Origin of the sequence: Bradyrhizobium sp. CCBAU 11434 (assembly GCF_028128895.1) — a bacterium.
Classification (GTDB): domain Bacteria; phylum Pseudomonadota; class Alphaproteobacteria; order Rhizobiales; family Xanthobacteraceae; genus Bradyrhizobium; species Bradyrhizobium zhengyangense.
Genome location: NZ_LBJX01000101.1, coordinates 1 through 56,374, shown reverse-complemented (window position 1 = coordinate 56,374; position 56,374 = coordinate 1). Strand labels below are relative to the sequence as shown.

Below are 56,374 nucleotides of genomic sequence, written 5' to 3'. Positions count from 1 at the left end.
CCCGACCCAATTCGGCCTCGGACGAGTTCCTAAAATTTCGGTAAGCGGGTCCCGAGGTAAGGAATTCGCAAGCAATGAAAGTTACCAAAAGGTCAATCCAGACTGGAGTATTTGAGCCGTGAGCGAACCAATGTCCGACCTGGCCGGCCAAGAGACCAATGACCGAGCGAACGACCGGACTGGCGCCGTTGACGCCGCCGCCGGCATCGAGGCCCCCTCGATCGCCCCCGACCATGAGACGCCGCCCAAGCCTGATCCGGTCAAGGCGGATGCCCCAAAGGTCGAGCCGCCAAAGATCGAGTCTTCGGGGATCGTGGTCCCCAAGTTCGAGGCGAAGGCCGAACCCAAGCCCGAGGCCAAAGCCGAGGCAAAGCCCGGTAAGCTCATCGTCATGGCGCCCTCGGAGCGGTCCTGGGACCGGGAAGAGTTCGCCCCGCATGTCAAGCCAGACGAGGTGCGTGACACCGGCAACAAGCGCCGCCTGTCGGCGATGGCCGCGGTAGTCGCGATTGCGGCTTGCGTCGGCGCCATCAGCGGCGCGCTTGCGACCGCCGGCATGATGCACTTCGCAGCCAGCCCGACGCCAGCTTCGGCGCAGGTCGCCGATACCAGCGCGCTGGACGCCTCCGTCGCGCGGATCGATGCCGACATGGTTGCGCTCAAGGCCAATGTCGAGCACACCTCGAAGACCGGCCTCAGCCAGTTCAACCGCGCCAACGACCGCCTCGACAAGCTCGAGAAAGCGCAGGCCGAACCGTTGGCCAAGCTGGCAAAACTGTCCGAGACCGTCGACAAGCTCCGCGCCACACCGCCTGCTGCCGCCCCCGCGCCGGCCGCCGCCGCGGCGCCTGCGAAGGAGACCACTGGCACGATCGCGCCGGCCCCGACCCAGGTCGCGACGGCTGCGCCGGCTCCCGTGCCCCCCACGCCCGCCGCGCCCAAGACCGAAGTCGGCCGCCTGCCGACGATCGACGGCTGGAGGCTTCGCGACGTCGCCAATGGCGGTGCGCTGATCGAAGGCCGGGGCGGCCTGTACGAAGTCTATGCCGGCGATCCCATCCCCGGTCTCGGCCGCGTCGATGCGATCCGGCGCCAGGACGGTCGCTGGGTGGTGGTCACACCCAAGGGCCTGATCGTCGCGCGCTAAGCGTCCGATAAACGACTTGCGAAAAGGCGCTTCACCACCGCGTGAAGCGCCTTTTTACTTGAATAGGCCGTCAGGCGCGGTGTTATTGGAGGCATGAGCCGCGCGCTGCGAATTCTCCTGGCTGCCATATTGTTATTGGGCGGCGTCCTATCGCTCTCGGCAGCGGAGAATGCGCCGCTCGCGCGCGGCACCGCGATCATCGACCCCGATCTCCTGAAGAAGCTCGACCAGAGCGATGCGCTGTCAATCTCGCGCCTGTTAGAGCCCGAGCGGAACGCGACTGTTCCCCTGACCAGCGGCCAGCTGTTCGCGTCGCTGCCGCAGCTCAAGGAGATTCTCCCCGCAATCGATACGGAGTTCGATCGCTACATCGCGCAGCACAAGCAGTCGGTGCCGAGCGAGACCATCGGCGTCGGCGACGGTTTCGACGTCCAGCTGTTCGATCGTTTCAGTCTGAAATCCGCCAGCACGCGCTTCGTGCTGGCCGGCATCGTTAACCGCATGGACCGCGCCTACGTGTCTGAGGAGTCCTGCGGCGAGATTCGGCTGATCTATCGTCTGGCGCGGTTCGGTCCCGGGCCGGATGGCGGCAGCACCGCGACGCGCCTGCCGATGACGTTCAACCTGGTGATGAAGGCGCGCGATGCGCGCCAGACCGACGCGAGCGGCAAGGCCATCACCTGCGCCGAGGTGGCGCGGCGCTGGCTCGACAATGGCGACTGGCAAGGACTGATCCGCAGCCGCACTGGGCCTTACGATGCGATGACCGACCGCGTCGAGACCAATATCCAGATCTCGATCGCGCCGAAATCAGCGCTGCACGATTTCCGCTCCGACTATCTGCTCAAGGTGTTCAAATACGACGCCGCCACCAAGACCTTCGTGGAATCGACGCTGGAGAACCAGATCGACCGCGAACGCATCCTCGCAGATGACGCGCTCCGGCATGACTTCAAGGCCTGGCTGCTCGAGCCCGCGAATCTGCGCGAGTTCGATCGCGGCACTGTGCTGATCCCGGAGAAATATCTCGCCAAGGCGGCCGTGGCGCTGACACCTGCGGGGCTCGATGCCTCGACGTTGCAGCCTGAGTTCGGCTTGGTTGAAGGCGAGGGCAACAGCGACCCTGTCTTCACCGACAACGACGTCGTCGGCGCGCTGAAGCAGGCGGCCGCGCGCGGCATCGCGATGGAGAACATCCGCTCGGTCGCGGGCTTCCAGCGCCGCCTCAACGATGTCACCTGCTCCGGCTGCCACCAGACCCGCGGCATCGGCGGCTTCCATTTTCCCGGCGTGGATTGGCTGACGGAGGGGGCATCGAACGCCACCATCGTGCCGGCCTCGCCGCATTTCTTTGGTGACCAGCTCCGCCGCCGTGACATCCTGACCGCCTTTGCTAGCGGCAAACGTCCTGATTTTTCACGCGGATTTGCCAGCCGGCCGCAGACACGCGGCAGCGCGGAGCTTGCCGGCACCGAATATCAGGACGGCTGGGGCGCGCATTGTTCCCTGCAAAACGAGGGATCGGGAACGGCCGACAAGAGTTTTACGTCATGGACCTGTGCTAAAGGTCTCACCTGTCAGGCTGCGGCGGCTTCGAGCCGCATTGGCATGTGCTTCATCAAGACGCGTTAGCGCATGATCCCGAGGTCATGCGTCAGCCAACAAGCGATTTGGATGATTCATGACGGATACCAGCGACGCCAACAAGGAGCGCAATCGCGAGATCGCGCAGAATGAGGAAGCCAAGCAAGTCGCCGGCAGCATCCGCGTCAGCACCACGGCGGTCGCGGTGGTCGTCATCATCGGCGGCATCCTGTTCACGCTCGGCTGGCTGGCGCTGAGATAAGCGGCGCCCTCACTTCGCGTAATTCGTCATCCGTTTGCCGGGCAAGAGCTCATACGCCGGCTTCCAGCCGGGCAGCGTGGCCATTCGCCCGAGCCAGGCGTGGATGGCGGGATGGCTCGCGGCGAAATCGAAGCCGTGCTCGTCGCTGGGATAGTGCAGATAGGCCATCATCGAGATGTCGGCGACGGTTGGCTTGGTGCCGATCGCAAACGCGTTGTGTTGCAGATGACCGTCGAGAATGCCGAGGAAGTCGTCGAGCCGCCGGCGAAAATGCTTCAGCACGTGCGGATCGTTCTTTTCGGTGAAGGCCCGCATGAAGCGGTAGGTTGCCATGTAGCCGGTGAGCTTGTGGTTGTCCCAGAACAGCCAACGCAGCAGCTCGAATTTTTCGGCTTCGGTCTCGGCACCGAAACGCCCATACTGTTCGGCAAGCTTGAGCAGGAGAGGGGCGGTCTGCGTCATCTTCACGCCGTCGACCTCGAGCACGGGAATTTCGCCCATCTCGTTGACGGTCTTGCGCCAATCCGCCGTGCGCGTGACGCCGCCGCCGAAATCGGTCCAGACCGGCTCGAACGTCTCGCCGCAAAGCGTCAGCATCAGCGCCAGCTTGTAGCTATTGCCGGATTCAGGGAAGTAGTGCAGGCGATAAGTGGGCATGGGACCTCGCGCGCGAATGTGGTCGTGAGATTATATCGAGATCGTCGGATCGTTACCCCACAGCCCCGTTCGCCCGCAGCTCTTTGATCGCGGCTTCGTCGTATCCCGCGCCACGCAAAATCTCGTCACTGTGCTCGCCGACGCCGGGCGGCTTGCGCGGCTGCACCTTTTTGGTGCCGTCGATCCAGATCGGAGAGTTGATGGTGAGCATGGTATCGTTCTCGAACGGCACCAGCACCTCGTTGTCGAGCATCTGCTTGTCGTTCGGGATGTCGTCCAAAATGCCGACGATGCCGAACACCAGTCCGTTGCCATCGAGGATCTTGCGCCATTCGGCGAGGTCCCTGGTGGCGAAGGTTTCGTCAAAAATCTTGATGAGCTCGACCGAGCGGGCGTGACGGTCGGGCTTGGTGGCGAAGCGCGGATCGTTGATCAGGTCCTCGCGTCCGAGGCATTTGGCCAGCGTCGGCCACTGCTTCTCCTCGCTGAGCAGCGACAGGATCAGCCAGCGGCCGTCCTTGCACTGATAATGGTTGGCGACCGCATTGAGCGCACGCTCGCGCGGGCGCCGCTCGCCGAACTTGGCGCCGCAGAGTTTTGCCTGCGCCAGCACGCTCGCGGCCCACACGCCATTGGCCATCAGATTGGAGGCGACATGCGAGCCCTTGCCGGTCTTCTCGCGCTGATAGAGCGCGGTGACGATCGCGCTGTACAGCGCCATGGCGCAGGGATGGTCGCCCATGCCGGCGACCGAACGGGCCGGCGTCGTGTCGGTGTCGGCGCGGACAAGATCCATCAGGCCGGAGCGCGCCCAATAGGCGTTGCTGTCGAAACCGGGCTTGTTGGCCTCCTCGCCCTTCTCGCCATAGCCGGTGAAGGAGGCATAGATCAGCCGGTCGTTGAGATGGGCGAGATGGTCATAGGTGATGCCGAGCTTGGTCCGTACCGGCGGCGGCATGTTGGTGATGAAGACGTCGGCCTCTTCAACCAGCTTGTAAAGCACGGCCTGCGCCTCGGGCTTGGAGAGGTCGAGCGCCAGGCTCTTCTTGTTGCGGGCCTCGAGCAGCCAGGCGAAATTGTGCTCGCCGGTGGGATAGCCGGGCAGGTTGGGCAGATTGCGGTAGGGATCGCCGGCGCCGGGCGGCTCTATCTTGATGACATCGGCGCCGAAATCGGACAGCACGGTGGCCGCCGCGGGCGCTGCGATGAAGCTCGCGCAGTCCAGAACCTTGAGCCCTGCAAAAATGCCTTTTTCCATCGCGGCGTTGCTCCCTCGCTCTTGTTGTTTCCCGCCGGCTGGAATTGGCGCGGGCAAGTCTGGGAGCCATTAGACCAATGTCTTGCCCGGATGCAACGGCGCCCAGTGCAAGGCCTTACTCCTCTCCCGCAAGCAACGCGGCGTTGCCGCCGGCCGCGGCCGTGTTGATCGTCACGGTCTGCTCGGTGGCGAAGCGCGTCAGATAATGCGGACCCCCGGCCTTGGGGCCGGTTCCGGACAGGCCGTTGCCGCCAAAGGGCTGCACGCCGACCACGGCGCCGATCATGTTGCGGTTGACGTAGATGTTGCCGACCTGAACGCGGTCGATGATGGCCTCGACCGTGTCGTCGATGCGGGAGTGGATGCCGAGCGTCAACCCGTACCCGGTGCGCGCGATCGCCTGCAGGACGCGTTCGAGGGTTTCGGCCCGGTAGCGCACCACATGCAGGATCGGGCCGAACACCTCCTCAGTGAGCTGGCTGGCATCCCGGAGCTCAAAGATGTGCGGCGCGACGAAGCAGCCCTCTGGCGCTGTGCCTGCAAAATGCAGCCGCGCCTCCGTCTTCATCCGTGCGATGTGGGTGTCGAGGCGTTGCTTGGCTTCGGCATCGATGACAGGACCGACGTGGGTCGCGATATCTGTGGGATCGCCGATCCTAAGTTCGCGCGCCGCGCCCGCGATCATCTCGATCATGCGGTCGGCGACGTCCTCCTGTACGAACATCAGCCGCAGCGCCGAGCAACGCTGGCCGGCGGAGCGGAACGCCGAGGTGACGACATCGTCGGCGACCTGCTCGGGCAGCGCAGTCGCATCCGCAATCATGGCATTGATGCCGCCGGTCTCCGCGATCAGCGGCACGATCGGCCCGTCCTTGGCGGCGAGCGTCCGGTTGATGTGACGTGCGACTTCGGTCGAGCCGGTGAAGACGACGCCGGCAATATCAGCGTGCGCGGTCAGCGCCGCGCCGATGCGGCCGTCGCCGGTGACGAGATGCAGTGCGTTTGCGGGGATGCCAGCTTCGTGCAGCAAGGCGACGGCCTCGCGCGCGATACGTGGCGTCTGCTCGGCGGGCTTTGCCACGACGCTGTTGCCGGCCATCAAGGCCGCGGTGACTTGGCCAAGGAAGATCGCCAGCGGAAAATTCCACGGCGAGATCGCGACGAACACGCCACGGCCGCGCATGGCCAGCGCGTTGCTCTCGCCGGTCGGTCCTGGCATCGCCGTCTCGCAGCCGAACAGTTTTCGGCCCTGCGCGGCGTAGTAGCGGCAGAAATCGGCGGCCTCGCGCAGCTCGGAGAGCGCGTCATCGAGCGTCTTGCCGCCTTCCGCTTGCAGCAGCGCGATAAAATGCGCACCGCGGCTCTCCAGCAGATGGGCAGCCTGCTCCAGCGCCGCCGCGCGTGTCGCCGCCGGCGTCCGGCTCCATCCGGCAAAGCCCGTGCTGGCAGTGGCAATTGCGGCGCCCGCCTGCTCGGGCGTTGCGTCAGCGACAGGCTTGAGATCAGGCGTCACGTCCGTGACGTCCGCGACCAGCCGATCGAGCGCCGCGCGCTCGCCGAATTCGATGCCCCTTGAATTACGCCGCTCCGGCGCAAACAGGTCGCCCGGCAGCGGGATCTTGGCATGGTGGGCGTGATCGGGCCGCATGATGAGATCGACCGGGCGCTTCAACAGCGCCGGGACCGGCACGCGATAGTCGGCGGCCTGCGCCACGAAGGACGAGTTGGCGCCGTTCTCCAAAAGACGCCGCACCAGATAGGCGAGCAAATCGCGATGGCTGCCGACCGGCGCATAGGTGCGGTAGGCGATCTCGGGGTGATCCTTGGCGAGCTGCTCGTAGAGCGCTTCGCCCATGCCGTGCAGGCGCTGGAATTCGAAGCCGGAGCTAGCGCCGGCGAGCTCCAGCACGGTCGCGACGGTGAGGGCGTTATGGGTCGCAAATTGCGGGAAGATGCGTGGCCGCAAGGCAAGAAGCTTTGCTGCACAGGCGACGTAGTTCAGATCCGTCATCGCCTTGCGTGTGAATACCGGATAGCCGTCGAGCCCGCGCTCCTGCGCGCGCTTGATCTCGGTGTCCCAATAGGCGCCCTTGACCAGCCGCACCATCAGCATGCGGTCATGGGCGCGCGCGAGCTCGTGGATGTAGTCGATCACCGCGCTGGCGCGCTTCTGGTAGGCCTGGATCGCGAGCCCGAAGCCGTCCCAGCCAGCCAGCGACGGATCGGCGAGCGTGGCCGCGGTTACGTCGAGCGACAGCTCCAGCCGGTCGGCCTCCTCGGCATCGACGGTGAAGTTGAGGTCATACGCCTTGGCGCGCCGGGCGAGATCCAGCAGTTGCGGCACCAGTTCGCGCATCACACGGTCGCGGCTGATCGCCTCGAAGCGCGGATGCAGCGCCGAGAGCTTGACGGAGATGCCGGGCCGGTCGGGCAGAGGATGGTTGCCTGCCGCCTTGCCGATGGTCTCGATGGCGCTCGCATAGGCGTCGAAATAGCGCTTGGCGTCCTCAGCCGTGCGTGCCCCTTCGCCGAGCATGTCGAATGAATAGCGGGGCTTCTGGCCGGAGCGCGGCTTGCCGCGTTCGAGCGCCTGCTCGATGGTCTCGCCCAGTACAAAGTGATTGCCCATCAGTCGCATCGCCTGGCGCGTCGCGGTACGCACCGCCGGCGCACCGAGCCGCTTCACGAGGCGGCCGATGGTACCGTCGGGCGTCTCGCCGGGCTGGATCACGCGCGCCGACAGGCCGAGCGCCCAGGCCGAGGCGTTGACCAGGAACGCCGTGGACTTGGTCTCGTGGTGGATGAAGTCGCCCTCGCCGAGCTTGTCCTCGATGAACTGGTCGGCGGTGCGGGCATCCGGCACGCGCAGCAACGCCTCGGCCAGCACCATCAGCGCGAGACCTTCCTTGGTCGAGAGCGCGAACTCCCGCAGCATGTCCTCGACGCCGCCGATCCGGTCGTCGCGCTTGCGGATCGCCTCGATCAGCCTTGTCGCCGTGCGGTCGACCCGCACTTCCTGCGGCGGGGCGAGATGCGCCGATGGAAACAGCCGCGCGGCGATGTCGGCATCATCAGGGGCGTAGGGCGCGGAAAAGGGCGGCGGGATATTCGGCATGGCGTGTCCTGTGGCTGGAGCTCAGGATAAGGCCCACATGACCGTAGTTCGATAGACAAGATAGCCATTTTGCCTTAGGAAATGAAGACTATGGACATGTTGGCCGTATAAAATATGGAACTTGATCGGATTGACCGGAAAATCCTCTCAATTTTGCAGGAGGATGGACGAATCGCCAATGTCGAGCTCGCCGAGCGCATCGGCCTGTCGCCGACCTCGGTCGGCGAACGGCTGAAGCGTCTGCAGCGCGAGGGGTTTGTCGAGGGCTATGGGGCGCGGCTCAATCCGCACCGGCTTGGGCTGGGCTTGCTCGTGTTCGTCGAGGTGCTGCTCGACAAGACCACGCCCGACAATTTCGAGCGCTTTGCGCGCGCGGTCAAACTCGCGCCCGAAGTGCTGGAGTGTCACATGGTTGCAGGCGGCTTCGACTATCTGGTGAAAGCGCGGCTCGCGGACATGACCGCATATCGGCGTTTCCTCGGCGAGACCTTGCTGTCGATGCCGGGCGTGCGCGAGACGCGCACCTATGCGGTGATGGAAGAGATCAAGCGCGACGCACCGTTGCCGGTGGGCTGACCACATGCGGTCGCGATTGTCATTGCTGCGGCGTCGATCAGCGATCTCTCAAGGCAAATAGCCTATCGTGTGCAGTCGCAACGCCTGTCGTCGAATGCACTGATCGTCTTCTGAAATTTTCTTGGCCTCACTCCCGGACAAATCCGGGAGGCAGCAAAAGCTGGCGGCTTATACTTTGAGGTTCTCTGCGGAGGTCTTGCCCCGGTTTGCGATCTCTTCGTATTCCACCGTCTGTCCTTCGTTGAGCGAGGACAGGCCGGCTTTCTGCACTGCCGAGATATGCACGAACACATCCTTGCCGCCCGACGCAGGCTGGATAAATCCATAACCCTTGGTCGGGTTGAACCACTTGACCGTACCTTTAGCCATCACGACTTCTCCGCGGGTCTTCCTCCGAGATCACGAACCGCCAGTCCCCGCCAACCGGCCGGTTCGGTCCTACAGGATACGCGGAATGTGGCGGGCTTGGTAGATCAAACCACATCCGCATTTCGCCGAAATTCGCTCAACTTCGCAGCGTTTTTGCCGGTTTTGCCCGTTTCGCGGTCAATTGCGTCTGAGGCCGTCAATAAGTCGCGGCCAGATAGTCGACGATCTTGCCCACGTCGGCATCGTCAATCGGTGCGCCATAGACCTTGATCATCTTGGTGACCTCGGCCTGCCAGAAGCCTTTCTTGTCCTTCATCGGCGGCTGCGTGGCGATGTAGTCGGACGAGTGGCAGGCGGCGCAATTGCCCTGAACCACCTCGAGATTGGGCCCCGGCTTGAAGGCCGCCACCTCGTCCGGCGTCTTGTAACTGACCGGCGCGGCAAGCGCCGAACCCACCACAGTGATAACGGCAAGCGTGGCGGCGAGGAGAACGGTGCGCTGCATGATCATGCTCCTCAGGCCACGGTGACGCGGGTGGTTTCGACGACGTTGCGCAAATAACCCGCCGGGTTCCAGCGCGGCGTGTCCGGCTGCGTCTCGCCGGAATTGCTGGTGGCGCGCACCTTGAGCTCGACTTGCCCGGCCGCGAGCTTCACGGGCAGCTTCCATTCGCGGAACGAGTAATTGCCCAAATCCTTGCCGAGCTTGGCGGAGGTCCAGGTCTTGCCGCCATCGGTGGAGACTTGGACGTCCTTGATGCCCTTGCCGCTGTCGAAGGCGATGCCGCGCAGCGTCGTGCGTCCCGCCTTCAGCTTGGCGCCATCGGTCACGCTGGTGATGAAGGAGCGGATGGTGAAGCGGTTGATCGGGATCGTCGCCTTCGGCGTCGTGCCAGGCTCGATCGAATTGTCAGGCGTATCGGGAATGCGATAGGCGCCCTTCATCCAGAAACCGTCGAAGACGTTGTCGATGACGGTGATCTCGTTGAGGTGCTTGACCCAGTAGGTGCCGTAATAGCCGGGCACCACCAGGCGCAGCGGGAAGCCGTTGAGGAACGGCAGATCGTCGCCGTTCATGCCGTAGGCCAGCATCACCTCGCCATTGGTGGCATGATCGAGGTCGAGCGCCTTGGCGAAGTCGGGCGTCTTGTCGCTGACCGGTCCGTCCATGCCGGCGAACACGACCTGCTTGGCGCCGGCCTGCACGCCCGCCATCTCGAGCACGGTCTTCAGCGGCACGCCGCGCCAGCGCGCATTGCCCATCGCGCCATTGGCGAGCTGGCCGCCGGCGACGCGCGGCTCCGAGAAGCCGCGGCTGTTGCCGGAGCACTGGTTGACGGCGACGATCTCCGTCGCCTTCATTTTGCGGATGTCCTTCAGCGACAGCTTGAGCGGCTTGTCGACCTTGCCCTTGACCTCGAGCGTGAACTTGTCAGGGTCGAGATCGTAGGGCAGGCCGGCGAGGTGGTAGCGTACGAAGAACGCGTTATTCGGCGTGATCGGGCCGTCGTTGAATATGGCGAACGGCGTCTCGAGCTGCGGCGGCCGGCTGGTCAAGCCGATCATTGGCCGCTTCTGCGGATACTTCACCAGCGGCCGCTCGCCATTGGCGAAGGGCAGGGTAACGGTGTCGAGGGCCAGCGCCTTGGTGGAATTCAGTGTGGCCGCCATGGCGGCAAGGCCCGCTCCTTTGAGCAGGTCGCGTCGGTCGAACATTCAGGTCTCCTCCCGGAGCTTTTCGTTGGTTCGCGGTCATCACCGCAACACCTGCGCTCATCTGTCTCAACCGCCAGGTTGAAGTCAATTCGTGCTTTCGCAGCAAGCCCATGCCGTTGCGCTGCAACAGGGCGGTGTTACACGTTGATGAGAAGCCGCGCTGTGGCGGCGTCGGACGGTGTGCTCCCTCGCCCTGCATGCGGGAGAGGTGAAGAATCAGGCGGCGGCGCGCTCGCCGCCGGCAATGATCGCGGACAATGTCCTGGTGTCGGCAACCACCCGCACCACCATCGGCTCGTCGCGACCGCGGATCGCGACCTCCTGCTTCGGCAGCGTATCCTCGTGAAGACCAGCGGTGCGGCGGACCTCGTCCGAGACGATGGCCTCGCACTGAAGCGTCTTCGTCATGTCCTGGAGCCGGGCGGCGACGTTCACGGCATCGCCGAGCGCGGTGAACACGATGTGGTCGCGATAGCCGATGTCGCCGATGATGACCTCGCCGCCATGGACGCCGATGCCGAAGCGAATCGGCTGGCGCAGATCGTGGCTCAGGAGCTCGTTCAGCTCGTCCACATGGGTCGCAATGCCGGCAACGGCCTTGAGCGCCTGGCGGGAGGCGGTTTGCGGATCGCTGGTCAGGCCGAACAGCGCCAGCATGCCGTCGCCGACGAACTGGTTCGGCTGGCCGCCATTCTCGATCACGGCCTGCGATACCGCACCTAAGAAGCGGTTGACGATGAACACGGTGTCGAACGGCAGCCGCTTCTCGGCAAGCTGCGTCGAGCCGCGCATGTCGACGAAGAGGCTGACGAGATAGCGCTCCTGGCCGATTCGCGCGGGCGAGGACGCCTGGGCGTTGGCCGCCAGCATTTGCGGCATGAACAGCTGGAAGAAGGAGAGATCGCAGTTCGGCCGCAGCTGGCAGGCAAGCCGGATCGAGGGATCGGCGGTCCCGACGCGGGCCAGCACGAAGGCCTCGCGCTGCGAGGGCTCGGGCAGGGCGCCGTGGTCGCCGATGATGCGGATGCGGCAGGTCGAGCAGCGGGCGCGGCCGCCGCAGACGCTGGCATGCGGCACATTGTAGCGCAGGCTCGCTTCCAGGACGGAGAGACCCTTGGGCACGCGCACCGTCTTGCCGTTGCCGTAGGACAGCGCGATCGTGCCGCCGCGCCGCTCGCGCCAGCCGCGCACCCCGCGTGACAGCATCACCAGCCCGAGCAGGCCGAAGTAACCGATCGTCAGTCCGCCGGTGATGCGGTCGAGCGTATCGGCCTGTGCGAACGTGCCGACCTCGCGCTGCGTGTAATTTTGCCGGCGCCAATCGCTGTCCTCGCTGTCCGCGGCGACACTGCGGCCACCCTGGTAGATGCCGAGCAGCGCCAGCGTCGGGATCAGCACGGCGGCTGCGAGCAAATAGGGTGCCGCGCGCGTGAAGAATGGCTTCAGCCGCAGCCAGAAATAGATGCCGATGCAACCGTGGACCCAGGCAACGATCAGCAGGATCGTCATCGTCCAGAGCCGGCCGGGGGCCACGACAAAGAACAGATAGAGCTCCTGCGGATAGAGCTTCTCGTGATCGTACAGCACCTGGCCCAGCCGGATGCCGATCACATGCGCCATCACCAGCGCGGGGATGCTCAGGCCCAGCACCAGCTGGAGCGGCTCGATCGTCCGCCAGCGGAACTGGCGGCGCTGGTACAGCGCATAGACGCCGAGACCCATATGGGTGAACGCCGCGCCATAGAACACGATCGTAACAGGGAGGAACTGCCAGAACGCGGTGTGGTAATAGACCCCGACCTGCATGGCATCGACCGAGATGTTGCCGAGCGCATGGTTGAGGAAATGGCTGACCACGTAAGCGAACAGGATGACGCCGCAGACCAGCCGCACCTGCCGCGGGCTGGTCGAGCGGACGAGTTCGGGCAATCGTGAAAGCGCGGTCGTGGCCATGATTCGGTTGTACCAGTTCACTGAGGAGAACAGCCAGCGGAGAGTTAAATTCCGCGGGCAGACGGCTTACAGGATCACATAACCGACAAGGTTACGTAACGGTAAGTCTCGTAGGCTTGGCAAAGTCCCGTAGGATGCGCAAAGGCGCTCTTGCGCCGTGCCCACGTCTTTCCATCAAATAGGCAAGACGTGGGCACGCTTCGCTTTGCCCACCCTACGAGACCGTCCGCACATTGACTCCCCCTCCCAAGTCAGGGAAAAGCGCGGCCGTGACGCTGGCTCTCGACATCACCGCAAAGCCCAATGGCGCATCGCGCCGGCCGCTCGTCGCGGCCACGCTGGTGATCGCCGCGATGACCGTGCTCCGCCTTGTCTATGCCTCTGTTATCGAGCTGCGCACCGACGAGGCCTATTATTGGACCTGGTCGAAGGAGGGGGCGCTCAGCTTCCTCGATCATCCGCCCGGCATCGCCTGGCTCATCCGCTTCGGCACCCTCATTTTCGGTGACAGCGCACTGGGCGTCCGCTTCGGTGGCATCGTCGCGATGCTGGTGACGCAGTGTCTGCTCGCCGACATCGTTCGCCGCCTCACCCACGACGCGCGCGCCATCGCGATTGCAGTGCTGATGCCGGAAGCCGCGCTCTATTATGGTCTGTTGATGGCCAAGGTCGCCCCCGACGTCGCCATGATTCCGTTCGCGGTGGCGATGATGTGGTCGCTGGTGCTGATAGCACAAAGTGGCGACGGCCGCTGGTGGCTCGCGGCCGGCTTGTTCGCCGGCCTGTCGCTGCTGTCGAAATTCACCGTCATCATGTTCGCGCCTGCGGTCGCCGCCTTTCTTCTGGTGCCGGACTGGCGCTGGCGCTGGCTGCGCAGCCCGTATCCTTACCTTGCGCTGCTGATCGCAATCGCCGTGTTCTCGCCGGTCCTGATCTGGAACGCGCAGCACGACTGGGCCTCGTTCCGTTTCCAGGGCGTGCGCGCCACCGCCAATTACGGGATCTCGCTGCGCACCCTCGGCGACTACATCGGCTTGCAATTCGGCCTCGTCGGTTTCGTGATGCTGCCGGTGGTGTTGTCCGGTCTGGTGATGACGGCGTGGCGTGGCTATCGCTCCCGCGAGTCGGTTGCGATCCTGCTGTCGACGGCAGTGCTGGTGCCGTTCGTCTATTTCTTCTTCAAGTCGCTGACACTCAGGGTCGGCGATACTTGGCCCATGTTCATGTGGCCTGTTGGCTTCGCGGCTGCTGCAGTGAATCTTGTGCTGATACGGAGAGAAGGCTGGTCGGCGCGGGCGCTCCGCTCGGGCCTCTTCTGGGTCAACACGGCGCTGGTGTCGGGGATCGCCTTCGTCGTGATCGTGTTCCTCTATTATGTCGCCGCGCCCTGGAATTTCCTCGGCAGGATGGATCCGATCGGCGCCGAGGCCGGCTTTGAGCAGGTCGCCGCGCGCGCGCAGGCCGCGCTGGATGAGACCGGCGCGACCTGGATCGCGACCACGGATTACCGCACCTACGCGATGATGCGCTGGCTGTTCCGCGGCCGGGTGCCCGTGGTCGAAATCAACGAACGTGGCCGCTTCCAGGATTTTCGCGATCCCGGCATGGACAGGATCAAGGGCCATGCGGGACTCTATATTGGTCGTCAGCCCGATGATCGTTCACCGCTGTGGCAGACGATCCCCGCCAAGCGTGAGCAACTTGGCCAGGTTGAGCGCCGCTGGCGTGGCGTCCTGATCGACACTTACACGCTCGACAAGCTCACCGGATGGACCCCGGAGCTCACCCCACCAAAGGACTCGCCGCTGTTCCAGTGGCGGGTGCTGGCTCTAAGAGCTACTCCTCCTCCTCTTTCCGCCGCAGCAGATCCGTCGCGAGATCCGACAGTTTCGGCGGCGGCAGCGCGGCGAACGGCAGCGGCCTCGTGACGTCGATCGCCGCCAAGCCAAGCCGCGCCGTCAGCAGGCCGTTGAGCATGCCTTCACCGAGCCGCTGCGACAGCTTTGCCGCAATCCCGTGCCCGAGCACCTGCTGCATCAGGCTGTCGCTGGCGGCGAGGCCGCCGGTGATGGCGAGATGGGCGATGACGTGGCGGAGCAAACGGATCATGCCGAGCGTGCCGGGCCGGCCGCCATAGAGGCGGGCAAGCTGGCGGATCAGGCGCAACGAGGCCACGAACACGAACAGCACGTCGAACAACGCGCGCGGCGACACCGCCGTGACGATCGACACCCGCTGCGCCGCCGACGACACCAGCCGCCGCGCCTCCGCATCCAGCGGCGACATCAATTCGCGCTCGGCGAGCCGGATCATGTCTGCGCCGTCGATGATCTCGCCTGTGTGGCTTTCGAGTGCGGCACGGGCGCGTGCGAGCTGCGGGTTCTGGTGCGCGATCGCGATCAGGTCCTGCACGATGGCGCTGCTCTCCCTGCGATCGTCGCTGGCCAGCACCTCGGCGGCGCGCCGATGCAGTTTTTCGATCGTAGCAAGCCGGGCGAGGCCGAATGCCTCGCGTCCGATCACCACAGCGAGCGCCAGCGTGGTGACGAAGGCCAGCGCAAGCCCGACGAAGCCGAGGCTTTCGCTGCGTGCAAACAGATCCTCGATCAGACGGACCACGCCAAGCCCGGTGCCGAGCAGCGTGAGGCCGGCGACGCCGGACCAGAACAGCACGCCCCAGCGAAAGCCACGCCGCGCCGGAAGCGCGGTCTCGATCGGCACCGGCAAGGTCGACGGATCGTGCTCCGGCGTAATCTGGATGGTGGTGCGGCCGAGCCGGCTGGTTTCGTCGGCTTCGGTGACGACGACATCGGGATCGTCGAGCCGGAACGTCGCCGGCCGCCGTGGCTTCGATCGGTCGTTCATACGAGCTTGTCTCCGATCAGGAACTGCAAGGCACGGTCGAGGCGGATGTGAGGCAGCGTCGGCTCTTCCGTCCCCTCGCGTTCGAGCTTGGGCGGGCGGAAGCGCAGGAAGCGGAAATCGCTCTTCTCGGCGGCTTCGGTGGAGAGGCCGCGGAACGCATCGGTGCCGTTGAACATTGGTTCGGGATCCAGCGGTAGGTCGCCCGGAAAGGTCGCGACCTCGGTGTTGCCGTCGAAGAACTCGCCATTCGCGCTCTCGCCCGCGGCAGGCGTGCCCAGGATCGAGGGCAATTTGTCGCGGCCATGCGCAACCTGCGCCTCGCGCGTGGCGCGGACGGCGGAGAGTGCCACGACATCGATCGCAGCGCCGGTGTCTTCGGCGCGTGCCGCAGCGCGAGTGACCGCGCGGCGCAGCACGGCCTCGAGGCGGTCGTGGCTGGAATGATGCAGATGGTCCGCCTTCGTTGCCGCGAACAGGATGCGATCGATGCGCGGCCTGAACATGCTGGAGAGGAAGGTGCTGCGGCCGATGTTGAAGCAATCGAGAATGCCAGATAGCGCCGCTTCGAGATCGTGCAGCGCCTCCGGTCCTGCATTGAATGCGGCGAGCGCATCGGCCAGCACGATCTGGCGGTCGAGCCGGGCGAAATGATCGCGAAAGAACGGCCGCACCACGATGTCCTTGTAGGCTTCAAAGCGGCGCACCATCATCGCCCACAGCGATCCCTCCGGTGCTTGTCCGCCTGAGGGCACGTCGAGCGGGGCGAAGGTCAGCGCCGGCGTATCGGCGAGGCTGCCGGGCATCAAAAAGCGGCCGGGCGGCAGCAGGCTCATGGCAAAGCGCTCGTCGCGGCAGGCACGCAGATATTGGGTGAAGAGCTTTGCAGCGGTGAGCGTCGCCTGCTCGTCCTCGCGCGCCTCGGGTTTCAGCGTCGCCAGATGTGCGTGCCAATCGGCGGCAAGATGCGCGCGCGGCGTCTCGCGCGACAGCGCCAGGCTCTCGGCGGACCATTGCTCGTAGCTTTTCTGAAGCAGCGGCAGATCGAGCAGCCATTCGCCTGGATAATCGACGATGTCGAGCGTCAGCGTGCGGTCGGCGCCGTTCTGGCGCTGGTAGTCGATCACGAGACGGAGCTCGCTGATGTCGACGGTCGAGCTCGGCCAGCGCCGCTCCTCGATCAGCGCGCGCAGATGGCTCTCGTAGGAAAAGCGCGGCACGGCATCATCAGGCTGCGGCGCCAGATGCGCCCGCGCGATCCGGCCCGATGAATAGGCCTCGAATACCGGAAACCGGCCGCCGCGCGTCAGCCCGTGGATCAGCGCGGTGATGAATACGGTCTTACCGGCGCGCGACAGGCCGGTGACGCCAAGCCGCACCGTCGGGTTGAAGAAGTGCTCGCCATAGTCGATCAGCGCCCGGGCCGACAGGCGCGCCTCTTCGACCATATCCTGGAAACTGAATGCCATATGAACGTGATTAATCTCGGGCGGGCGGAACAGTGAAGCCGTTCACAAAAGTGGCAATTGCGTGAGGAAAATCAAGCTTCATACTTCCACCGCCTTTGTCGGCAAATCAGCCGATTGAACGACGCGCCGATCCCGAAAGACCCATACAAAAACGGCATTATCTCAGCCTTTGCGGATTGCCATGACCGTCTTCCAATTGAAACAACTTGCATCCACCTCCGTCCACGCCGCAGCCGACGCGATCCGCTGGAATTACGATCGCGCCGAGCTGATCGCCGACGGCATCATCCATGGGATCGGCGTGCTTGCCGGCATCATCGCTGCGACCGTGCTGATGGTGCTGGCAGCGGTCTATGCCGATGGCACCGACATTGTCGGCGTCTCGATCTATGTCGCGGGGCTGCTCTCGATGCTGGTGCTGTCCGCGACCTATAATCTCTGGCCAGTCTCGCCCGCCAAATGGCTGCTGCGCCGCTTCGACCATTCCGCGATTTATCTTTTGATCGCCGCGACCTACACGCCTTTCATTCTGGAGGTGAGGGACAGCGCGTTCGCGCTGGTGCTGCTCGCGGGCGTCTGGTGTGCCGCGATATCAGGCATCGTGCTGAAACTTTTTTATCCCGGCCGGTTTGATCGTGTCTCGGTCGGCATCTATCTCGTCATGGGCTGGAGTGGTGTGATGCTCTACGGACCCGTGGTCCAGGCGCTGCCCGCGCTCGCGCTCGGCTTCATCCTTGCGGGCGGCCTGCTCTACAGTTTTGGCGTGATCTTCCACGCCTGGCGGCGGTTGCGTTTCCAGAACGCGATCTGGCATGGCTTTGTCTTGGCCGGCGCGGCATGCCATTATACCGCGGTGCTCGACCTCGTGCTGAACTGAGCACGTCCCGCGACGCGGGATGAGACCACACAAGGCGAGATCGTACAAGAAAAGAGGAGACGTCGCATGCAGGTGACCGGCAAAGTCGTGGTCGTCACGGGCGGCGCCAATGGCATCGGCAAGGCGCTGTGCGAAGCCTTTCACAAGGCGGGGGCCGCCAAGGTTGTCGTTGCGGACATGGATGCCGCCAACGCGCGGGCCGTCGCCGCCACGGTGGACGGCGCGGCGTTCAGATGCGACGTCGCGCAGGAAAAGGAGGTCGCGCACGTCATCGAGGAGACCGAGCGGCAGTTTGGCCCTATTGGTCTCTTTTGCTCGAACGCCGGCATCGGTGGCGGCTTCGATCCGATGTCGCTGAATGCCGGCGGCGCCTCCGACGAGCCGTGGCAACGCAGCTGGGCGATCCACGTCATGGCGCATGTCTATGCGGCGCGGCATCTGATCCCCCGCATGAAGGCACGCGGCGGCGGCTATTTCCTCAACACCATCTCGGCCGCGGGCCTGCTGTCGCAGGTCGGCAGCCCAGCCTATTCTACCACCAAGCATGCCGCAGTGGGCTTTGCCGAGAACCTCGCGATCTCGCACAAGGCGCACAATATCAAGGTCTCGATCCTCTGCCCGCAGGGTGTCGACACCAACATGCTGCGCTCGATCCCGAAGGGCCCGCAATCCGGCGACGGCGACCTCACGCCCGAGCAGGTGGCGAAGGATGTGCTCGCCGGTCTCGAGCAGGAGACCTTCCTGATCCTGCCGCACCCCCAGGTGCTCGGCTACATGCGCAAGAAGACCGAGAACTACGACCGCTGGATCGGCGGCATGGCCAAGATCCAGGCCAAGATGCGGGAAGAGTTCGGGAAGTAATCTTCTGTAGCCCGGATTGCGCTTCGCTCCATCCGGGCTACGCGCTCCCCTAATGCTTCTGCCCGTACAGCACCGGCACCGCCGAATCCACGACCACCTCCACCAGGCTCGTGCCCTCAAACGCCATGCCGCGCTTCAGCGCCTCGCCGAGCTCCGCCGCCTTGCTCACGCGCACCGCATGGCAGCCCATGCCTTCGGCGAGACGGACGAAGTCGATCCCTGGCAGCTCCAGCCCCGGCACGTTGCGCACCTGCATCACCTGGCTGAACGAGCGCATCGCGCCGTAACCGGAATTATTGATGACGACGATGGTCAGCGGCAGCTTGCGCTGAGCGGCGGTCCACAGCGCCTGGATCGAGTACATCGCCGAGCCGTCGCCGATCAGGCACACGGTGCGCTGCTTCGGCTTGCCCAGTGCCATGCCGACTGCAGCGGGGAGAGAGTAGCCGAGGCCGCCGCTCGACATCGTGTAAAAACTATCCTGGCCGCGCATCGGCAGGAATTTCTGCATCGCGGGCCGATGTGAGGGCACTTCCTCGACCAGTGACGCGCCATCCGGCATCGCCTGCGACAGCGAGTGCAGCAGGAACTCGACCGGCAGCGGATCGGCGGCCTGCGGCGCCGGCGGCAGTGTGCGGCCTCTTGGCGCGGCGCGTTTGCTCTCGGGCAGCAGGTCGAGCAGCGCGCTCAGCGCTGGCTTCATCGTCGCGATGATGCTGGTGCCTGAAGGCGTCACCGCGGCTGCATCCGCATCATCCGTGATCTGGAAGATGGTGGCGCCGCCATCGAAGATCGCGGCATGGCCCTCGACATGGAAGGTGAAGACAGGCGCGCCGATCACGACGACCAGGTCGTGCTCGCGCAGCGCGTCGGACAGCTGCGCGGGCGAAGCGTGCAGGAAGCCGGCAAATTGCGGATGGCGCTCGGGGAACGAGCAGCGCGCCGAGAACGGGCTGACCCAGACGCTCGCCTTCGCCTTCTCGGCGACGCGCACCATCAAATCGACCGCGCCGGCGCGGTCGACGCCGGGGCCGACGACGAGGGCAGGGTGCTTTGCCGAACCGAGTGCGGCGACCAGCGCCTTCATCGCCTCGGGCTCAGGGCCGATCTCGCGGCTGACCTTGCGCGCATCGACCGGCGCGGTCGCGTGCGTCCAGTCGTCGATCGGGATCGACACGAAGGTCGGCCCGCAGGGCGGCTGCATCGCGGTGTAATAGGCCCGCGCGATTGCGGCGGGCACGTCTTCGGGCCGCGCCGGCTCGACGCTGTATTTCACATAGGGCCGCGGAAACTCCGAGGCGCGCTCGGCATAGAGGAACGCCTGCAGCGGCAGGATCGAGCGCGCCTGCTGGCCCGCGGTGATGACCAGCGGCGTCTGGTTGCGATGCGCGGTGTAGATGTTGCCGAGCGCGTTGCCGACGCCGGCGGCCGAATGCAGATTGACGAAGCCCGCATTGCGCGTCGCCTGCGCATAACCGTCGGCCATGCCGACGGCGGAGGCTTCCTGCAGTGCCAGAACATAGTCGATGTCGTCAGGCCAGTCGGAAAGGAACGGCAGCTCGGTCGAGCCAGGGTTGCCGAACACGCGTCTGATGCCGAAGGCGCGCAGCAGGTCGAGCGTCGCCTGCTTGACGGTGACGGACTTGCTGCCGGTCTTGCCGTTCTTGGACATTGGTTTCCGTCCCTATCAACTCTTCGGGGTGAACATCTAACAGATCACCACACCGCCGTCCCCTTCATCGTCGGCTGCCCCTCCGCATTCGCGGTCCACAGCTCCATGCCGTCGGCCGTCTCGTTGGCGTTGACGGAGAACTCCGTGCCCTCGAACAACGGCTGCACCCCGCGATAGGTGAACTTCTTCGGCGCCTTGCCGCTGCGAAGTTTCGCCGCCATCTCGATGATGAGCGCCGCCTGCAACGGGCCGTGGAAGATCAGGCCCGGATAGCCCTCCACTTTGGTGACATAGTCACGGTCGTAATGAATGCGGTGGCCGTTGAAGGTCAGCGCCGAGTAGCGAAACAGCAGCACGGGATCGGACACATGTGTCTCGCGGTGCTGCGCCTTCGGCGGCGGAGGCGGAGATTTCGCGGCTGCGGGCGCGCTGCTCGTCACCTCGCGATAGACGATGTCCTGCCGCTCGCGGATGGCGATGCCGCGCGGCGAGGAGACGCTATGTTCGACCGAGACGAAGCACAGTGTGCCGGTCGAACCCGTCTTCACCTGCACGTCGGCAATGCGCGAGGTCCGGGTCGATTCGTCGCCGACGCGCAGCGGCTGCAGGAATTCGATCTCGCCGCCGGCCCACATCCGGCGCGGCAGCGGCACCGGCGGCAGGAAGCCGCCGCGGGTCGGATGGCCGTCGGGCCCGAGCATCGACATCGGAAATACCGGCTGCGCCAGGCACCAATGCACCGTGAACGGCGCGGCATCGCCCGCCTTGGGTGCACCGACGTCCTGGAACAGCGTCGCGCGCAGGCTCATGACGAGCTGCGCAGTAACGATGTCGCTGGCCTCGGTGCTGCGGCCGATCCATTGCCTGAGGTGATCGATGTCGAGCTTCTCGGTCATGATGCCTCGCTCTTGTTACGTCTTGGGCTTTTCGCCGATGGCGGGCACGGCGCCGTAGGTGCGCGTCTCGCCGACGATGATCGGCGCCGGCGCGGGATAGCTGACGCGGCCGTTCGGCGTATCCACCTCGATGCGGCGCAGATGCGGATGGTTGGTGAGGTCGGCCATCGTGTTGACCTCGGCGAAGGCGATGTCGGCATCGGACAGCCGCTTCAAGAGCTCATCGCGCGTCATCCTGCCGAAGATATCTGCCACCGTCTGGTCGGTGAAGTCGCGGTTGCGCACGCGCTCCACCATGTTGGCGACGCGGGGGTCCTTGGGCAGATCCGGTCGGTCCAGCACCTCGGCGCAGAGCGTCTTCCATTCGCGCTCGCTCTGGATCGAGATCAGGATATCCTTGCCGTCTTTCGACGTGAACACGCCGTAGGGCGCGATCGAGGGATGACGCAGCCCCATGCGCTTCGGCGGATTGCCGGCCTCGGCGTTGAGTAGCGGCACGGTGCACCAGTCGGCCATCACGTCGAACATGGAGATGCGGATGTCGCAGCCCTTGCCGGTGCGCCCGCGTGCGATCAGCGCTTCCAAAATCGCCGCATGCGCAGTCGCGCCGGTCGCGACGTCGACGATCGACATGCCGACGCGCGAAGCGCCGTCAGGATTGCCGGTGATCGAGGCCAGCCCGCTCTCGGCCTGGATCAGCAAATCATAGGCCTTGCGGTGCGCGTAGGGGCCCTCGTCGCCATAACCGGTAATCGTGCAGGAGATCAGCCTGGGATAATCCTTCAGCAGGCGCTCGCGCGAGAAGCCGAGCTTGTCCATCGAGCCCGGCTTGAGGTTCTGCACCAGCACGTCGGCGCTCGCGATCAGCTTTTCCAGCTCGGCGCGCCCCTCCTTGGTGGCGAGGTCGACCACGGCCGATTGCTTGCCGCGATTGAGCCAGACGAAATAGCTGCTCTGGCCCTTCGCCGCCGCGTCATAGCCGCGGGCGAAATCGCCTTCCGGCCGTTCGATCTTGATGACCTCCGCCCCGGCATCCGCCAGCCGCGACGAGCAGAACGGCGCCGCCACGGCCTGCTCAACCGCAATCACCCTTATCCCGTCAAGAGCTCCCATGGTGCGACCTCAGTACGAGCGGGGCATGCCGAGCACATGCTCGGCGACAAAGGACAGCACAAGGTTGGTCGAGATCGGCGCGACCTGATAGAGCCGCGTCTCGCGGAATTTGCGCTCGACGTCGTATTCCTCGGCAAAGCCAAAACCGCCATGGGTCTGGATGCAGGCATTCGCCGCTTCCCATGACGCATCGGCTGCCAGCATCTTGGCCATGTTGGCCTCCGCGCCGCAATCGAGCCCGGCCTCGTACTTGCGCGTCGCTTCCTTCACCATCAGCTCGGCCGCACGCATCGAGGCATAGGCCTTGGCGATGGGAAACTGGATGCCCTGGTTCTGGCCTATGGGACGGCCGAACACCGCGCGCTCCTTGGCGTAATTCGTCGCCTTGGCGATGAACCACTTCGCATCGCCGATGCATTCGGCCGCGATCAAGATGCGCTCGGCGTTCATGCCGGAGAGGATGTAGCGGAAGCCCTTGCCTTCCTCGCCGATCAGATTCTCCGCCGGCACCTTCATGTCGGTAAAGAACACTTCTGTCGTGGCGTGGTTCATCATGGTGCGGATCGGGCGGATCTCGAGCCCATTGTTCTTGGCCTCGCGCATGTCGACGATGAACACGGAGAGCCCGTCGGTGCGCTTCTTGACCTGCTCCTTCGGCGTGGTGCGGGCCAGCAGCACCATCAAATCGGAATGCTCGGCGCGGCTGGTCCAGATCTTCTGGCCGTTGACGATATAGCTGTCGTTGCCTTCCTTGCGCGCGAAAGTCTTCAGCGAGGACGTATCAGTGCCGCTGGTCGGCTCGGTGACGCCGAACGCCTGCAGGCGCAACTCGCCGCTGGCGATCTTCGGCAGGTATTTGGCCTTCTGTTCGGCATTGCCGTGCCGCAGCACCGTGCCCATCGTGTACATCTGCGCATGGCAGCCGCCGCCGTTGCAGCCTGCGCGCTGGATCTCCTCCAGGATCGCCGCCGCCGCGGACAGCTTCAGACCCGCGCCGCCATATTCCTCCGGGATCAGCACCGAGAGATAGCCGGCCTCAGTCAGCGCATCGACGAAAGCCTTCGGGTAAGCCATCTCGCGATCCAGCTTGCGCCAGTATTCGCCGGGAAACTGCGCGCACAGCTTTGCGACGGCATCGCGGATATCGGCGTAATCTTCGCTGTGGTGTTGTTCGCTCATGGCGTTTCCTGTTTGGTGCGGCAGTCAAGATAACGCCGGCCGATCCTCTGGCGTTGTGAAAACATCGCCAGCCCCCTATGCTCATTTGCTATAGCGTATGGAGTAGCCTTCCAGGATTGGCAAGTATGGATTTCCGGCAGCTCAGGACCTTCAGTTGCGTGGCGGAGCTCGGCAGCCTGAGCAAGGCCTCCGACACGCTGCGTGTGGCGCAGCCTGCGCTCTCCCGGCAGATCAAGCTGCTGGAGCACGAGCTGCGCACGGAACTGTTCACCCGCAACGGTCGCGGCATGGTGCTGACGGAAGCGGGTCGGCTGCTGCTGGCGCGCACCTCCGGCATCGTCCGGCAGATCGACCAGATCCGCGATGACATCCAGTCGGCCAAGGGGCCGCCGTCCGGACAGGTCGTGCTCGGCCTGGTTCCGACCGTGAGCTGCGTGCTGTCGGCGCGCTTTGCGCGGCGCTGCGTCGAAAGATTTCCCGGCATCTCGCTGCGCATCGTCGAGAGCTACAGCGGCCATATCGTCGAATGGCTGCATCGCGGGGAGATGGACCTCGCCATCCTCTACGGCCGTTCCGCCGATCTGCATCTCAATGTGCAGAGCCTGGGGCGCGACAACATCGTCGCGGTCGGCCCGCGCGGCTGCGGCCTCGCGCGCAAGAAGAGCGTCGATATCGGCTGGCTGCTGCGGCAGCGGCTGGTGCTCCCAAGTCATTCCCACGGCCTCCGCGCGCTGATCGAGCACGCCGCCGCCCAGCGCAAGATCAAGCTCAACGTCCAGCTCGAGGCGGATTCGTTCCGCGTGCTGACGAGCCTCGTCGAGGAAGGGCTCGGCTTTGCGCTGCTGCCGCCATCGTCGGTCCACGCCGAGGTCGCCGACGGCAGGCTGGAAACGGCGATGGTGTCCAAGCCGATGACGCGCGAGCTCATTTTCGCTTCTCCGATCGACCGCCCGGCCTCGACGGCCTCGCTCGCCGTGACTGCACTGCTGCGCGAGGAAGTCGCCGCCTGCCGCAAGGAAGGCGTGTGGGATATCAAGCTGAGTTAGATGTGCTGGTGTCGTAGACCAGCCGGGCGCTGCGTTGTCTTCGCATCTGGCGCGACCTGTCATGCCGAAATTTTATAGCTGGGGGCTCCGCACTCCGCTGTCATTGCCCGCGAAAGCGGGCAATCCAGTATTCCAGAGACGGCGCGGCGAGAGCCGAGAAGCCGCGGCCTACTGGATGCCCCGCTTTCGCGGAGCATGACGGCGGAGATTGAGGATGCGGATTGCCTTAACGGCGAAGCTCCGGAGGATCGAGCTCAGCCCGGAATCCTCACCGGCAGCGTCTCGTACCCCTTGATGAAGCTGGAATAGATCCGCTTCGGCTCGCCGACCACCTCGATCCGGTCGAACCGCTTCAGCATCTCCTCCCAGACGATGCGCAGCTGCAGCTCGGCGAGCCGCATGCCGACGCAGCGGTGAATGCCGAAGCCGAAGGAGAGGTGCGTGCGCGGCCGGGCGCGGTCGATGATGAAGTCGTTCGGCCGCTCGATCATCTCCTCGTCGCGGTTGCCCGAGACGTACCACATCACGACGCGGTCGCCCTTCTTGATGTGCTTGCCGTTGATCTCGGTGTCCTGGAGCGCGGTGCGGCGCATGTGCGCCAGCGGCGTCTGCCAGCGGATCACCTCGGGCACCATGGTGTCGATCAGGCCAGGGTTGGCGCGCAGCTTGTCGTATTGTTCAGGATTCTCATTCAGCGCCAAGACCGAGCCGGTCATGGTGTTGCGCGTGGTGTCGTTGCCGCCGACGATGAGCAGGATGATGTTGCCCATCAGATTGTCGGGGTCCATGAAGCGCGTGGCGTCGTTGTGGGCCATCAGCGACAAGAGGTCGTTGCGCGGCGCGGAGTTGACGCGCTCGTTCCACAGCTTCGACATGTAGGCGTAGCATTCGTCCATCTCGCGGCGGCGCTCTTCGGCCGAGGCGACGATGCCGCTCTTGGGCAGGGCGGTCGAGACGTCGGACCAGCGCGTCAGCTTGCGGCGCTCCTCCCAGGGGAAGTCGAACAGCGTTGCCAGCATCTGCGTCGTCAGCTCGATCGAGACGCGCTCGACGAAATTGAAGGTCTCGTTGCGCGGCAGATTGTCCAGCACGGTCTGCGAGCGCTGGCGGATCAGTTTTGCGAGCTCGTCAAGATGCGTCGGCGTGAACATCGGCGACACGGTCTTGCGCTGCGACGAGTGTTTGGGCTGGTCCATCGCAATGAAGCTCGGCCAGTCGTAGCCCTCAGGCACGTCGCGGATCGAGATGCCGCCGAGCGTCGAGTCCGACGAGAAGATGCCGTGGTTGGTGTCGACATGCATGATATCGTTGTATTTCACCACCGACCAATACGGCTCGATCGGCGCATTGGTGCAGTAATGCACCGGCTCTTCCTTGCGCAGCCGCTCGAACCACGGCCACAGCGTGTCGTCCTGGAACAGCCTGGGCGCGCCGGGATGAAAATTCTTCAGCGGCGTCGCATAGGCTTCCTCGCGCGCGCGCCGCATGCGTTCGGCCTTGTCGGCCTTGACCGGGGTCTGAATGTTCATGGGCAGTCGCTCCAGTAGGTTCGTTCACGCCGTCGCAGTGGCGCGTCGTCGCAAGTGCCAATGTTATACACTATAATTCGGAGGTCACGCCGCAATCTTGACCGGCAACGTTTCCAAACCCTTCACAAAGCTCGAATACACCCGCTTCGGCTCGCCGACCACGTCGATGTGGTCGAAACGCTTCAGGATCTCCTCCCAGATAATCTTCAGCTGGAGTTCGGCAAGCCGCAGTCCGACGCAACGGTGGATGCCGAAGCCGAAGGAGAGATGCGTGCGCGGACGGGCGCGGTCGATGATGAAGTCGTAGGGCTTCTCGATGGCCTCTTCGTCGCGGTTGCCCGAGACGTACCACATCACGACCTTGTCACCTTTCTTGATCTGCTTGCCGCGGAACTCGAAATCGGAGAGCGCGGTGCGGCGCATATGCGCCAGCGGCGTCTGCCAGCGGATCACCTCGGGCACGAAGCTGTCGAGCAAATCAGGGTTTTCGCGCAGCTTGCGATATTGGTCCGGATACTGGCTCAGCGCGTAAATCGAGCCCGACATGGTGTTCCGCGTGGTGTCGTTGCCGCCGACGATCAAAAGGATGAGATTGCCGAGAAAGTTCTTGGCATCCATGTCGCGCGTCGCCGCGCCGTGGACCATCATCGAGAGCAGGTCGCTCTTCGGCGGCTGCTCGGCGCGTTCCTTCCAGAGGCGCGAGAAATAGGCGGCGCATTCGCCAAGCTCGGCCATCCGTTCCTCGTCGGTCGCGACGAGTCCATCTGGGCCGGGGATGGTGGTGGCGATGTCAGACCAGCGCGTCAGCTTGCGGCGGTCCTCCCAGGGGAAGTCGAACAGCACCGCGAGCATCTGGGTGGTCAGTTCGATCGAGACCTGGTCGACCCAGTCGAACACCTCGCCCACCGGCAGATTGTCCAGGCACTCGGCCGAGCGCTTGCGGATGTTGAGCGCGAGATTGTCCAGATGCGTCGGCGTAAACATCGGCGCCACGGTCTTGCGCTGCGCGGCATGACGCGGCGGGTCCATGGAGATGAAGCTCTCGCGGCGCAGATCGGGATCGACGTCGCGGATGGTGATGCCGCCGAGCGAAGATGCCGAAGAGAACACCGAATGATTGGTCTCGATCTCCATGATGTCGTTGTAGCGCGTCACCGACCAATACGGACCGAACATCGAGTCCTTGCAATAGTGCACGGGATCTTCGCGCCGCAGCCGGTCGAAATACGGCCAGAACGTATCGGTCCGGAACAGCTCGGGGTCACCGGGGTCGAACTGCGCCAGCGGAAGCGATGACGCGCGCTCGCGCAATGCGTCGAGATTTGCCGCGCTTTCCATGGTCCCATGCATGACCGTTCTCCCTGACATGACCGCTCGATTTTTGTGAATTCTGCGTCGCGGTATTTGAACTACAATTACAACGCGTTACGTGCTTCGGAGCAAGCGGCAGTTTTGCCGCAACAGAGGTGTCATCACGAACGTGACCTGCCGCACGCCGTTCGTCATGAAATCCTGTCAGAAATCGCTCCAAACCGAGGCAAATCGAACCCGCTCATGTTGGGGATCGACTAACCTCTGATCTATAGTTTGAGAGAAAACGATCCGCATCCCGAGGTTGTTGCCGTGAACGATATGCAATGGACCCCCATGGGCCCCTCTGAACCGGTCCCGCCGCCGTTGCCGCCCACGCGGGTCGATTTCACCGGCAATCGGACCGAGTTCCGCAAGATGGTCACCAAGGGTGCCATGCTGGAGCTCGTCACCTTCGGCTTCTATCGGTTCTGGCTCGTCACTGACATCCGCCGCCATCTGTGGTCGAACACGTCCATCGACGGCGACGCCGCCGAATACACCGGCCGCGGCAAAGAACTCTTGATCGGCTTCCTGTTCGCGCTCGCGATACTGGTGCCGATCTATCTCGCCTATTTCCTCGTCGGCATCGAATTCGAGCGCTGGCAGGGCTTTGCCTCGACGCCGCTGTTCATCTCCTTTTATGCCTTCGGCCAGTTCGCGATCTTTCGCGCCCGTCGGTATCGTTTGACGCGCACGGTCTGGCGCGGCGTACGCTTCTGGATGGACGGCTCCGGCTGGGCCTATTCCTTCCGCGCGATGCTGTGGGGTCTCCTGGTGTTCCTGACGCTCGGCCTGGCGCTGCCATGGCGCGAGGCCTCGCTCGAGCGCTACAAGATGCAGCACACGCATTTCGGCGATCTGCAGGGCGACTTCGAAGGCAACGGATGGGAGTTCTTCAAGCGCGGCTGGTGGCTGTGGTTGCTCAGCCCGATCGCGGTATTGATCTTCCCGCTTGCGCCGTTCCTCTATGCCGAGTTCAAGGCGCGCGAATGGCGCTGGTGGCTGAACGGCATCCGCGTCGGCGGCGTCGGCCTGTCCTCGGACCTGCCGCATAATGCTTTTTACGGCCTCTACTGGAAGATGGTCGGCTGGTGGCTGCTGCTCTCGACCCTGTTCGGCTTCTATCTTGGCGGTGCCACCATGCTCGCCGTCAAGCTGAGCGGTGTGCCGGCCGAGCAGCTGTTCGGGCCGGGCCATGCGGCCAAGAGCATTCCGATGCTGGTGATGATGGTGATCGGTTACTTCGCGCTGGCCCTCGCCATGAACATCATCATGCGCGTCTATCTCCAGCGCGATCTCTGGGCCATGGTGCTGGAGACCGTCGCGGTGCATGATATCGGAGCTGCAGCCGACGTCCGCGCCAGCGGCGAGCTCGCCAGCGCGCTCGGCGAAGGGTTTGCCGATGGTCTCGATGTCGCAGGATTTTGAACCGTGAGTGATGTGACTGCCGAGCCCGGCGCCGAACCGAAGCCCGGACAGACGGCGATCTTCTTCGACGGCCTGTCGAGCCGCCGTCGGCAAGTCACGCTGACTCTGGGAAATGCGCTTGAGATCGCTGAGCTCAGCGACGTCCAGGCGAGCTCGGCCGTTACGCATTGGGCGTATGACGACATCCGTCGCGCCGACAGTCCGGCCGGCATCCTGCGCCTGACCTCGACGTCTGCGCCGGCGCTGGCGCGGCTCGAGATTCGCGATGCCGCTTTCGGCGCTGGTCTGATCGCACGCTGTCCTCGCATCGACGAGCACCAGACCACCGGTCGCGGTGTCGCAAAGATCGTGGGCTGGTCGGTCGCGGCCGCCATCTCCATCGTCTGCGTCGTGCTGTTCGGCGTGCCGCTGGCCGCGGATCGCCTCGCGCCGCTGGTGCCGAAGCCGATCGAGCGGCGCATCGGCGATGCGTCCGAGGTGCAGGTGAAAACGATCTTCCGCGGTCAGGCTTGCGATGACACGGCCGGTCAGGCGGCGTTCCGCAAGCTCGTCAACAGCCTGCGCGACGCCGCCGGCCTCGACGACGATTCCATGACGGCAGGCGTGCTGCGAACCTCAGTGCCGAATGCGTTCGCGCTGCCGGGCGGCAAGGTCTATGTGCTCAGTGCCTTGCTCGACAAGGCCGAAAATCCCGACGAGCTTGCCGGCATCCTTGCCCACGAGCTTGGGCATCTGAAGCATCACGACAACATGCGCGGCCTGATCTACAACGGCGGCACCTCGTTCCTGATCGGTCTGTTGTTCGGCGACGTCACCGGCTCCTCCGCCGTGATCTTCGCCTCGCGCAGCGTGGTCGAAGCCTCCTATTCGCGCGAGGCCGAGACGGGCGCCGATACGTTCGCGATCGAGATCATGCACAAGCTCGGCCGCTCGCCGAAGCCCGCGGCCGAGTTGATGTTCCGCATCACCGGCAAGGAGGGCGGCTCGGGCTTGTCGACAATCCTGGCGAGCCATCCGCTCACCGAGGACCGCCTCGCGCGCATGACCAGGGAGGACCGCCCCGCCAGCGGCCCGCCGCTGCTGACGGACAAGGAATGGCAGGCGCTGAAGGGCATCTGCGGCAGCGGGAGGATCTAGTTCGCGACTATCGCGTCCCGTAGGCGCGGTCGCCGGCATCGCCGAGGCCCGGCAGGATAAAGCCGTTCTCGTCGAGGCCTTCATCCACTGCCGCCGTCCAGATGTGCACGTCGGGATGCAAGCCGCGCAGGCGCTCGAGGCCTTCGGGTGCTGCGATCAGGCAGGCGAGGCGAATGTCCTTGGCGCCGCGCTCCTTCAGCCGGTCGACTGCGGCCACGGCCGTGTTGGCGGTGGCGACGACAGGCGTCACCACGATGGCGAGGCGCTCGCTGAGATCCGACGGCGATTTGAAGAAATACTCGACTGCGGCAAAGCTCTCGGGTTCGCGATAGAGCCCGATATGGGCGACGCGCGCGGTCGGCACCAGGTCCATCATGCCGTCGACGAAGGTGGTGCCGGCGCGCAGCATCGGCACGAACACCAGCTTCTTGCCGGCGATCTTGGCCGAGTGCATCGTCGCCAGCGGCGTCTCGATCATGGTGTCGGTGAGCGGCAAGTCGCGCGTCACCTCGTAGCAGAGCAGCATGCCGATCTCCTTGATCAGCTCGCGGAACGACTTTGTCGAGATCGATTTGTCCCGCACCAGGGTCAGCTTGTGCTGCACCAGCGGATGATCGACGATCGTGACGCCTTCCATGATCGGATGCTCCTGAAATTCATCAAGTCAGTGCGGCGGACAACAATGCTGGGCTAGAAAACAGTGCCGTCGCTGATCACCTTGAGCGGCGGGGAGCCATCGGGACGGCGCGCAAAGGCGATGGCCCGGCCGGCGGCCCAGGTGCCGCCTTCCAGGATGCTGGCGAGCGGCAGCGACTGCGGCGTGCGGCCGAGCTTGGCGCGAACGAGATCTGCAGCGCGGTCGAGCAGCGCGACGGTGAGCGCGCGCCACTCGACGACGAGCAGCGAATCCACCGCATGTGGACGCTCGGCGTCCGAGGTATCGCGCAGGCGCAGCACCCCGTGATCGACGAACAGGCCGCCATTGCGATATTCGGCAAGGCCGGTGAGGCCATCGATATCGGTGACATCGAAGCCTGCGCGCTGTAGCGGCTCGATCAGCGAATAGCTCAGCCATTGCGACAGCTTGTGCAGCGGCACGAGGCCGGCGGTCGCATCGTCGGCCCTGATCGCCGGATGTCGCCAGCAATCGCCGAGCGGGACGCCGGCGAGTTCGAGCCGCGACGGCCAGATCGGTCCAAGCTGGTTCAGCACCGCGGACAGGATCGCAGGCGCGGGGATGGTGCCATCCACAGCCCGCGCGGCGATGTGGTCGAACAACCCGCCCGGCCGCGGCGTGTCGTGCATGCCAAAAATCTCGGCGCGTGCGGCCACCAGCCGGCCCAGACGTTGCAGCAGGTCGGTGCGTCCCTCCAGGCCGAGCAGCGGATTGGCATCGCTTGCCTGGAAGGCCGACGTCAGTGCCGGGAGCGGCAGCTTTGCCAGGACATCGGCATCGACCCTGAACGGCGCGCGCGCATCGCGCGAAAACAGCCCGCCCGCAAACATGTCGAGGCTTGCGAGTGCCAGCCCCTCGGAGCGACCGATGCCTTGTCCCGTCACCGCATCACGGTATCGCCACATTGCGCCAGCGCCGGCATCGAGCAGCACGCTGACGATGGCAAGGTCGAACTCCGCGCGCGCCCGCGCGGCTCGATCAGACCACACGGCTGCGTCGGCCAATTGCGCCCAGCGGTCGACACCGCCGAACACAAAATGCCGCCAGCGCGCGTGGAAGGGAATGTCGAGCGTCGGGTAGGCCTTTCGCGTCACCGCCAGCACGGCCTCCGCAACGCCATCCATCCGATCGAGATCGACGGTGAAATGCCTGAGCCCGCCCCGCAGGCCAATGTCGAGCATTTGGACGGCACGCGCGCGAACCGCCTTTGCGGACAGCAAGGCGCGTGCTTCTTGTTCTGAGGCCTCCGCCATCACGAGATCAGTATTTTTCCAGCGAACGTCCGACCACGCCATCGACGTCCTTCTCCGGCGCGATGTCGGTCGAGTAATAGCCGGCGGCCTTCTTGGCGGCGATCTCGACATAGGCGTCGGCCGGGATCAGCTCCGGCGGGATCGGCACGCGCTCGACGATGTCGATGCCTTGCGAGGTCAGCGCGTCGTATTTCATGTCGCTCATCGACAGGAAGCGGTCGATGCGCTTGAGGCCGAGCCAGTGGATCGTATCCGGCATCAATTGCTGGAAGCGCGCGTCCTGGACACCGGCGACGCATTCGGTGCGTTCGAAATAGGCGGCGGCTGCGTCGCCATCCTCCTGGCGCTTGCGCGCATTGTAGACCAGGAATTTGGTGACTTCGCCGAGCGCGCGGCCTTCCTTGCGGTTGTAGACGACGAGCCCGAGCCCGCCCTCCTGCGCGCCGCGCGCGGATTCCTCGATGCCGTGGATGAGATAAGGCCGGCAGGTGCAGATGTCGGAGCCGAACACGTCGGAGCCGTTGCACTCGTCATGCACGCGGCAGGTGATCTTGGTGCGATGATCCGGCAGCTTGGTCACATCGCCGAACATGTACACCGTGGTGCCGCCGATCGGCGGCAGGAACACTTTCAGGTCCGGGCGCGTCACCAGCTCGGGGAACATGCCGGCGGTCTGCTCGAACAGCGTGCGGCGCAGCTCGGTCTCGTTGGTCTTGAAACGCTCGGCAAGGCCGGGCAGGTACCAGACCGGATCGATCGCGATCTTCACCACCGAGACGCTGCCATTGGCATGCACGACCTCGCCATCGGCGCGCAGGCGCTTGGCGGCCAACGCCTCGCGAATTTCGGGCAGGTCGAGCCGTGCGCGCGTCACTGCGATGCTGGGGCGGATGTCGACACCCTCGGCAATGTCCTTGCCGAAGTTCTCGGCGACCAGATGGCCCCAGGGATCGAGCGCGACGATCTTTGCGGGATCGCGCCATTGCTCGAACGGTCCGATGGTCGCGGCGGGGAACGTGTTGGTGAGATCGGGGCGCCTGATCGGATCGAGCGCGCCGGCGGAGACCGCGAGCGCACGGTACATGGCATAGGAGCCACCGTGGCTGCCGATCACGTTGCGATCCCCGGCGCGCGACACCGTGCCGATGATCGGCCCGCGGGCGCGCGCATCGCCTGCGCCCCAGTGAATCGGGTACGCGGCTTTCTTGCCCGGCTCCGGATGAGAGGTGAGGCGGATATGCTCAGTACGATTCGCGCGGCTCATGGCCAAACTCCCAAAAAGCCAACGGCCCGCCGCTCGGACGGGCCTGGCTTATCAGCGCTGCCGGAGCAGAGCCCGGCGACGCAATCCATCATATTGTAGCGGCCCTTGGCGACAGACAAGTTAATCGTGCGGAGCGGCTGGTCGCGCCGCCGGTCCGTACCGGCGGAGGGCGCCAGAACACGCCCTATATCTATGTAATTGTTCAAATTTTTGAAGGGGCGCGTCCGGCGACTGGATAAAACCTGCATATTCGGACATATCGACCGGATCGGCTCTGCCCCCCGGAGAACACCATGTCCGCCGCCAGCTACATCGATCCCCGCAATGGAAAGCTCTATCCGCTTCTCGAGCCGCGCTGGTGCTCCGACGAGCAAACGCCGCTGCTGGTGACACCGGGGGCAGGGATCTCGCGCGCCGACATCGACAGCGGCACGCGCTCGCTGTGGCGCTACCGGGCGGCGTTGCCGGTGGAGATCAAGGATCCGATTTCGCTCGGTACCGGCTGCACGCCGCTGGTGCAGCAGGGCTGGGGCGATTTGCGGCCTCTCTTCAAGCTCGAATGGTTCAACCCGACCGGCAGCTTCAAGGACCGCGGCTCGGCGGTGATGCTGTCCTTCCTCCGGCAGATCGGCATCAACGCCATTCTGGAGGATTCCTCCGGCAATGGCGGTTCGTCGATGGCGGGGCTTGGCGCCGCCGGCGGCATGCGCGTGAAGATCCTGGCGCCGGCTTCGACCTCGCCGGCCAAGATCGCGCAGGTGCGCGCTTATGGCGCCGAGGTGCAGCTGGTCGAGGGTCCGCGCGAGGAGTCGGAGGCCGAAGCCATCAGGCAATCGCGCCAGACCTTTTACGCCAGCCACAATTGGCAGCCGTTCTTTCTCGAAGGCACGAAATCGCTCGCCTATGAGATCTGGGAAGATCTCGGCTTTCGTGCGCCCGACAATGTCATCGTTCCCGTCGGTGCGGGCAGCAGCCTGCTTGGCTGTGCTTTCGGCTTCCGCGAGCTCTTGAAGGCGGGGCAGATCGCAAAGCTGCCGCGCCTGTTCGCGGCCCAGCCGCTCAACTGCTCGCCGATCGATGCCAGCTTCAAGGCCGGCGTCGATACATCAGTTGCGCGCGAGGTGAGCAAGACCATCGCCGAGGGCACGGCGATCAAGCATCCGTTGCGGTTGCGCGAAATCATCGCCGCCTTGCGCGAGAGCGGCGGCGGCACGGTGGCGCTCACCGAGGACGAAATCGTCGCCGCCCTGCGCCGCCTGGCGCGGCAGGGCCTGTTCGCCGAGCCCACCAGCGCCAGCGCGGCCGCGGCATTGGAGAAACTCGCCGCCACCGGCGCCATCAAGGCGAATGAGACAACGGTTGCGGTCCTCACCGGCACCGGGCTGAAGGCCGCGACCACGGTGGCCGATCTGGTGCAGTAGGACGCTGCAACTTGCTCCGTCATTGCGAGCGGGCTCACCTCACTCCTTCAACTCGTTCACCTGCTTCACCCAGGCCCGCACGTCCGCGAGCACCTCGGGCAGCGCCGCTCTCACCTCCGGCACGGTCATGCCGGCCTTGATGCGGGGATCGTAGAGCACATTGAGGATGTACTGGTCGTAGACGTCGAAATAGCCCATCGACACATTGTCGTTGAACATGGTCCACGGCACGCTCGCAGTGTCGTTGATGGGACCGAGCGATTGCAGCACCTCCTCATAGGCGCAGTCGAGGAAGGTGAAGTCGCTGACGTCGACGGTGAGGATGACGTCGGAATGCTCGATCTCGAATTGCTCGTTCTTGCGGAAGCCGGACAGGCATTGCGGATCGAGCGAGGTGCGGATCTCGCGCGCCTTCTCCGCGCCGTAGAAGCTCGTAATGGTGCGGTAGAGGTCGCGGTCGCGCACCAGCTTCACCCGCACATTGGCCGCCTCGCTGGTATCGGTCATGGCGATGTCGAGATGCTGCACGCGCTTGCCGATGTCGGCCACGACCTTTGCGAGCTGCGCCTTGCGGTCGGCGCGATCGGTCTCGGCGAATACGCGCACTGGCCCGTCGAACTTGCGGATACGATCGACGCGGCCGGCGAGGTGATATTCGGCGCCGAACGCGGTCTTGAAAAAGCCGTCGACGATTTCGGCGTCGGTAAAGCTCTTCTTCTCGCTGCGCTGGCGTGAGGCGATCGCCGGCAATTCGCCGGCGGCCGCCTTGGGGACGATGTCGGGCACACATGCGAGCGCTGCGAGCGTCAGCAGGGCGAAGCGTAGGGCAGGCGCGGGCGGGACCAATGCGCTCATCGTCGCGCAACGCTGCCGTATTCGCGTCGTGCGCACAAGTCCGCAAATTCACGCGGCCGGGCAGGTTCCGGTCGCTTCAGCCACGGTGCCGTAGGGTGGGCAAGCGAAGCGTGCCCCACGCATTTTTCGCGATCGAGGGTGATGGTGGGCACGGCGCAAGTGCGCCTTTGCCCGCCCTACGAGAGCTACGGGAGCCCGCCTGGGCGCTAGTTGTTCAGCACAACCACGGTGGTGCCGACGCCAACGCGGCCGTAGAGGTCGGTGACGTCGTCATTGGTCATGCGGAAGCAGCCCGAGGACACCGCCTGACCGATCGTCTCCGGCTCGTTGGAGCCGTGGATGCGGTAGAGGGTCGATCCCAGATACATCGCGCGCGCGCCGAGCGGGTTCTCGATGCCACCCTTCATGTGGCGCGGCAGGTCCGGCCGGCGGGCGATCATCTGCGACGGGGGCGTCCACTCCGGCCATTCCTTCTTGGCGGTGATCTTGTGCACCCCGCCCCAGCGGAAGCCGTCGCGGCCGACGCCGATGCCATAGCGCAGGGCCTGGCCGTTCTCGAGGACGAGATACAACCGGCGCTCGGCGGTGTTCACCACGATCGTGCCGGGGGCATAATTGCCGTTATACATGACGGTGGCGCGGGGGATCGGGCTCGCGCCGCCACCGAGATAGCCGGTGGAGCTGGTGCCCGTGAAGTCCACCATCCCCGCGGCGGATGCGCTGCTCGCTCCGATCGTCACGGCCACCATGGTGGCGACAGTTGCGGCAAGAAACCGGATCATTCATTCCCCCAGCAAAAAAATCGATTCAATGACGAACACAGGCCATATTTGCCGGCATTTCGCAAGCCACGGCCGCGTGAGGCCCGGTGGTTGCCGTTAGCAAATCGGAAACCGCCTCAAAACACTATTAGCCAAACCCGCACATCGCGGCGCGGGACAGGGCCGCAATGGCCGCTATTGCTTTGACGGGCCGAGCGAACAATGATGATCCGACGGAACGTCGGAAATGGCCTGCGGGAGTGTTGGGATGAACGGTGCGGAAAGCCTGGTGCGGACGATGGTCAAGGGCGGGGTGGACGTCTGCTTCACCAACCCGGGCACCTCCGAGATGCATTTTGTCGCGGCGCTCGACCGCGTGCCCGGCATGCGTTGCGTGCTCGGCCTGTTCGAAGGCGTGGTGACGGGTGCCGCCGACGGTTATTTCCGCATGAAGGGCACGCCGGCCTCGACCCTGCTGCATCTCGGCCCCGGCCTCGCCAACGGCCTTGCCAATCTGCACAACGCCAAGAAGGCGAATTCCGGCATCGTCAACATCGTCGGCCAGCATGCCGTCTACCACATCGACTACAACGCGCCGCTGACCTCCGACATCGAGGGCCTGGCCCGGCCGATGTCGTCCTGGGTCCGGACCTCGCCGAATTCCAAAGCGGTCGCCGCCGACGGCGCCGCCGCGATTGCCGCCGCCAAAAGCGCCCCGCCGCAGATCGCGACTTTGATCCTGCCGGCCGACACCGCCTGGAACGAGGCCGACGGCATCGCCGAGGTGCCGGCCGAGCAGCAGCGCGCCAGCTATTCGCCGCAGGCGGTCGATCGGGCCGCAAAAATCCTGCACGGCGACGGCGAGGGCACATTGCTGCTGATGACCGGCAGCGCGCTCAGCGAGCACGGCCTGGCGCTGGCCGAGCGCATCGCCGGCAAGACCGGCTGCACCGTGATGGGCCCGACCTTCCGCCCCAAGATGGCGCGTGGCCGCGGCCGCTATTCGATCGACCGCATCCATTATGTGATCGAGAACGCGCTGCCGATGCTGGCAAAGTTCCGTCACATCGTGCTGGTCGAGTCCGACGATCCCGTGGCGTTCTTCGCCTATCCGAACAAGCCGAGCATGCTCAAGCCCGAGGGCTGCGAGGTCCACCGCATGACCTCCTGGGGCGAGAATTCGGTGGCGGCGCTGGAGGCGCTCGCCGGCGCCGTGAAGGCCAGCGCCAGGGACGTCAAGCCGCAGGCGCTGCAGGAGCTGGTCAAGCCGACCGGCGCGCTCACCTTCGCCTCGATCGCGCAGGCGATTGCCTGTGCGATCCCCGAGAACGCCATCATGGTCGACGAGTCCCTCACCACCGGCCGCGGCTTCTTCCCGCCGACGGCCGCCGCCGCCCCGCACGACTGGCTGCAGAACATGGGTGGCTCGATCGGCTTCTCGACCCCGCTGTCGATCGGCGCCGCGATCGCCTGCCCGGACCGCAAGGTCATCACCATGGTCGGCGACGGCAGCGCGATGTACACGATCCAGTCGCTGTGGACCCAGGCCCGCGAGAACCTCAACATCGTCACCATCGTGTTCGCGAACCGCATCTACCAGATCCTGCGCGGCGAGTTCGACAATGTCGGCGCCGGCGAGCCCGGTCAGCGCGCCAACGACATGCTCCGCCTCGACCGTCCGACGCTCGATTTCGTCGCGCTGGCCAAGGGCATGGGAGTGCCCGGCCGCGCCGTCACCAATGCCGACGAGTTCAACAAGGCGCTGGCGGAGGCCGTCGCCGAGCCCGGGCCGCGGCTGATCGAAGTGCAGATGTAGGGCATCCAACCCAGAGCGCCGAGGGCCCGGAGTCACGATGCAGACCGAGCTGAACAAGGTGATCGCGGCGCTCAGGGAGTTCTATGCCCACGAGAAATTCCTGTTCGAGAAGGACGTCGGCGAACGTGCCATCACGCACCGCTTCGCCGTCTATCTCGAGCAGCATTTTTCAGGCTGGGCCGTCGACTGCAACTACGACCGCCTCGGCGAGCGCACGCTGCATCTGCCGCACGGCAGCATCATCTCGACCGACGATCATCTCGGCAAGTCGATCTATCCTGACATCGTCGTGCACCAGCGCGAGATCCCGAACAATCTGCTGACCGTCGAGATCCGCAAGGCCAGCAATCACACGCCGCTGGACCACGACCAGCACAAGCTGATGGCGCTGACCGACCCGCACATCTGGTTCGCCTATTGGATCGGCGTGCTCCTGGTGTTGGACAAGCACGGCGTGACGACGTCGGAGGTCTATGTCAGCGGCGGTGTCGATCAGCCGCAGACGCTCTGGTTCGCAGGCCGGCTTGCGGAGAGCGGCCTTGGGGCTATGCATTAGCGGCTTGCCCGTAAGCGTCGGATTTTGGGGATAAGCGGAAGTCGTCCCGCCTGGCCTTGCACAATGGAAATATGAAAGCGGCGATTCGTTCGGGGTACATGCAGCGATGGATTTCCGACAGCTCGAATATTTCCTGCGCGTCGCGCAGCGCAAGAACATATCGCTTGCCGCAGCCGATCTGAACATTGCCCAGCCGACCCTGACCAAAAGCATCAGGCTGCTCGAGGAGCAACTCGGGGTCAAATTGTTCGAGCGATTGCCACGTGGCGTAGCGCTGACATCGTTCGGGACCACGCTGCTGCGACACGCCGAGGCCGTGCACGTCCAGATGAAGGATGCGGGGCAGGAGATTGCCGCGCAACGTTCCGGCGCCGTCGGAACAGTCTTGATCGGCGCCGGCCCGACTTGGCTGCGACGATATCTCCCGGCGGCACTCGCGCGCACGTTCTCGGCGCATCCGCTGATCCGCGTTCGCGTCGACGCCGGCTTCGACGAGTCGTTGCTCCGTGCGCTCAGGCAAGGCGAGCTCGACTTCGTCGTCGCCGAGATTCCCTCGCCCGAGGACCAGCGCGAGTTCGAGACGCTGACACTGACATCCGATCGGCTCGGCGTCTGTTGCCGCCGCGGTCATCCGCTGACCCAGCGAAGGCGGGTCAGCATGAGCGATCTGTTGCAATATCCCTGGATCAAGCCACCGCATGCGACGCGGGCCCATCGCCGGCTCGACTCGCTGTTCGTCGCCAATGATCTGGCGCCGCCGAAAAGCATGCTCGAAAGCGGGTCGGTCGCGCTTCAACTCAACGTCCTCCGGCACTCCGATGCGCTCGCCACCACCGTGTCGAAGACGCTGCAGACGCCGGAGGGCGACGGCCTCGTCATGCTCAATGTTCCCGAGCTTGCGCTGACGCGCGATGCCGGAATCATCACGCGCAAGGACGGCTGGGTCTCGCCGGCGGCCGCGGGGATCATCGATGCGCTCAAGGCCGTTTGCGCCGCCGAGACGGCCGGCCGCAAGGGTAAGCCATAGCTTTTGTCTATACCTACGACACAATTATCTCTTTGTAAGAATACCTGAATCCTGTTTTGCTTGGCCCCTGAGAGAGCCGGAATCGGCCGAAACGCGGGGAGGATTGAGATGCCGGGACAGAGCGGGAAGCGTGGCCTGACGCGCCGTCAGGTCGTGGGTGCGGGTGGCGCGGCTGCGCTGGGGTTCGCTGCGCCGTGGCGATACGCGGCGGCGGCCAAGGTCGCGCCGATGACCATCGTGATCAACCAGTCGCCCTGGTTCGACAGCTTCCGCAAGACGGTCGAGCTCTACGAGAAGGAAACCGGCAACCACGTCGAGCTCGACGTCAATCCCTTTGCGGGATCGCTTGAGAAGCAGCGCAACTCCGTGCGCGCCGCGAACGGCCAGTACGACCTGCTGATCATGAATTCCGGATGGGTCGCCGAAATGTATTTCGGCGGTTTCGTCGAGCCGATCGCAGCGATCGATCCGTCCTTCAAGCTCGATCCCGACGTCTACACGCTCGACAACACCGTCTATTTCGATGCCGACAAGAAGACGATGTCGGCCTCCGGCAAGCTGATGTCGGTGCCGATCTCGCCGCTGATCCCGCTGCTCTATTATCGCGGCGATCTCTACAAGGAGGCGGGCCTGAAGGCGCCCGAGACGTTCGCCGAGCTCGAAGCCAACGCAAAGAAGCTGCACAAGCCGCCGAGCCGCTACGGCATCGTCCAGCGCGGCGCCCGCGGCCCGGCGACCGTCAGCTACGATTTCTATCCCTATCTCTACGGCTTCGGTGGCGGCATCTTCAAGAACCAGGCCGCCGGCGACTACACGGTCACGCTCAACAACGAAGCCGGCCGTACCGCGCTCGACTATTATTTGCGGATCGCCAAGGAAGCCGGTCATCCGCAGACCGCCTCGCTGGAGCAGGCCGAGGTGATCCAGAACATGCTGACCGGCAAGGCCGCGCACATCATGGTGGTGGTGTCGGCATGGTCGCAGATGGACGATCCTGACAAATCCGCCGTGGTCGACAAGGTGGAGTTCGCGGTCACACCGCATGCGGAGGGCTTCTCAACCGGTCCCGGCCTTGGCCATTGGCTGGGCGGCATCGCACGCAACGTGCCTGATGATCGCAAGCGCAGCGCGCTGGAATTCCTGCGCTGGTTCCAGACCAAGGAGGCCCAGCTCGCCTATACCAAGGTCGGCGGCATTCCGGTCAGCGCCGCAAGCTATCGCGATCCGATCGCCCAGGAACGCCGCTATCGCTGGATGAAGCCACTCGGCGAGGCCCTGCCGCACGCGGTCAACATCTATCAGTTCCCGGAAGCGAGCGAGGTGATCTCGATCCTTGAGCTTGGCCTCAACCAGGCTGTCGCCGGCAACTCGACCTCGGTCCAGGCACTCAACAGCATGGCCGAGCAGATCTTTGGCGTGATGTCGAAGCGCAGCTACAATACCGGCAAACTGCCCGCATTGCTCTGAGGCTAGAGATGAAGCCATCGGCGAGCGCCGCCGCGCAAATGGCTGCGGTGGTGGCAGAACCATCCACCCCGGCAGGCCAGCCGGCTGCGGCCGACTTCCAGCGCGGCCTCGATGAGCGGGTGTGGCGCTGGCTGACGCTGTCGCCGGCACTCCTTCTGTTGCTGGCGCTCAGCGTGCTGCCGCTGGTCAATCTGTTCGCGACCAGCTTCTTCACCGTGAGCTGGAGCGGCGGACATTCGAGCTTCGCCGCCGCAGGCCTGAACAACTATCGCGCGCTTGCCGGTGACACGCTGTTCCGCGCCGGCATTCTCAACACGATCCTGTTCGCGCTGTTTGCCGTCGGCGGCCAGATGCTGTGCGGCTTCGTGCTCGCGCTGCTTTGCACCGGCGTCACGCGCGGCCGGCTGCTCTATCGCACCATCTTCATCCTGCCGATCCTGGTTCCCGGCATCGTCGTCGGCGCGATCTGGAAGCTCCTGCTCAATTTTGATTTCGGCCTGGTCAATCAGGCGATCGCGCTGGTCGGGATCGATCCGCTCAACTGGCTCGGCTCGGCCAACACGGCGCTGGCTTCGGTGATCTTCGTCGACATCTGGCACTGGACGCCGTTCTGCTTCCTGCTGTTCCTCGCCGGCCTGCAGTCGCTGCCGCAGGATGTCTACGAGGCCGCCAAGATCGATGGCGCCTCCGGCTGGCAGGAGCTGACATATGTCACGCTGCCGATGATGCTGCCGACCATCATGGTCACGTTCGCGTTCCGCCTCGTGCTCGCCTTCAAGGTCTTCGACGAAGTCTATCTGCTCACCGGCGGCGGGCCGGGCACGTCGACCCAGGTCATGAGCTTCACGCTCTATCAGCGCTTCTTCCGCGAGGACCAGACCGGATACGGCTCGGCGATGTCGGTCGCGATCATCTTCATGACCTGCATTCTGCTGTCGGCCGCTCTTGCGGCGCGCGGACGGATGGGAGCCGCGAAATGACGACGTCTCCGAGAGCACGCTCCTTGATCGTTCATGCCCTGCTGATCGCGGCGGCCCTGCTTGTGCTCATCCCCGTGGTCTGGGTCGTCGCCGCCGGATTCCGCACCCAGATCTCGCTGCTGTCAGGCGCGTTCTGGTTCTCGCCGGTCCTGAAGAACTTCAATGAGGTGCTGTTCTCCAAGACCTCGGACTTTCTCGTCAACTACCGCAACTCGCTCGTCGTCGGCACGCTGAGCACGCTGATCTGCCTCGTCGCCGCCACGCTCGCCGCATGGTCGCTCAACCGGATGTCCTGGCCGCGCTGGTTCGTGCACATCTTTCTCGGCTGGGCGCTGGTGTTTCACATGTTCCCGCCGCTGGCGCTGGCGAGCGCCTGGTTCACCATCATGCGCACGGTCGGCCTCGACAACACGCTGACCGCCGTGGTGCTCGCGCACACCGTGCTCAATTTGCCGATGGCGCTGTGGCTGATGGGGGTGTTCGTGCGCGACGTGCCGGTCGAGCTCGAGGAAGCCGCCCGGCTGGACGGCGCCACGACGCCGGTCCTGCTGTGGCGGATCGTCCTGCCGATCATCGCGCCGGGCCTCGCCGCGACCGGCATCCTGACGTTCGTGTTCAGCTGGAACGATTTCGGCGTCGCCCTGACGCTGACCATGAAACAGACCGCAACCGTGCCGGTCGCGATCGCCAAATTCGCCCAGGACTACGAGATTCTCTACACGCAGATGGCGGCCGCCGCCGCGCTGTCGATCCTGCCCGCACTCGTGCTGCTCATCATCGGCCAGCGCTACATCGTGGCGGGTCTCACCCAAGGCGCCGTGAAATAAGACGCGATCAACGAAGGAAATGCCATGAAGACGGTCTTCGTTCTCTTTGATTCCCTCAACCGCCATCTGCTCGGCGCCTATGGCGGCAAGCGAATTCCGACACCGAACTTCGATCGCCTTGCCGCGAAGACGCTGACCTTCGATCGCCATTATGTCGGCAGCCTGCCCTGCATGCCGGCGCGGCGCGATCTCCTCACCGGCCGGCTGAGCTTCCTGCACCGAAGCTGGGGCCCGCTCGAGCCGTTCGACAACGCGATGCCGGAGCTCCTGCATCACGCCGGCATCTACAGCCACCTCATCACCGATCACTTCCACTATTGGGAGGACGGCGGCGCGACCTATCACAATCGCTACGACAGTTACGAGTTCGTGCGCGGCCAGGAGGGCGACCCCTGGAAGGCGATGGTCCAGCCGCATTGGGAGCGGCTGCGCGAGATGTATCACGCGCGCCAGTTCACCACCGACCGGCGCAAGTACCACTCGCAGAACATCATCAACCGCGAGTTCATCAAGGAGGAGAAGGACTTCCCGTCGGTGCAATGCTTCGCGCACGCCTTCGACTTCCTCGACCGCAATTACGACGCCGACAACTGGTTGCTCCAGCTCGAGACCTTCGATCCGCATGAGCCGTTCCACGCGCCTGTCAGGTTCAAGGCGCCGTTCGACAGCGGCTGGAACGGGCCGATCCGCGACTGGCCGCGTTATGGCCGGGTCGACGAGCTCCCGGCCGAATGCGAGGAATTGCGCGCAAACTATTATGCTGTCGTGTCGATGTGCGACTTCCTGCTCGGGCAGTTGCTCGACGATTTCGACCGCCGCGACATGTGGAAGGACACCGCCCTCGTCGTCACCACCGACCACGGTTTCCTGCTCGGCGAACACGATTTCTGGGCCAAGAACCGCATGAACCTCTATGAAGAGATCGTGCACATTCCGTTGTTCGTGCACGATCCACGACGCCCGCAACCCGGCGCGCGAAGCGGAGTCCTCACCCAGTCCATCGATCTCGCGCCGACATTCCTCGATCTCTTCGACGTGGCGCCACCGCCCGAGATGGAGGGGCACTCGATCCTGAAGGCTGCGCATTCCGCCAGGCCATTACGGGAGGCGGCGCTGTTCGGCTATTTCGGCGGCGCCGTGAACATCACCGATGGCCACTACACTTATCATCGCTTTCCCGCCGACCTGAAGACGCAGGAGATCTTCCAGTACACGGTGATGCCGACTCATATCCGCTCGCCGTTCCTGCCGGAGGAGCTCGCCGGCGCATCGCTGTCGGACGGCTTCCCGTTCACCAAGGGTGCAAAGCTGCTCAAGGTCCCTGTGATCGAGCGCTCGCCGATGTATCTCAATTACGGCCCGGGCGCGCTGCTCGAGAACGACACGCGGCTGTATGACCTTGCGAAGGATCCAGGCCAACAGCAGCCCGTGACGAACGCGGCGCAGGAGGCACGCCTTGTGGCACTGATGGCGCGTCTGATGGCGGCCAACGAGGCTCCGCCCGAAGCCTTCGGCAGGCTCGACTTGCCGGAACCGGCAGCCCAACGCGAGATGTCCTCGTGATGGCCGGGGATCTGCGCGCCAAGGTCGGCGATCTCAGGCAATTCGCGAGCGTCCGGCGCGTCGTGCTCGATGACGGCGTGGAGCGCGGTGTCGCCGCGCTTGCCTTCTCCAACGGAGGCGGCCTCGACTTCTGGGCGCTTGCTGATCGCTCGCTCGACATCGGGCCGCTCTGGTGGAGGGGCATGCCAGTGGCCTGGCAGAGCATGGCGGGATTTCGCAGTCCGCATCTGCACCATCCGGAGGAGGAGGGCGGGCGCGGCTACAGCCGCACCAATTCCGGATTCCTCGTCACTTGCGGCCTCGATCATTTTCGCCAACCGGTGCCCGGTCATCCCATGCACGGCCGCCTGCCGTTCACGCCGGCGCGCGTGACTGCGCATGGCGAAGACTGGAACCGAAGTGAGCCCGTGCTGTTCTGCGAGGGCGAGGTGATACAGTTCCGGTTTGGCGGAGAGGCGCTGCGTCTCAGGCGCCGGCTCGAGGCGCCGATCGGCGGCAATCTGCTGCGAATTCGCGACGAGGTGACCAACCTTTCGAACGAGCCCACGCCGCAGGCAAGCCTTTATCACTTCAATTTCGGCTACCCGGTGCTCGCGCCGGGATCATCCGTGACCCTTGGTTCACGACAGTTGCTCGAGGTCGCGGCGCTGCCTGATGTCTCGCTGCTGTCCGAATCCGTCAGCTTTCCCGCCGATGGAGACGGCGCCTCCGCCGTCTGCAGGCTCGCGACACCGACGCAACAGGGAACGCTGGAGATTGCCGTCAGATTCGATGTCAGGACTCTTCCGCATCTTCAGCTCTGGCACGATCTGCGGCCGCATGCCTGCGTGCTGGCGATCGAGCCCTGCACAAGCGCCAAGGTGAATGGAACCGAAGCGGTGCTGATGCCAGGCGAGAGCCGCGCTTACGCGTTGGACATCGCGTTCGAGATGAAGGTCTAACGGCGGCGTTTGCTTCAACGGGACTCGGGTGGGGGATTTAGGCTTCACTGTGTGCCGCAGCTCTCACCCGAATGCCGTGTAGACCGGTCTGCTCCGTCGGGCGATAGGTGAGCAACAGAGCCGCCCGCTTGGCGCGAGCGGCCCTTTGCGTCCTCAACCCCTGCCAGCTCAATGCAGCGGAGCGCCGCCACCGAGCGCGTAGGTCACGAGATCCTTCAGCTTGAAATCGGGACCTGTCACCGGCGCCCAGTTCGGGTCGAGCGACAGCACCGAGGAGGCATCGCCGAACATCATGCCGAGGAAGACTTCGGCGACGATGCGGCCGCCGACCGGGCCGAGCTGTGGCGTCGTGATTCCAGCCGCCGGCGCGCCGGTGGCGGGGGGCGCGACCTTTGTGGCGAACTGGCGCGCTTCCGCGAGGATGTAGGTCCAGAGCGGGCAATTGCCTTTGAACGCGCCGTTCGCGATCGACGCGATCGGAACCTGCGGGTCGCCATCACCGGGAGTGTCGACGGCGCGGCCGACGATGATCTGCTCGTCGGTCAGCGGCGTCTGGTGCATCGCTTTGGCGACGGCCTGGCCCGAGGGCAGGCCAAGCCGCCAGCCGCGTTCGAGATTGCGCAGCGCCAGCGATGCCGGGTTGGAGGCGATTTCCGGCGGCAGCTTGCGCAGCGGATCGACCAGCGAGGTGTCGATGCGGTAGGCGAGCTGGAGCCGCCGCTTGTTATCAGGATTGGTGCCGTCGCCCTCGACGCCATAGGCGCGCGTGTCGACGTCGATGAAACGGCCCCAGTCGATGGCGCGTCCCGGGCCCATCGAACGGAAGCCGGTCAGCGCGTTGTTGTCGGGGTTGTTGGGGTCGGGGAAGATCTGCAACAGCATGTTGTCGGCGTCATTGAGCCGATAGCCGGGCCGGATCATGGAATGACCGAGCCGGTAGGCCGCGACCGAAAACTCGACCGGCATGTAGGGATAATTCTTCCAGTGATAATAGGCGAGCTTGCTGTGATCGTAGCGGCCGCCGGACTTGAGATCGTTCAGCACGGCGGCATTGACGATGCGCGGCATGAAGTCGTTGAGCACGACATATTGGTAGTGGAAGCGGACACGCTGTTGCACGTCCTGGAAGGAGAGGCTGTCGTTGTCGTCGACCATGCGGTTGTGGAAGCGCAGCATCAGCCCCTGGAACTGCGAGACGATGCTGTTCTCGTCGTTGCGGGGATCGCCGATCAGTGCGCGGCCCTTGAAACGCGGCAGGTCGAGGGCGTTGGAAACGCCGGTGCCGGTCAAGGGATCGCCGAGGAGAAATTTGCCGTTGCTGTCGTACATGTAGGGCTGGTCGTTCGGCCCGCGCCCGTAAAGATTGTCCAGATCAAACGACGGCGTGCGGAAGTCGATGAGCCCGTCGGGATCCTGCTGCTTGGCCAGCGAGCTCACCGGATCGAAGGTGATGTCGTGATCGACGAACTGGCCGAAATAAGTGTAGAGCGCGGGAATTGCGCTCTCCTCGGCGTCGGGGCCGTCCTTGGGTGGATCAAAATCGCCGACCATGTTGTCGGCGAGGGCGGAGAGATTGGCAATGTTGTCGGCCTCGTTCGGACCGAACGTTGCCGGCGTCAGGGTGCGAAACATGCGGCCAAAACGGCCTTGTGACAGTGGCGAACGGGTGGCGTTGAGACCGCGGGGCGGAGTGGCGTGACGACTGCTCATAAAGTACCTCCATGAAAAGTTACGACGGCAAGTAACTAAAGTTAAGGTTGTTCGTCATGAAATATGCAGGCGAGGCTAGATCGCGGAATTTGACGTCGCAATGCGCTGCTTCACACATTGCGCAGCGTCGATGCGGTTCCAGCGGCGAGCATTGCGAGCAAGCTGCGGATGCGCTTTGCAAATTTTTCCGACGCAGATGCCGAATAACATTCTCGTCATCGCCATCGGCGGTTCGAAGCAATGTCAGCTTCGACGACCTATCAGGCAAAGCGATTGACGAAGCGAACTCTGTGTTCGCGTAAAAATTGTATTTGTGTGGATGTGCTGCCGCGTCGACGGTCGCGGTTTCCCGGGCTGTTCCGACACATTGTCGTTTGTGTCCTGGTGCCGGAGCGTGCGTCGCCTTCGCCAAGGGTTCATGATGCGGCGAGGCGTCTTGGTCAAACCGTCTTGGCCAAACCGTCTTGGCCAAACCATCTTGGCCAAACCATCTTGGCAATGTGATCCCGGCCACAGTTTGCAGCCGTGGTCCCGCCTATCTTCGGAGCACTTGCACGCGTCGATCCTGCGGGACTACGCTTCCCATATTGGGGATCAGACATTTTGGAGGTTGTGATGCAAAGATCATATCTGCTGGCTGCGACCGCTGCGCTGGCGCTCATCATCCAAACACCACTCGCGCTGGCGCAGAGCGCGCCCGCCGCGGGGACCACACCGCCGGCGGCTGCGGCCACCACGCCGCCGGCCGCCAACACGGCACCGACTGCGACCACTGCGCCGGCTGCGACGTCCACGCCGGCTGCCACCGACACGTCAACCCCGCCGGCCGGCGCAAAGAAGAGTGCCGAGAAGAAGCCGGCCAAGAAGAAGATGACGCGGCAGCAGGAGATCGATCATTCGGTCGACAGCGGCACCGTTCCGGCGCGCTATCGCAACTCGGTACCGAAGGAGTACCAGCAATATATTCCGTTCGATAAGCAGTGACGGATTGCACTGCGGCGCGATGTTCACCCGCCTCGCGCCGTGGTGGAACCGGACGGGAGCCATGCAGGCGTGACGGCGTGATCTGATCAGCGGCCCCAGTGGCGGCCTCCTGTACCGGTGTTACAGTAGGCGAGGGCCCCGGGGGGATGACCAGATGAGTGACGACGCGAAGGATGCTGGCCTTGTGGCGATGATCAGCAGCATCCTGGGCGGCAACAAGCGCGCAGAGGCGGCGAGCCCGCCGCCGCTTGCCGACTTCCTTCCGGCCGCGCCGGCACCGGAGCCAGCTGCTGGGGTCCCCGAGATTCCCGAAGCGGAGTCGCCGAAGCTGCAGAACGCGTCCAATGGCATATCCAACGGCGCTTCCGATGAGGCGGCGGCGCCTGCGAAGCCGGCCGCGCCTGCGACTCAGTCCCTGACGCCTGACGGCAAGCGGCTTTTGCCGGCCGAAGCGATCGCCGATCTCGTGCTCGGCGAGCTCAGGAAGATCGAGGGGTTTCCTGCGTCCGGAGTCTCGGTCACGGTCTATGGTTACAGGCACTGGAACGCGATGATCACCTTCGCCCCGTTCTCGACCAATTTCCAGAACGCGACGCGGTTCCGCCAGGCCTTGCCCGACCTCGTCTTCAAGCTCCGTCGTTTCGTCGAACTTGAGATATAGTCGGGATGATCGCGGCCGGCCGGGCGCGGTTCACTTCGGTGGATCGTGGCGTCAAGGCGCGGCCTCACTGCAAAACTGTTCGACAGGATCTTCGAATTGAGCGTCGCCTTTACCAAGGAAGAAAGCGCCGAGACCGCCTCCGAGACGTTGCTGCCGGATCGCCCGATCTCGCCGCATCCGAACCTCGTGACGGAAGCAGGCCTGCAGGCCTTGCAGTCGCAGCTCCATCAGGCGCGCGAAGCCTACGAGGCCGCGCAGGCCATCGACGATGTCAACGAAAAGCGCCGGCAGTCGGCGGTGCCGTTGCGCGATATCAGATATTTCGGCGAACGGTTGCGCACCGCGCAACTCATCGCCCGTCCAGCGTCGAACGACACGGTCGCCTTCGGCAGCACCGTGACCTTCAGCCGCGCCGACGGCCGCGTGCAGACCTACCGCATCGTCGGCGAGGACGAAGCCGATCCGAAAGCGGGCTCGATCTCATTCGTCGCGCCGGTCGCGAAGTCGCTGATGGGGAAGGCCGTGGGTGACGTGGTGGGGACGGGCACGCAGGAGATCGAGATTTTGGCGATCGGGTAGGTCCATCCCCGCTTGAACCGCAACCGTTCGACGCTAAGCTTCGGCCAACGATCGCGCTGGACCGGTCGGGTACAAGGAGGAGGGGCAGGACATGCAGGCATCGCCGCTGTTTGGTATTCTCGCCACTGTTGTCTTCGGCAGCTCTGCGCTCGCTCAATCGAATATGCTTGTGACCGAAGAGGCCATGGTCAAGGCGAGCGATCCCGGCATCGAGATCTACGTCCGCAACAAGCGGCCTGCCAACATGACGACCTTCAGGCCCGAGCAGACGATCATCTATGTCCACGGGGCCACCTACCCGTCCGAGACGGCCTTCGATCTCAAGCTCGATGGTCAGTCATGGATGGAGTACATCGCATCGCGCGGCTATGACGTTTGGCTGCTGGACCTGCGCGGTTACGGCAAGTCGACGCGTCCTGCGGAGATGGCGGACAAGCCCGAAGCCAACTCGCCGATCGTGACGGGAGAGACCGCCGTCAAGGACATCGGTTCGGTGGTGGATTACGTCTTGCAGCGCCGCAACATTGCGCGTGTCAATCTGCTGGGCTGGTCGTGGGGCACGACGCTCATGGCGACCTACACGGTTCGAAACGCATCGAAGGTCGAACGCCTGGTGCTGTACGCGCCAGCGTGGATACGGCAGACCGCATCCTTGGTGCAGGCGGGTCCAGGCAAGCTCGGCGCCTACCGCACCGTCACGAGGGCGCAAGCCAAGGAGAGGTGGTACACTGGGGTAGCCGACGACAAGAAGGCAGACCTCATCCCGGCGGGATGGTTCGATGCCTGGGCCGACGCAACCTTTGCCACTGATCCCGTCGGCGCCGCAATGACGCCTCCCGTCCTGCGTGCGCCGAACGGTGTGGTCCAGGACAGCCAGCAATATTTTGGCGACGGCAAAGCCTATTACGATCCGGCGAAGATCACAGTGCCGACGCTGCTGGTCCATGCCGAATGGGACAAGGATACGCCGCCCTACATGGCGCAAACGCTCTTCCCGCTTCTGGTGAACTCGCCCGGCAAGCGCTACGTCCAGCTCGCCGAGGGAACGCATTCCATCCTCATGGAGAAGAACCGCCTCAAATTGTTCGAGGCCGTTCAGGCTTTTTTCGATGAAGGCCGGAAGGATTAGGGCTCGGCTATCCAACGTCGAATTGCGAGGATGCCGGCCTGAGAAGGGCGGGCCCGATCGCCAGGCAGTTCAACACGCGGCAGGCATGGTGCCATCATGCTCCTGTTTTGCCCGACGGAGCAAGTGGATTTCGGAAAATTCGCAGGCCTCGTTAAGCCGACCGAGGCCGGCTACTGTGCATGGGGTTGTTTTGACGTTTTGACGGATCGGGAGCAAAGACGCCCCAGTCCGTCTAAGCTCTTCGCGCTACGCCGGACACGCTTCGCCATCATTGGGCTTGGCTGCGCCACGCGGAGCCTTTTGGCGAAGCGTGGTGGGCGCACAAGGGATCGAACCTTGGACCTCTCCCGTGTGAAGGGAACGCTCTCCCGCTGAGCTATGCGCCCGGGACCATCATGCAGGCGGCCGGACTTTTCGGCCGGCCGGCGCATCGGAGCCCGCGATTTAGAAGTGCGGGCTATCAGTGTCAAGTTTTCAGGCGGCTTGGGGCCGGAAAACCTTCCATTGGTGTCACAATTCGGTGGCGGGGCCGGATTTCGGGCCGCTCACGCGCCCTGCTGGCGGGCGCGGGAGGCGTGGGCCTGGAGCGCGCGGATGCGCTCGGCCAGCGTTCCGCCGCCCTCGGGGAGGGGGCTTGCTGCGCCATTGCTGGCGACGCCGTTGGCCGGGCGCGGCGCGGGCTTCGGCGGCTGGCCGGCCTCGGCCGCAAGCAGCGCCTCGATCGGCGAGTTCGGGCCCTCGAGCTGCATCGCGAGTTTTGCCACTTCGGCGGCGATGTCGTTTATGCGCTCGCGCAACAGCGCGTTCTCCATGCGCTCGGTCGCCCAGGAGCTCTCGGCCTGCTGCTGGATCGCATTGATGTCGCGCTGGAGCTTTGCGCGCTCGTCGCGGGCGGTGCGCAGCTGTTCTTCCAGCGCGGCCTTCTCGTTGCGCAGCGTCTCCATCGCGGCCGACGATTTGCCGCCGCTCAATGCGGCGATCTCGACACGCAGCTCCTTGATGGTGCGCTCGGAGCCCTCGTTGGTCTGGCGCAGCTGGTTGTTCTCATAGTCGCGCTCGGCGAGCAGCTTGCCCTGGGTGGCGAGGCGGCCTTCGAGGTCGGCGACGCGGCCTGACAGCATCTCGGCCTCCTTGACCTGCACGATCAGCTGGCGATCGAGCTCGGTGACGCGCTGGCTCAGGCTCTCGACGCGGCCACGCGCGTCGCCGAGCTCGCGCGAGACGGTCTCCGATTCCGAGCGCTCCTGCGTCAGGCGGGCCTGCGTCGCGGCAAATTCCTTCTCGGCATCGCCGACGCGGTTCTTCAATTCCTCGATCTGAGCCCGCACCGCGACCAGCTCGACCTGGCGGGTCTCCGCCATCATCGAGCGGTCTGACAGTTCGGAGTTGATCTTGGCGAGCTCGCCCTGCTTGTTGCTCAGCGCGATCTCGGCCTCGCGCAGCGCCTCGGTCTTGGCGTTGAACTCCTCCTCGGTGGCGCGCAGCTGTTCCTTCACCGCTTTCTCGCGCGCCTCGAGCGCGAAGATCGTCGCGTTCTTCTCACCGAGCTCGATCTTCATGCGGTTGATGGCGTCGCTCTTCTTGCCGAGCTCGGCAAGCTGGCTCGTGGTCTTGTTCTTGAGCTGGTCGACGCTCATCTCCAGCCGGCGCGCCGACATGGCGAACTCGGCGCGGAGCTGGTCCTTGTCGGCCTGGATCTCCGCCATCGACAAGGGCGTCGCCGCCTCGAGCCGTCGCGTGGTCAGGCGCACCGCGCGGTTATGCACCAGCGGCACGATGGCGAGCCCGCACAGCATCGACAGCAGGAAACCGATCGCCAGGTACATGATCGGTTCGACCATGGTTCAGAGCTCCGACAGACAAGGAAAAATTTACCAAAGACAATGCATGGCGGGCCGGCAAAAAGCCAGCCCCGCCCTGTTGTTAACGTGAATCCTCAACTGGATCGGAGGAGAAAACCCTAGAACGGGTTCCAGGTCGCCCGCGGCGTATATTTGAGATAGCCGATATTGGCGCCGAGGCGTAAGCCCAGGCCTGAGCGGATCGGCACCAGCACGATGTTGTTGGCGGTGAGCGCCGTCATGCCGAAGCCGCCGATGATATAGGCCGAGCCGTCGATGCCGGCGAAGCGCTGGTAGATCGCGTTGGTGGCGGGCAGGTTGTAGACCAGCGTCATGGTGCGCGCGCCGTCACCGCCCCAGTCGAAACCGAGCGAGGGGCCCTGCCAGTAGACGCGCAGGTCGCCGGCGTTCTTGGTGTAGAGCGTGCCTTCGCCGTAGCGCAGGCCAGCGACGAAGGCGCCGGAGCCTTCCTCGCCGAGGATGTAGCCGTTCGGCAGGCCCCATTGGCTGACCGCCTTCTCGATGATCGAGGCGAGCCCGCGCGAGACATTGCCGAAGAAGCGATGGCCGGCGGTGACAAGCTCGTCCGGACCGTAGGTATTGGGAGTCGGGGTCCGCTGCGGCGGCGGCAGGTCCGGCGGCGGCGCGGCCGTCTGGGCGGAGACCGGCACGGTCCAGCCAGCCAGCGCGATGAGCGCCACTGCGGCAAGGCGTGATGCGAAAGTCATAAAAGAACCCCTGGTATCGATCCCGGTCCGCTTCCCTTAACCTGATGCTATTAGGCACGGCTCTAGGTTGCGCCGGATGTCCCCTCGACTCGGATGTTATCCGCAGCAACTATGACGGCACAACGGCAGGAAGATAGCCCTTTGCGCCCCGGAATTGCCTTGATCGGCCGTCTGGTCTGCCTGTTGGCGGGCATTTGGCTCGGCCTGTCCTGGTTGCCTGCACGGGCTGCCACCACCGAGCGCATCGTCGTCAATCGCTTCTCCGGCGTCGCCATCGAGGGCTTCGACCCCGTGGCCTATTTCGTCGATGGCGGAGCCGAGCAGGGGACGGCGGAGTTCGAGGCCAATCACTGGGGCGCGGTCTGGCGCTTCCGCAATGAGGGCAACCGGGCGGAGTTCCTGTCCCATCCCGAGATCTATGGACCGCAGTTCGGCGGCTATGATCCCGTCGACATCGCCCGCGGCGTCACCGTCGCCGGCAATCCCCGCTTCTTCGTGATCTCGGCACAGCGGCTTTATCTGTTCAGCCGGGAACACAATCGCGACGCCTTCGCCGTCGACCCCGAACGCTTCCTGTATGAGGTGGGCAAGCGCTGGCCGGCGCTGCAGGACAAGCTCAGTCAGTAGGTCGCTACCGCTTCGGCGTCGCCCCAGGCGATGAAATCAGGGATGATGAAACCGGTGCCGCCCCGTTCGCCGAACCTGATTTCGCCGCCTTTGCCGTCGGTGACCTTGCCGCCGGCCGCGGTCACCACCGCGCAGCCCGCTCCCACGTCCCATTCACAAGTCGGCCCGAAGCGGGGGTAGATGTCGGCACTGCCCTCCGCGATCCGACCGAACTTCACGGCCGAGCCACAGGTCTTTCTGACGGCGTTGGGCCTGTTGTCGATGAAAGCTTCGCTTTTGGGGTCGCCGTGCGAACGGCTCACCGCCGCGATCCAGGGCTCGCCATGCCCGGGCAGCTTGCGGGTCCGGATCGGCTCGGCGGCGCCGATGGTGGTGCCGGCAAATGTCACGCGCTGGGCGCCGCGGCCGACGATGCCGCGCCAGAGCACCCCGAGCGCGGGCGCGCTGACGATTCCGAGCAGCGGCACGCCCTCGGTGATCAGAGCGAGGTTGACGGTGAATTCGTCGCGGCCGGCGACGAATTCCTTGGTGCCGTCGAGTGGATCGATCAGGAAGAAGCTGCCGCGAAATGGCGGCGAGGCGAGATGGGTCCGCTCTTCCGACAGCGTCGGCACGTCGTTCGCGAGCCGGGCGAGGCCCTCGGCAATGATCCGGTCGGCGGCAAGGTCGGCCTCGGTAACAGGCGAGCCGTCCTGCTTGCCATCGACCCGCATCGCAGAGCGATTGACGCCAAGGATCGCCTCGCCGGCCTGCACCACCAGCGCGGTCAGGGGCTCCATCAGCCGGTCAGCGGCCTCGCCGTCGATGATCCTCACCTGCATGCCTCATTCATCGGCAAGTCCTGTTCATCGGCAAGTCTTGTGGCAAGTCTTGCCCCTCTTCACGTGATTCGCCCGTGTCCCCTTATGGCCGCTTCGAACCTATCGCAAGCTTCCTGCCACGGGCTGGCGAATGATAGAACCCGCAGCGACAGTCCAAGCCATGCGTGATTCGCCGCGTCCGCGCCGTGCAATTCCAGGAACCCTTTATGTCTGACGCTCCGTCACCCGCTACCGCTTCTGCTCCCGATATGCTCGAACTCGCGGCCCTTTTGTGCTCGCGGGTCTGTCATGATCTCATCAGCCCGGTCGGCGCCATCGTCAATGGGCTTGAAGTGCTCGATGACGATCCCAAGCCCGAGGATCGCGAATTCGCGCTCGACCTGATCCGCAAGAGTGCCAAGACCGCCTCCGCCCGCCTGCAATTCTGTCGTCTCGCCTTCGGCGCGGCCGGCTCCTCCGGCGCGCAGATCGACCTCGGCGATGCCCAGACCATGGCCAAGGGCCACATCGAGGACGGCAAGTGCACGATCACGTGGAATCTGCCGCGACTGCTGCTGCCGAAGAATCGCGTCAAGCTGCTGCTCAATATGCTGGTCGTCTCCCAGCACACGATCCCGCGCGGCGGCATGCTGACAGTCGATGCGATCGGCGAAGGCGAGACGATGAGCTTCCGCATCACCGCGACCGGACACAACGCGCGCCTGCCGCAGAACATCTCCGAGCTGCTGAGCGGCGAGCGTGGCCCGGCGGCCGACGCTCACGCGATCCAGCCTTATTACACGCGGCTGCTGGCGCAGGCCTGCGGGCTCACCGTGACGCTCAAGCTGGAGGGCGAAGCCGTCATCGTTACCGCTTCGTAAACGCGCGTATCGCCCTTAGACGTTAATCTATCCTTTACGAGGCGCTTCGGCTTGTCCGGAGCGCCTTATCTCTTTGTTGGTTCCGTTCTTTTGCACATACTCAACCAATATTAAACGCTTTGCGGTGAAGCTGGCCCCATTCCGATCTGGCGCATCACGTCTCGTGCGCGCCCTCCCTGTATGAAGGCCTGTTTTCATGGATGATCTGTTGCGGGAGTTTCTGACGGAGACCAGCGAGAGCCTGGACACCGTCGACAATCAGCTGGTGAAGTTCGAGCAGGAGCCGAACAACGCCAAGATCCTGGATAATATCTTCCGCCTGGTCCACACCATCAAGGGTACGTGCGGCTTCCTGGGGTTGCCGCGACTTGAAGCGCTGGCGCATGCCGGCGAGACCTTGATGGGTAAATTCCGCGACGGCATGCCGGTGACCGGCCAGGCCGTGACGGTGATCCTGTCCTCGATCGACCGCATCAAGGAGATCCTGGCAGGCCTCGAGGCGACCGAAGCCGAGCCTGAGGGTAACGATCGCGATCTCATCGACAAGCTCGAAGCGATGGTCGAGCAGGGCATGGCCGCGATGTCAGCGTCGGCTTCGCCGATCGCGTCAGGCTCGGCGCAGCCGATGCCGGCGGCAGGCACTGCTGCTCCTGTCGCCGACGCCCCGCCGCTGGTGCCGGAAGCACCTGCTGCCGCTCCCGCAAAAGAGATGACCACGGGCTCGCTGATCGACCAGACCCTGGAGCGCCCGTTGCGTCCGGGCGAGGTCTCGCTCGACGAGCTCGAGCGCGCCTTCCGCGAGACCGCGATCGAAGCACCCGCGCCCGTTGCCAAGGCCGAAGTGAAGGCCGAGCCGGCTCCTGCTACTGAGGCGCCTGCTGCAAAGGCTCCCAAGGAGAAGGCCGCGCCGAAGAAGTCGATGGCCGACGAGAATGCCGGCGAAGGCGCCAGCATCGCCAACCAGTCGA

The 56,374-nt window shown here is 64.6% G+C and carries 50 protein-coding genes and 1 tRNA gene; 26 read left to right on the top strand and 25 right to left on the bottom strand.

Going from position 1 to position 56,374, the window contains the following annotated elements; genetic code table 11:
* Positions 1-130 precede the first annotated feature (130 nt).
* From XI06_RS34895 to XI06_RS34885, 3 genes are all read left to right on the top strand, one after another.
* Positions 131-1,147, top strand: coding sequence for a hypothetical protein (locus XI06_RS34895; RefSeq protein WP_271607371.1), 1,017 nt, complete (start codon positions 131-133; stop codon positions 1,145-1,147).
* 93 nt (positions 1,148-1,240) lie between these two features.
* On the top strand, positions 1,241-2,779 hold the full coding sequence (locus XI06_RS34890; RefSeq protein WP_271607370.1) for a hypothetical protein: 1,539 nt from the start codon (positions 1,241-1,243) through the stop codon (positions 2,777-2,779).
* A gap of 49 nt (positions 2,780-2,828) precedes the next feature.
* The gene (locus XI06_RS34885) at positions 2,829-2,993 is read left to right on the top strand and encodes a hypothetical protein (RefSeq protein ID WP_237866011.1); all 165 of its coding nucleotides are present in this window, start codon (positions 2,829-2,831) and stop codon (positions 2,991-2,993) included.
* Between the two features lie 9 nt (positions 2,994-3,002).
* Here the strand turns inward: XI06_RS34885 and XI06_RS34880 are convergent, their stop codons facing one another.
* From XI06_RS34880 to putA, 3 genes are all read right to left on the bottom strand, one after another.
* On the bottom strand, positions 3,003-3,650 hold the full coding sequence (locus XI06_RS34880) for a glutathione S-transferase family protein (RefSeq protein WP_271607369.1): 648 nt from the start codon (positions 3,648-3,650) through the stop codon (positions 3,003-3,005).
* A 52-nt stretch (positions 3,651-3,702) separates the two neighbouring features.
* A complete protein-coding gene (locus XI06_RS34875; protein WP_237872095.1) occupies positions 3,703-4,908 on the bottom strand; it encodes a CaiB/BaiF CoA transferase family protein in 1,206 nt (401 codons plus the stop codon).
* A gap of 115 nt (positions 4,909-5,023) precedes the next feature.
* On the bottom strand, positions 5,024-8,023 hold the full coding sequence (putA, locus tag XI06_RS34870; protein ID WP_271607368.1) for a bifunctional proline dehydrogenase/L-glutamate gamma-semialdehyde dehydrogenase PutA: 3,000 nt from the start codon (positions 8,021-8,023) through the stop codon (positions 5,024-5,026).
* 114 nt (positions 8,024-8,137) lie between these two features.
* Between putA and XI06_RS34865 the strand changes: the two genes are divergently transcribed.
* On the top strand, positions 8,138-8,599 hold the full coding sequence (locus XI06_RS34865; protein WP_194464197.1) for an Lrp/AsnC ligand binding domain-containing protein: 462 nt from the start codon (positions 8,138-8,140) through the stop codon (positions 8,597-8,599).
* A gap of 168 nt (positions 8,600-8,767) precedes the next feature.
* Here XI06_RS34865 and XI06_RS34860 read toward each other — a convergent pair whose 3' ends face one another.
* The 4 genes from XI06_RS34860 to XI06_RS34845 all read right to left on the bottom strand — a co-directional run bounded on the left by XI06_RS34860 (position 8,768) and on the right by XI06_RS34845 (position 12,637).
* Complete coding sequence (locus tag XI06_RS34860; RefSeq protein ID WP_008134691.1) at positions 8,768-8,968, bottom strand: cold-shock protein; 201 nt, start codon at positions 8,966-8,968, stop codon at positions 8,768-8,770.
* A gap of 196 nt (positions 8,969-9,164) precedes the next feature.
* Positions 9,165-9,473, bottom strand: coding sequence for a SorB family sulfite dehydrogenase c-type cytochrome subunit (gene sorB / locus XI06_RS34855; RefSeq protein WP_271607367.1), 309 nt, complete (start codon positions 9,471-9,473; stop codon positions 9,165-9,167).
* A gap of 11 nt (positions 9,474-9,484) precedes the next feature.
* Complete coding sequence (gene sorA / locus XI06_RS34850) at positions 9,485-10,684, bottom strand: SorA family sulfite dehydrogenase catalytic subunit (protein WP_237866016.1); 1,200 nt, start codon at positions 10,682-10,684, stop codon at positions 9,485-9,487.
* 216 nt (positions 10,685-10,900) lie between these two features.
* The gene (locus XI06_RS34845; RefSeq protein ID WP_271607366.1) at positions 10,901-12,637 is read right to left on the bottom strand and encodes an adenylate/guanylate cyclase domain-containing protein; all 1,737 of its coding nucleotides are present in this window, start codon (positions 12,635-12,637) and stop codon (positions 10,901-10,903) included.
* A 353-nt stretch (positions 12,638-12,990) separates the two neighbouring features.
* Between XI06_RS34845 and XI06_RS34840 the strand changes: the two genes are divergently transcribed.
* Entirely contained in the window at positions 12,991-14,565 is a 1,575-nt protein-coding gene (locus XI06_RS34840; protein ID WP_271607587.1) for a glycosyltransferase family 39 protein, read from the top strand.
* Here XI06_RS34840 and XI06_RS34835 read toward each other — a convergent pair.
* Positions 14,474-15,502 carry a YcjF family protein gene (locus XI06_RS34835; protein ID WP_271607365.1) on the bottom strand — a complete coding sequence of 343 codons (1,029 nt, stop codon included), beginning with the start codon at positions 15,500-15,502 and terminating at the stop codon, positions 14,474-14,476. The two genes, XI06_RS34840 and XI06_RS34835, sit on opposite strands and share 92 nt — an antisense overlap.
* On the bottom strand, positions 15,499-16,968 hold the full coding sequence (locus XI06_RS34830) for a YcjX family protein (protein ID WP_271607364.1): 1,470 nt from the start codon (positions 16,966-16,968) through the stop codon (positions 15,499-15,501). The genes XI06_RS34835 and XI06_RS34830 overlap by 4 nt, the downstream gene beginning before the upstream one ends.
* 181 nt (positions 16,969-17,149) lie before the next feature.
* On the opposite strand from XI06_RS34830, the gene trhA reads away from it, so the two are divergent.
* Positions 17,150-17,845, top strand: coding sequence for a PAQR family membrane homeostasis protein TrhA (gene trhA, locus XI06_RS34825; RefSeq protein ID WP_237866020.1), 696 nt, complete (start codon positions 17,150-17,152; stop codon positions 17,843-17,845).
* 66 nt (positions 17,846-17,911) lie between these two features.
* Positions 17,912-18,706, top strand: coding sequence for an SDR family oxidoreductase (locus tag XI06_RS34820; protein WP_237866021.1), 795 nt, complete (start codon positions 17,912-17,914; stop codon positions 18,704-18,706).
* A 49-nt stretch (positions 18,707-18,755) separates the two neighbouring features.
* Here the strand turns inward: XI06_RS34820 and mdlC are convergent, their stop codons facing one another.
* The 4 genes from mdlC to XI06_RS34800 are packed head-to-tail and all read right to left on the bottom strand — an operon-like array spanning position 18,756 to position 23,566.
* Positions 18,756-20,378 (bottom strand): benzoylformate decarboxylase, encoded by a 1,623-nt coding sequence (mdlC, locus tag XI06_RS34815; protein ID WP_237866022.1) that lies wholly within the window; start codon positions 20,376-20,378, stop codon positions 18,756-18,758.
* A gap of 44 nt (positions 20,379-20,422) precedes the next feature.
* Positions 20,423-21,274: an FAS1-like dehydratase domain-containing protein gene (locus XI06_RS34810; RefSeq protein ID WP_271607363.1), complete on the bottom strand. Its 852-nt coding sequence runs from the start codon at positions 21,272-21,274 to the stop codon at positions 20,423-20,425.
* Positions 21,275-21,289: 15 nt separating this feature from the next.
* Positions 21,290-22,387, bottom strand: coding sequence for a CaiB/BaiF CoA transferase family protein (locus tag XI06_RS34805; protein WP_237866024.1), 1,098 nt, complete (start codon positions 22,385-22,387; stop codon positions 21,290-21,292).
* Positions 22,388-22,396: 9 nt separating this feature from the next.
* Entirely contained in the window at positions 22,397-23,566 is a 1,170-nt protein-coding gene (locus tag XI06_RS34800; RefSeq protein ID WP_271607362.1) for an acyl-CoA dehydrogenase family protein, read from the bottom strand.
* A gap of 125 nt (positions 23,567-23,691) precedes the next feature.
* Between XI06_RS34800 and XI06_RS34795 the strand changes: the two genes are divergently transcribed.
* Entirely contained in the window at positions 23,692-24,612 is a 921-nt protein-coding gene (locus tag XI06_RS34795; protein WP_271607361.1) for a LysR family transcriptional regulator, read from the top strand.
* 254 nt (positions 24,613-24,866) lie between these two features.
* Here XI06_RS34795 and XI06_RS34790 read toward each other — a convergent pair whose 3' ends face one another.
* Positions 24,867-26,141 carry a cytochrome P450 gene (locus tag XI06_RS34790; RefSeq protein ID WP_237866027.1) on the bottom strand — a complete coding sequence of 425 codons (1,275 nt, stop codon included), beginning with the start codon at positions 26,139-26,141 and terminating at the stop codon, positions 24,867-24,869.
* Positions 26,142-26,225: 84 nt separating this feature from the next.
* On the bottom strand, positions 26,226-27,491 hold the full coding sequence (locus XI06_RS34785; RefSeq protein ID WP_237866028.1) for a cytochrome P450: 1,266 nt from the start codon (positions 27,489-27,491) through the stop codon (positions 26,226-26,228).
* A gap of 282 nt (positions 27,492-27,773) precedes the next feature.
* Here XI06_RS34785 and XI06_RS34780 point away from each other — a divergent pair, with 282 nt between their 5' ends.
* Together XI06_RS34780 and XI06_RS34775 are read left to right on the top strand one after the other, a co-directional pair.
* Complete coding sequence (locus tag XI06_RS34780) at positions 27,774-28,922, top strand: YjgN family protein (RefSeq protein WP_249798472.1); 1,149 nt, start codon at positions 27,774-27,776, stop codon at positions 28,920-28,922.
* A 3-nt stretch (positions 28,923-28,925) separates the two neighbouring features.
* A complete protein-coding gene (locus XI06_RS34775; RefSeq protein ID WP_442869485.1) occupies positions 28,926-30,059 on the top strand; it encodes a M48 family metallopeptidase in 1,134 nt (377 codons plus the stop codon).
* Positions 30,060-30,066: 7 nt separating this feature from the next.
* Here the strand turns inward: XI06_RS34775 and upp are convergent, their stop codons facing one another.
* From upp to XI06_RS34760, 3 genes are read right to left on the bottom strand one after another with little or no spacing between them, the layout of a single operon-like run.
* Entirely contained in the window at positions 30,067-30,696 is a 630-nt protein-coding gene (gene upp / locus XI06_RS34770) for a uracil phosphoribosyltransferase (RefSeq protein ID WP_237866030.1), read from the bottom strand.
* A 53-nt stretch (positions 30,697-30,749) separates the two neighbouring features.
* The gene (locus XI06_RS34765) at positions 30,750-31,988 is read right to left on the bottom strand and encodes a URC4/urg3 family protein (RefSeq protein ID WP_271607585.1); all 1,239 of its coding nucleotides are present in this window, start codon (positions 31,986-31,988) and stop codon (positions 30,750-30,752) included.
* 7 nt (positions 31,989-31,995) lie between these two features.
* Entirely contained in the window at positions 31,996-33,252 is a 1,257-nt protein-coding gene (locus XI06_RS34760; RefSeq protein WP_237866031.1) for a GTP cyclohydrolase II, read from the bottom strand.
* A 293-nt stretch (positions 33,253-33,545) separates the two neighbouring features.
* Between XI06_RS34760 and XI06_RS34755 the strand changes: the two genes are divergently transcribed.
* The gene (locus XI06_RS34755; RefSeq protein WP_237872099.1) at positions 33,546-34,673 is read left to right on the top strand and encodes a threonine synthase; all 1,128 of its coding nucleotides are present in this window, start codon (positions 33,546-33,548) and stop codon (positions 34,671-34,673) included.
* A gap of 39 nt (positions 34,674-34,712) precedes the next feature.
* On the opposite strand, the gene XI06_RS34750 is transcribed toward XI06_RS34755, so the two are convergent.
* Both XI06_RS34750 and XI06_RS34745 read right to left on the bottom strand, forming a co-directional pair.
* Positions 34,713-35,528 carry a DUF2927 domain-containing protein gene (locus XI06_RS34750; protein ID WP_271607360.1) on the bottom strand — a complete coding sequence of 272 codons (816 nt, stop codon included), beginning with the start codon at positions 35,526-35,528 and terminating at the stop codon, positions 34,713-34,715.
* Positions 35,529-35,734: 206 nt separating this feature from the next.
* Positions 35,735-36,232 carry a L,D-transpeptidase gene (locus XI06_RS34745; RefSeq protein WP_377803112.1) on the bottom strand — a complete coding sequence of 166 codons (498 nt, stop codon included), beginning with the start codon at positions 36,230-36,232 and terminating at the stop codon, positions 35,735-35,737.
* A 325-nt stretch (positions 36,233-36,557) separates the two neighbouring features.
* Here XI06_RS34745 and XI06_RS34740 point away from each other — a divergent pair, with 325 nt between their 5' ends.
* From XI06_RS34740 to XI06_RS34705, 8 genes are all read left to right on the top strand, one after another.
* A complete protein-coding gene (locus tag XI06_RS34740) occupies positions 36,558-38,105 on the top strand; it encodes an acetolactate synthase large subunit (protein WP_271607359.1) in 1,548 nt (515 codons plus the stop codon).
* Between the two features lie 37 nt (positions 38,106-38,142).
* On the top strand, positions 38,143-38,661 hold the full coding sequence (locus tag XI06_RS34735; protein ID WP_271607358.1) for a hypothetical protein: 519 nt from the start codon (positions 38,143-38,145) through the stop codon (positions 38,659-38,661).
* A 106-nt stretch (positions 38,662-38,767) separates the two neighbouring features.
* Positions 38,768-39,688: a LysR family transcriptional regulator gene (locus XI06_RS34730; protein WP_237872107.1), complete on the top strand. Its 921-nt coding sequence runs from the start codon at positions 38,768-38,770 to the stop codon at positions 39,686-39,688.
* Positions 39,689-39,796: 108 nt separating this feature from the next.
* Positions 39,797-41,155: an extracellular solute-binding protein gene (locus XI06_RS34725; RefSeq protein WP_271607357.1), complete on the top strand. Its 1,359-nt coding sequence runs from the start codon at positions 39,797-39,799 to the stop codon at positions 41,153-41,155.
* A gap of 8 nt (positions 41,156-41,163) precedes the next feature.
* Positions 41,164-42,135 carry a carbohydrate ABC transporter permease gene (locus tag XI06_RS34720; protein WP_271607356.1) on the top strand — a complete coding sequence of 324 codons (972 nt, stop codon included), beginning with the start codon at positions 41,164-41,166 and terminating at the stop codon, positions 42,133-42,135.
* A 23-nt stretch (positions 42,136-42,158) separates the two neighbouring features.
* Complete coding sequence (locus tag XI06_RS34715; RefSeq protein WP_271607355.1) at positions 42,159-42,962, top strand: carbohydrate ABC transporter permease; 804 nt, start codon at positions 42,159-42,161, stop codon at positions 42,960-42,962.
* 24 nt (positions 42,963-42,986) lie between these two features.
* Positions 42,987-44,525 carry a sulfatase gene (locus XI06_RS34710; RefSeq protein WP_271607354.1) on the top strand — a complete coding sequence of 513 codons (1,539 nt, stop codon included), beginning with the start codon at positions 42,987-42,989 and terminating at the stop codon, positions 44,523-44,525.
* Positions 44,525-45,466, top strand: coding sequence for a DUF4432 family protein (locus tag XI06_RS34705; RefSeq protein ID WP_271607353.1), 942 nt, complete (start codon positions 44,525-44,527; stop codon positions 45,464-45,466). The genes XI06_RS34710 and XI06_RS34705 overlap by 1 nt, the downstream gene beginning before the upstream one ends.
* A gap of 168 nt (positions 45,467-45,634) precedes the next feature.
* On the opposite strand, the gene XI06_RS34700 is transcribed toward XI06_RS34705, so the two are convergent.
* Positions 45,635-47,176 (bottom strand): peroxidase family protein, encoded by a 1,542-nt coding sequence (locus XI06_RS34700; RefSeq protein WP_237872119.1) that lies wholly within the window; start codon positions 47,174-47,176, stop codon positions 45,635-45,637.
* Positions 47,177-47,791: 615 nt separating this feature from the next.
* Here XI06_RS34700 and XI06_RS34695 point away from each other — a divergent pair.
* The 4 genes from XI06_RS34695 to XI06_RS34680 all read left to right on the top strand — a co-directional run bounded on the left by XI06_RS34695 (position 47,792) and on the right by XI06_RS34680 (position 50,529).
* The gene (locus tag XI06_RS34695) at positions 47,792-48,160 is read left to right on the top strand and encodes a hypothetical protein (RefSeq protein WP_237872121.1); all 369 of its coding nucleotides are present in this window, start codon (positions 47,792-47,794) and stop codon (positions 48,158-48,160) included.
* A gap of 154 nt (positions 48,161-48,314) precedes the next feature.
* Positions 48,315-48,821, top strand: a complete 507-nt coding sequence (locus XI06_RS34690; RefSeq protein WP_271607352.1) for a hypothetical protein — start codon at positions 48,315-48,317, stop codon at positions 48,819-48,821.
* 96 nt (positions 48,822-48,917) lie between these two features.
* Positions 48,918-49,400 (top strand): transcription elongation factor GreA, encoded by a 483-nt coding sequence (greA, locus tag XI06_RS34685; RefSeq protein WP_271607584.1) that lies wholly within the window; start codon positions 48,918-48,920, stop codon positions 49,398-49,400.
* A gap of 91 nt (positions 49,401-49,491) precedes the next feature.
* A complete protein-coding gene (locus XI06_RS34680; protein WP_237866043.1) occupies positions 49,492-50,529 on the top strand; it encodes an alpha/beta hydrolase in 1,038 nt (345 codons plus the stop codon).
* 311 nt (positions 50,530-50,840) lie between these two features.
* Here the strand turns inward: XI06_RS34680 and XI06_RS34675 are convergent.
* The 3 genes from XI06_RS34675 to XI06_RS34665 all read right to left on the bottom strand — a co-directional run bounded on the left by XI06_RS34675 (position 50,841) and on the right by XI06_RS34665 (position 53,098).
* A tRNA-Val gene (locus tag XI06_RS34675) sits at positions 50,841-50,915 on the bottom strand.
* Between the two features lie 159 nt (positions 50,916-51,074).
* On the bottom strand, positions 51,075-52,370 hold the full coding sequence (locus XI06_RS34670) for a hypothetical protein (protein WP_271607351.1): 1,296 nt from the start codon (positions 52,368-52,370) through the stop codon (positions 51,075-51,077).
* 119 nt (positions 52,371-52,489) lie between these two features.
* A complete protein-coding gene (locus tag XI06_RS34665; protein WP_237866055.1) occupies positions 52,490-53,098 on the bottom strand; it encodes a DUF1134 domain-containing protein in 609 nt (202 codons plus the stop codon).
* 141 nt (positions 53,099-53,239) lie between these two features.
* Between XI06_RS34665 and XI06_RS34660 the strand changes: the two genes are divergently transcribed.
* Complete coding sequence (locus XI06_RS34660) at positions 53,240-53,725, top strand: YHS domain-containing (seleno)protein (protein ID WP_271607350.1); 486 nt, start codon at positions 53,240-53,242, stop codon at positions 53,723-53,725.
* Here XI06_RS34660 and XI06_RS34655 read toward each other — a convergent pair.
* Entirely contained in the window at positions 53,719-54,546 is an 828-nt protein-coding gene (locus XI06_RS34655) for a 3'(2'),5'-bisphosphate nucleotidase CysQ family protein (RefSeq protein ID WP_271607349.1), read from the bottom strand. The two genes, XI06_RS34660 and XI06_RS34655, sit on opposite strands and share 7 nt — an antisense overlap.
* A 206-nt stretch (positions 54,547-54,752) precedes the next feature.
* On the opposite strand from XI06_RS34655, the gene chpT reads away from it, so the two are divergent.
* A complete protein-coding gene (chpT, locus tag XI06_RS34650; protein ID WP_237866058.1) occupies positions 54,753-55,406 on the top strand; it encodes a histidine phosphotransferase ChpT in 654 nt (217 codons plus the stop codon).
* 196 nt (positions 55,407-55,602) lie between these two features.
* Positions 55,603-56,374 (top strand): Hpt domain-containing protein (locus XI06_RS34645; protein WP_271607348.1); only part of this gene is annotated, 772 nt, incomplete at its 3' end.

Excerpts from the sequence above, each read along its gene's own strand:
- XI06_RS34795 (WP_271607361.1), top strand. The coding sequence starts at position 23,692 with ATGGATTTCCGGCAGCTCAGGACCTTCAGTTGCGTGGCGGAGCTCGGC.
- XI06_RS34835 (WP_271607365.1), bottom strand. The coding sequence starts at position 15,502 with ATGAACGACCGATCGAAGCCACGGCGGCCGGCGACGTTCCGGCTCGAC.
- XI06_RS34735 (WP_271607358.1), top strand. The coding sequence starts at position 38,143 with ATGCAGACCGAGCTGAACAAGGTGATCGCGGCGCTCAGGGAGTTCTAT.
- XI06_RS34830 (WP_271607364.1), bottom strand. The coding sequence starts at position 16,968 with ATGGCATTCAGTTTCCAGGATATGGTCGAAGAGGCGCGCCTGTCGGCC.
- XI06_RS34690 (WP_271607352.1), top strand. The coding sequence starts at position 48,315 with ATGAGTGACGACGCGAAGGATGCTGGCCTTGTGGCGATGATCAGCAGC.
- XI06_RS34745 (WP_377803112.1), bottom strand. The coding sequence starts at position 36,232 with ATGGTGGACTTCACGGGCACCAGCTCCACCGGCTATCTCGGTGGCGGC.
- XI06_RS34765 (WP_271607585.1), bottom strand. The coding sequence starts at position 31,988 with ATGGCGGAGGCCTCAGAACAAGAAGCACGCGCCTTGCTGTCCGCAAAG.
- XI06_RS34800 (WP_271607362.1), bottom strand. The coding sequence starts at position 23,566 with ATGAGCGAACAACACCACAGCGAAGATTACGCCGATATCCGCGATGCC.
- sorB (WP_271607367.1), bottom strand. The coding sequence starts at position 9,473 with ATGCAGCGCACCGTTCTCCTCGCCGCCACGCTTGCCGTTATCACTGTG.
- XI06_RS34725 (WP_271607357.1), top strand. The coding sequence starts at position 39,797 with ATGCCGGGACAGAGCGGGAAGCGTGGCCTGACGCGCCGTCAGGTCGTG.
- XI06_RS34895 (WP_271607371.1), top strand. The coding sequence starts at position 131 with ATGTCCGACCTGGCCGGCCAAGAGACCAATGACCGAGCGAACGACCGG.
- XI06_RS34730 (WP_237872107.1), top strand. The coding sequence starts at position 38,768 with ATGGATTTCCGACAGCTCGAATATTTCCTGCGCGTCGCGCAGCGCAAG.
- XI06_RS34695 (WP_237872121.1), top strand. The coding sequence starts at position 47,792 with ATGCAAAGATCATATCTGCTGGCTGCGACCGCTGCGCTGGCGCTCATC.
- XI06_RS34885 (WP_237866011.1), top strand. The coding sequence starts at position 2,829 with ATGACGGATACCAGCGACGCCAACAAGGAGCGCAATCGCGAGATCGCG.
- XI06_RS34860 (WP_008134691.1), bottom strand. The coding sequence starts at position 8,968 with ATGGCTAAAGGTACGGTCAAGTGGTTCAACCCGACCAAGGGTTATGGA.
- XI06_RS34845 (WP_271607366.1), bottom strand. The coding sequence starts at position 12,637 with ATGGCCACGACCGCGCTTTCACGATTGCCCGAACTCGTCCGCTCGACC.
- XI06_RS34710 (WP_271607354.1), top strand. The coding sequence starts at position 42,987 with ATGAAGACGGTCTTCGTTCTCTTTGATTCCCTCAACCGCCATCTGCTC.
- XI06_RS34790 (WP_237866027.1), bottom strand. The coding sequence starts at position 26,141 with ATGAACATTCAGACCCCGGTCAAGGCCGACAAGGCCGAACGCATGCGG.
- sorA (WP_237866016.1), bottom strand. The coding sequence starts at position 10,684 with ATGTTCGACCGACGCGACCTGCTCAAAGGAGCGGGCCTTGCCGCCATG.
- XI06_RS34820 (WP_237866021.1), top strand. The coding sequence starts at position 17,912 with ATGCAGGTGACCGGCAAAGTCGTGGTCGTCACGGGCGGCGCCAATGGC.
- XI06_RS34890 (WP_271607370.1), top strand. The coding sequence starts at position 1,241 with ATGAGCCGCGCGCTGCGAATTCTCCTGGCTGCCATATTGTTATTGGGC.
- XI06_RS34760 (WP_237866031.1), bottom strand. The coding sequence starts at position 33,252 with ATGAGCCGCGCGAATCGTACTGAGCATATCCGCCTCACCTCTCATCCG.
- XI06_RS34670 (WP_271607351.1), bottom strand. The coding sequence starts at position 52,370 with ATGGTCGAACCGATCATGTACCTGGCGATCGGTTTCCTGCTGTCGATG.
- XI06_RS34680 (WP_237866043.1), top strand. The coding sequence starts at position 49,492 with ATGCAGGCATCGCCGCTGTTTGGTATTCTCGCCACTGTTGTCTTCGGC.
- XI06_RS34665 (WP_237866055.1), bottom strand. The coding sequence starts at position 53,098 with ATGACTTTCGCATCACGCCTTGCCGCAGTGGCGCTCATCGCGCTGGCT.
- trhA (WP_237866020.1), top strand. The coding sequence starts at position 17,150 with ATGACCGTCTTCCAATTGAAACAACTTGCATCCACCTCCGTCCACGCC.
- putA (WP_271607368.1), bottom strand. The coding sequence starts at position 8,023 with ATGCCGAATATCCCGCCGCCCTTTTCCGCGCCCTACGCCCCTGATGAT.
- XI06_RS34805 (WP_237866024.1), bottom strand. The coding sequence starts at position 22,387 with ATGGGAGCTCTTGACGGGATAAGGGTGATTGCGGTTGAGCAGGCCGTG.
- XI06_RS34865 (WP_194464197.1), top strand. The coding sequence starts at position 8,138 with ATGGAACTTGATCGGATTGACCGGAAAATCCTCTCAATTTTGCAGGAG.
- XI06_RS34705 (WP_271607353.1), top strand. The coding sequence starts at position 44,525 with ATGGCCGGGGATCTGCGCGCCAAGGTCGGCGATCTCAGGCAATTCGCG.
- XI06_RS34720 (WP_271607356.1), top strand. The coding sequence starts at position 41,164 with ATGAAGCCATCGGCGAGCGCCGCCGCGCAAATGGCTGCGGTGGTGGCA.
- XI06_RS34740 (WP_271607359.1), top strand. The coding sequence starts at position 36,558 with ATGAACGGTGCGGAAAGCCTGGTGCGGACGATGGTCAAGGGCGGGGTG.
- XI06_RS34840 (WP_271607587.1), top strand. The coding sequence starts at position 12,991 with ATGACCGTGCTCCGCCTTGTCTATGCCTCTGTTATCGAGCTGCGCACC.
- upp (WP_237866030.1), bottom strand. The coding sequence starts at position 30,696 with ATGGAAGGCGTCACGATCGTCGATCATCCGCTGGTGCAGCACAAGCTG.
- XI06_RS34880 (WP_271607369.1), bottom strand. The coding sequence starts at position 3,650 with ATGCCCACTTATCGCCTGCACTACTTCCCTGAATCCGGCAATAGCTAC.
- XI06_RS34750 (WP_271607360.1), bottom strand. The coding sequence starts at position 35,528 with ATGAGCGCATTGGTCCCGCCCGCGCCTGCCCTACGCTTCGCCCTGCTG.
- mdlC (WP_237866022.1), bottom strand. The coding sequence starts at position 20,378 with ATGTCCAAGAACGGCAAGACCGGCAGCAAGTCCGTCACCGTCAAGCAG.
- XI06_RS34655 (WP_271607349.1), bottom strand. The coding sequence starts at position 54,546 with ATGCAGGTGAGGATCATCGACGGCGAGGCCGCTGACCGGCTGATGGAG.
- XI06_RS34785 (WP_237866028.1), bottom strand. The coding sequence starts at position 27,491 with ATGCATGGGACCATGGAAAGCGCGGCAAATCTCGACGCATTGCGCGAG.
- XI06_RS34875 (WP_237872095.1), bottom strand. The coding sequence starts at position 4,908 with ATGGAAAAAGGCATTTTTGCAGGGCTCAAGGTTCTGGACTGCGCGAGC.
- XI06_RS34810 (WP_271607363.1), bottom strand. The coding sequence starts at position 21,274 with ATGACCGAGAAGCTCGACATCGATCACCTCAGGCAATGGATCGGCCGC.
- chpT (WP_237866058.1), top strand. The coding sequence starts at position 54,753 with ATGTCTGACGCTCCGTCACCCGCTACCGCTTCTGCTCCCGATATGCTC.
- XI06_RS34780 (WP_249798472.1), top strand. The coding sequence starts at position 27,774 with ATGCAATGGACCCCCATGGGCCCCTCTGAACCGGTCCCGCCGCCGTTG.
- XI06_RS34700 (WP_237872119.1), bottom strand. The coding sequence starts at position 47,176 with ATGAGCAGTCGTCACGCCACTCCGCCCCGCGGTCTCAACGCCACCCGT.
- XI06_RS34755 (WP_237872099.1), top strand. The coding sequence starts at position 33,546 with ATGTCCGCCGCCAGCTACATCGATCCCCGCAATGGAAAGCTCTATCCG.